The organism is Synechococcus sp. OH30 (assembly GCF_047462175.1).
In the GTDB taxonomy this organism is placed as follows: domain Bacteria; phylum Cyanobacteriota; class Cyanobacteriia; order Thermostichales; family Thermostichaceae; genus Thermostichus.
In genome coordinates this window covers 1-57,671 of sequence record NZ_JANSIP010000007.1, presented here as the reverse complement: position 1 = coordinate 57,671, position 57,671 = coordinate 1, and the positions used below count along the sequence as shown (strand labels likewise).

Here is a 57,671-nt window from a genome sequence, read left to right as displayed (position 1 = left end):
GCACATAGTCCACCTGTTTGAGGATGGCCTGGATGCGCCGGATCCACCAGCTATAGCCGCGAGCCTTGAGCACCTCCCAATTGTAGAGGGGATTGCCCCAGCGCTGCCCAGTGGGGCTAAAGTAATCGGGAGGAACGCCGGCTACCCACAGAGGCCGCCCTTGCTCATCGAGCTGAAACAGTTCCCGGTTGGCCCAGACGTCAGCACTGTCGGCAGCAACGTAGATGGGTACGTCGCCAATAAGCTGCACTTGATGCTGGTGGGCATACTCCCTTAGGGATCCCCACTGTTGGGCAAATAGATACTGCCAGAACATCTGGCGGGTTACAGCCTCGGCGTAGCGGTCGCGGGCCTCTTGGAGAGCAAGGGGATCCCGCTGGGCCAGAGCCAGATCCCATTGAGTCCACTCTTGGTTGCCGTATACCTCTTTAAGGGCCATGAACAGGGCGTAGTCCGGCAGCCAATCGGCCTCGGCAGCACAGTAGGCTTGAAAGGCTTCCCAGTCGGCGGCCTTGGCCTTGTCTTTGAAGGTGGCCCAGGCGCGGTGCAGCAGACCCAGCTTGAAGGGGATCACGGTTTCGTAGTCCACCCGCTCGGCCCTTCCTCCCTGAATGGCTGGCCATTGGGGCAGCTCCTGCCAGCTGTTGGGCTCCAGCCAGCCGGCTTTCACCAGCAGCTCCGGGCTAATCAGCAGGGGGTTGCCGGCAATGGCGGAAAAGCTCATGTAGGGGGAGTTGCCCCAGCCAGTGGGCCCCAAAGGCAGCACCTGCCAGAGGCTCTGGCCGCTTTCTACCAAAAAATCCACAAACCGATAAGCCGACGGTCCCAGATCGCCAATGCCAAATGGCCCCGGCAAAGAGGTTGGATGGAGGAGGATGCCACTGAGTCTGCCCATGCGCATGGCTATGCCTTTTTGCCCAACCAGGTATTCCACCGCCTATGCTGTCACTTTTGCAGTTGGATGGAAGTCCCTCCAAGCTAGCTTCTCCAACCTTGGCAGACAGCCCGGTGGCAAGCCTGCACCTCTTCGAGGGTAAACAGGCGGCGAAAGGGGATTCCCATCTCGCGAAAGCGAGCTTCTGCCCCTTCCTGGCGATCCACCAGGGCTAGGATCCCTTCTGCCCGGTAGCCTGCTGCGCGTACTCGCTCTACGACCTTGAGGGCGGAGCCACCTGTAGTGACGACATCCTCCAAGATCCAGACCCGACTGCCAGCTGGCAGTTCCGGCCCCTCGATCCAGGCCTGTGTGCCGTGCGCCTTGGGCTCTTTGCGGACAATCAGGGCCGCGAGGTTAGCGGGCTGGGCGTAGAGGGAAGCCAAGCTCACCGCCGTCACCAGGGGATCCGCCCCTAGGGTCATCCCGGCAACGGCGGCGGTTTCGGGAGGCAACAGCCGATGGAGCAGGGATCCCACCAGGTAGGCCCCCTGGGGGTGGAGGGTGACGGGCTTGCAGTTGATGTAGTAGGAGCTCTGCTGCCCAGAGGTGAGAGTAAAAGATCCCTCGCGGTAGGCCAGTTGCGCCAGCAAATAGAGCAATTTCTCCCGCGCCTCAGCTGGGGAGAGCTTTAAGGGGGAACACTCCAGTAACAACACGGCAGGGCTCCAAGTGGGTTTACTCCCAAGGGGTAGGGTGCCAGGCAGGACAACAATTTCCGCTGCACCCGTTGCAACAATAGCTGAAGACGGTAGCCCAAGGAAGAAGGCCAATCCAATTTGGGAGGGCAGGTCTTTTAGCAACGGAAGGAAAGGAGTAGAGTAGAACAGCAGAGTCTCTAAACCACGAGGATCCCATGACACGAGGCTTTGGACCCTTTGGCAAAATTCAGGAAGCCCTCAAGAAAGCCCAAGAGGTGCGCGACGGCGCCCAAAGACTACAAAAAGAGCTAGAAGAAATGGAGATTGTTGGCGAAGCTGGCAATGGGTTGGTGAAGGTAACGGTCAACGGCAACCAGGAGCCCCTCAAGGTGTCCCTGAATCCCCAGGTCCTCCAGGAGCCGGTGGATGTGGTGGAGGACTTGCTGCTCACGGCAATGGTGAATGCCTATACCCAGTCTGCTGAGACGATGCGCAAGCGCATGGAGGAACTGACAGCGAATATCAGCCTGCCAGGGTTGGGGTTGGGCTGATACTGGCCAGCCTGGCTTTCTATGTACACTCGCCCTTTGGCTCGCCTCATCGAGGAGCTGCAGCGCCTGCCCGGCATTGGCTCCAAAACAGCTCAGCGGTTGGCCTTGCACTTGCTCAACCGGCCCGCTGGCGAGGTCGAGGCCCTGGCCCAAGCCCTGCTGGAAGCCAAACAAACCGTTAAGCACTGCTCTTTGTGCTTCAACTGGTCGGCGGAGGATCCCTGTGAGATCTGCCGTTCGCCCCAGCGGGATCGCCTGCTCTGGTGCGTGGTGGCCGATGTCAGGGATCTCATTGCTGTGGAGCGAACGCGCGAGTTTAAGGGTCTCTACCACGTGTTGGGGGGCCTTATCTCGCCCATCAACGGGATCGGGGCTGAGCAGTTGCGCATCCGCGAACTGGTGGCACGGGTGGCTCGGGAAAAGCCCCAGGAGCTTATCTTTGCCCTCAGCCCCAGTGTGGAGGGGGAGGTCACTATGCACGTGGTTAAAGATTACCTTAGGCCGGTTGCCCCCAACCTGCGCATGACTCGTCTAGCCTTCGGCCTGCCCATGGGATCCGAGTTGGAGTATGCCGATGAAGTGACCCTGGCCCGGGCCTTAGAGGCACGGCAGGAGCTGTAGCAGCAGGCTGGCGGGAACGGTTAACCTGCCGCTGGTCTTAGAGGGGTTCCCCAACCATGAGCAAAGAGCAGGTGAGGCGTTCCAGGAGGCGGGTGGTTGTGTCGCTAAAGGAGAGGCTCCCACTAGGGTGGCGCCGCCGAAAAAAGGGCAACACCACCAGGTCAAACCCTTGCGCCTCTTGCAAGAGCTTTTTGGCGACATCGTCGCTGGCCAAGACCTTTACCTGGACGGGGTAGCCCACGTCTGGCTGTTGGGCCAGAGACAAAAGCTGCGCCTCCAGCCACTGGCGATCGCTTTCGGGGGTACCGCCTGGGCAGATGTGGAGCAAGGTGATCTCCCCCTGGTTGGCGGCAGCCAAGATCTGGGCTAGGCGCACCGCCTGGGCTGACTGCGAGCGAAAGTTTTCCAGCGCCACCAGGATCCGCCGCAGCTTGTGAGGGGGCTGGAGCAAGCGCGCCACGGCAACGGGGCAGTGAGCGGCCCAGAGGACACTATTGATGACGCTGCCAAAGAGGCGGGCCCGCAAGCGGGTGGGATCGCTCCAGCCCATGACAATGAGGCTGGCGTTCTGCTCACGGCTGGCGTGGCTGATCCCTTGGGCAACGTGGCTGTCAATGCGGCTGAGGGGGGTAACTTCTACTCCCCAGGCCTGACAAAACTCCACTGCCCGCCGCAGCAGATCCTCGCCGCGCTCCAAGGAGTCCTGCAGCAAGGGGGAGTCCATGTGCAGGTGGCCGGTCGCCACCGTGAGGGGAACCACCCGCCCGCCCTCGTGCTTGGCCAGGAGGCAGGCCATCTCCAGGAGGTTTTCCTCGGTTTCGGGATTGGCCAGGGGCACCACGACCACGTAGAGCTGGGGAGGCGGCGCTACAGAGACCCCTGCCCCACACGGAAGCCGGCCCTGTTCCTCCTCCCTAGCCATCTGCGTAGCCGCCCGAGTGGTCAAAATTGGACCCAGCGTGGCTGTAACCAGCATTAGCACCACCACGCTGTTGAGCACCTCCGCCTTGAGTAGCCCCACCCGGTACCCCACTAGAGCGGCCGCCAGGGTGGCGGCTACCTGGGGCAGGGAGAGCGACCACATCATTAGCTTTTGCGCCGGGGTGTAGTGGTAGAGCCACTGACAGAGTTGGGCGGCAGCGTATTTGCTCAGGCTTAGCCCCAGCAAGATGCTCAGCATCAGCCAAAGGGAGCTGAGGGTTTGCAGAAAGGCGCGTAGATCAAGCAACAGCCCTATATCCACAAAGAAGACGGGGATGAACAAGATGCTGCCGACAAAGACAATCTTTTCTTTGACAGAGCCCTCCCGCAGCACATCGTTCACGGCTAGCCCCGCCAAGAAGGCGCCGATGATCTTCTCTACCCCAATCCACTGCGCCCCCAGAGCCGCCACAAACAGAGCCAGCAGCACAAACAAAAATTGGTTGCCCTCTTCGCTGCCGGTTACGCGAAAGAACCGCTGCCCCAGCCAGTCCACCCCAAACAGCACCGCAGCCGCATACAGTAGCAGGGATCCCAGCAGCCGCACCAAGCTCCAGAGGGAAAACTCACCGTCGTGGATGCCGACACAGACCGCCAAGACCAGCAGCGAGGCAATGTCGGTAAAGATGGTGCCGCCAATGGTGACCAGCACCGCCTCATTTCTCACCAGGCCATAGCGGCTGACGATGGGGTAGCCCAGGGGGGTGTGGGAGGCAAACAGGGATCCCAATAGAATGGCCGCATTCCAGCCAAAGCCAAATAGCCGCCCAATGGCAGTGCCCACAGTTAGGGGGATGGCAAAGGTCAACACGCCAAAGGTGGCAGAGCGGTTGCGGGTCTGCCGAAACTGCTCCAGGTCAATCTCCAGCCCGGCCACAAACAGCAGGTAGACCACGCCAATATCCGAGAGCAACTGCACCGTCGGCAGCTCTGAGCTCAGCAGGTTCAGTCCCTGCGGCCCTAGGGCGATCCCTGCCGCCAAAAGGCCCACCAACCCCGGTAGGCGCAGCCGCTCAAAGAGCAGCGGCACCACCAGGATCACCCCCAGCAGTAGAGCAAACGAGAGGATAGGCTCCTCTTGCAAAAGTGAGCGTATGGCCTCCATTGGCCAGGCCCTCGAGTGGACACTTTCCTGATTATGGAAGCAACCTGCCCAAATAGCTGCAAGCAGCCCCCCAGCTTGGTCAACCCTCCTCTGGCCAGGAAGGGGCTTGCCAACGGATCCCACCCCTTCTCGGGACTCTCCTAAAGGTGCTCTCAGCAAACCTTAGCTACTGGGGGGCCCCTCCTGGACTTGCAGCGTCAAGGCCAGGATCCAGACACCCCCGCGAAAGAAAGTAGGGTACTCTACAACCACGCGGTGGGACATCCCGTGGCTGCTCGTGGAGGGACTCCTGTTACAGAAACTGATGGCTTTCCGGCTGCAGCACCACCTCATTGGGCACGGCATTGGCGGGCAGCGTGAGGACAAAGTGAATGGCCTCGGCAGCCGTGGTGGGGCTGAGCATTTTATCCCTTTGCACCTTGAGGCTGATGGGATCCCAGAAGGGTGAGTCGATGCCGCCAAAGTAAAACAGGGTAAAGCGCACCCCAAAGCGCTTTAGCTCATCGGCCATGCACTTGCTAAAGCCGACCACGCCAAATTTGGCAGCACAGTAAGCTGCAGCCATGGCCATAGGGTGACGGCCCAAAATGCCGGGGAAGTTGAGGATGTGGCCGGATTTTTGCTCCCGCATGGCATTGGCTGCCAGTTGGCTGGTGTAGAAGCTGCCCTTGAGGTTAACCGCCAGCATTCGCTCCAGCTCGGCAGGGGTAATTTGCGGGGCAGGCTTGAGGATCCCGGCTCCTGCCAGGTTGATCAACACGTCGATCCGCCCGTGCCTTTGTAGGGTCTGGTTGACAAGGGCCTCCACCTGGGCATAGTCCGTCACATCGGCAGGGATCCCCAGCCCGGAGGCAGCCCCCAGGGACACCGCTTTCTCCGCCAGCGCGCGCAAGGGATCCTCCCGCCGTGCCGCCAGCACCAGATGGGCTCCGGCCTGGGCCAACATAGGCACCAGGGCGCTGCCAATGCCCCCTGTGGCCCCTGTAATGAGAACAACTGCCTGGGACAATGAGGAAGACACGTTACGTTTTTTAAACTCTTCCTCTCATCATACCCAGGGAGTGGCCTTGAGGGGCGATCCAGAGAGTTAAACGCGACGCAGCCGCAGTCGTTGCACCCATTCTTCCCCGAAGCGCAGCCAGTCTGCCATTTTTTCTGGACTCACCTGTTGGTCGTCCCGCCAAACAATAAGCTGCGGCCCGGATCCCTCAGCGCAACAAGGAGGATGCTGCTCCAAAAAACTAAGAAAACTAGGATGGAAGCGCAGGCGAATCTTGGCCTCATCTTCTCCGCGCAAAAGGTAGCTGCGGGAAAACTTAGGGTGGCCCTCGAAGTTGATATCTTGCATGCCAAAGGCTTTGGCAATGTCATGAAACAGGGGAATATTCGGATGTAGCCGAAAATGAGGTAGCCGTAGATCTTCGCAATAGGCCCAGAAAACAGACTGGCGATGAGTGCTGCGACTCTTGCCGCTACCGCGGGTGTACTTATAGTCAAAGGCACCGATCTCAGTTCCATCGATTAGCCGCTTGGACATTGAGTTGTAGAAACGTCGAGCGTAGCCTCGTTCAAATAGTTCAAAGCCTGCCTGAAGCAAGCGGGAGCGGATCCCTTCGGGTAGCTCCGCTGAAAACGACATGCCCAGGCTCCTGGCCACCTGCTCCAAAGCTTCCCGACGCTTCTTCTCTAGATAGGCGGCAAGCGCCAGAAGGCCGATAACAAAAACCAAGAACAGACCAAAAATAAGCCATTCCATTGCAAACCCTCCCTCCAACCTCTAGACTTCGGCCCCAGAATATCAAAAAAAGGGATCCCTCCAGCAAAGGAAGGGATCCCGTTCAAAAGCCGTGGCCAAGAACTAATGCTTCAAATGAGAACCTCGATCAGGCGTCGAAATAGAGCGCGAACTCGTAGGGGTGAGGCCGCAGGTTGATGGGGTTGATCTCGTTGTCAATCTTGTACTCGATGTAGGTTTCGATGAGATCCTCAGTAAAGACACCTCCCTCCAGTAGGAAGTCGTGATCCTTCTGCAGGTTTTCCAAAGCATCCAGCAGGGATCCGGGCGTGGAGGGGATCTTGGCCAGCTCGTCCGGCTCCAGATCGTAGATATCTTTGTCGAGGGGCTCGCCGGGATGGATCTTGTTCTTGATCCCGTCCAGCCCCGCCATCAACATGGCCGAGAAGGCAATGTAGGGGTTGCAGGTGGCATCGGGGCAGCGGAACTCCAGCCGCTTGGCCTTGGGATTTTTGCCTGTAACTGGAATGCGAATGGCTGCGGAGCGGTTGCCCTGCGAGTAGGCCAAGTTGACCGGCGCCTCAAACCCAGGCACTAGGCGCTTGTAGGAGTTGGTGGTGGGGTTGGTAAAGGCTAGGATGGCTGGGGCATGCTTGAGCAGGCCGCCAATGTAGTAGAGAGCCGTTTCGCTGAGATCGGCGTAGTTGCCTTCTTGGTAAAACAAGGGCTGGCCGTCTTTCCAGAGGGACTGGTGCGTGTGCATGCCGCTGCCGTTGTCATTGAAGAGGGGCTTGGGCATGAACGTCACCGTCTTGCCGTGCTTGCGGGCCACGTTCCGGATCACGTACTTGTAAATCATCATGTAGTCGGCAGCCGTGATTAGATCGGCAAAGCGGTAGCCCAGCTCCCCTTGCCCGCCGGTGGCCACCTCGTGGTGGTGCTTCTCGATAGGCACCCCCAGCTTGGCCATTGTCAACAGCATCTCGGTACGAAGATCCTGGTGGGCATCGGTGGGCGGCACAGGGAAATAGCCCTCTTTGTAGCGCGGCTTGTAGCCCAGGTTGCCCCCTTTTTCCTCTCGGCCCGAGTTCCAGCGGCCCTCGATGGAATCGACAAAGTAGTAGCCGGCGTTCTGAGTTTGGTCAAACCGTACATCTTCAAAGATGAAAAACTCTGCTTCAGGCCCGAAGTAAGCCGTATCGGCAATCCCTGTCGATTGCAGATAGGCCACAGCCCGCGCTGCTAGGCTCCGCGGACAACGGCTGTAGGGCTGGCCGGTGCGCGGTTCAATAATGTTACAGATAAGGCTGAGGGTGGGCACTTGAAAAAACGGGTCGATCCAGGCTGTTTTGGGATCCGGCACCATGTACATGTCCGACTCGTTGATGGATTTCCAGCCTCGGATGCTGGATCCATCAAAAGGCAGCCCTTCGCTAAAAACTTCTTCCGTCAGCATCGAAGAGTGGACGGAGATATGCTGCCAGGTGCCAAAGAGATCCACAAACTTGAGATCCACCATCTGGACATTGTTGTCCTGGATCATCTGGAGCACTTCTTGGGGGGTGGATGCCATCGCTCTCTCCTAACTTGGGTTGCCGTTGAGACTAGGGGTGGGATCCCAGCCGATGATCCCCATGCTTTGACCCAGACAGGCCAAAAGCGCTCACCCATCCTAGAAAGGCCGACACCAGTTTTTTGTATTTTCTGATACGAAACTGGCCTGCCTCCGGCCTTCTCTCCACTAACCTGCGGTAAGGCTACTTGCAAGGGGAAGAGGCCTAGGCCAACTGGCAAGCTACACCGGTGTTCCCGGACAGGCCAATGCCCTGGCCGAGAGCGAAAATAGGACTGGGAGCCCCAACCTCGCTGAGGTTGCGGAGTCGTGTTAGGCTAAAGCGTAGTCATTATGAGTTTGACTTAGAGAGCTGCAGAAGGGGAGAGAGAGGATGACGGAGCAAAGTCGGGTTGAGAATGTGGTCATTATTGGCTCTGGGCCCGCTGGCTTGACCGCGGCCATCTATGCCGGCCGGGCCAAGCTGAAGCCAGTTGTGTTCGAGGGGTTTCAGGTGGGCGGGATCCCGGGTGGGCAACTGATGACCACCACCGAGGTGGAAAACTTTCCGGGCTTTCCCGAGGGCATCAGCGGCCCCCAGCTGATGAAAAACATGCGCGCTCAAGCGCAGCGGTGGGGGGCAGAGCTCTACCCCGAGGATGTTACCTTTGTGGATCTCAGCCAGCGGCCTTTCGTGGTCCGCTCTGATGAGCGAGAAGTGCGCACCCACAGCCTAATCATCGCCACCGGGGCCACAGCCAAGCGCCTACACCTGCCCGGAGAGGAGATCTACTGGAACCGCGGCATGTCCGCCTGTGCTGTCTGCGATGGGGCCATGCCCATGTTCAGGGGGGTGGAGCTGGTGGTCATTGGCGGCGGCGACACCGCCTGCGAGGAAGCTACCTATTTGACCAAGTTTGGATCCCATGTCCACATCCTGGTGCGCAGTGGCAAAATGCGGGCCAGCAAGGCCATGCAAGACCGAGTCCTCAACCACCCCAAGATTACCGTGCACTGGTACACCGAGGCGGTGGAAGTCCTGGGTGACGGCCAGCGCCTGACGGGGGTGAAGGTGCGCAACAACCAGACGGGCGAGATCCGGGAGATGGCAGTAGGGGGGGTATTTTACGCCATCGGCCACAAACCCAACACCGACCTGTTCAAAGGGCAACTGGAACTGGATGAAGTGGGCTATATTGTCACCCGCCCCGGATCGGTAGCCACCAGCGTAGAGGGGGTGTTTGCCGCTGGGGATGTGCAGGATCACGAGTTTCGCCAGGCCATCACCGCGGCGGGCAGCGGCTGTATGGCGGCCATGCTGGCGGAGCGCTGGCTCTCGGAACACGGCTTAGCCCAAGAGTATCACGTCGTCCCTCAGAGCCATCCTGAGCCCAGCCCTGCCACGGCTCCTCCCGAGGCAGAGTTGCCGGGGGAAGCTGCGGTGGCGGAGAACGGCCACGAGGATCTGGATTTCAGTAAGACCTGCCATGAAGGGAGCTATGCCCTGCGGCGGCTCTACCACGAAAGCGATCGCCTGCTGATGGTCAAGTACACTGCTCCCACCTGTGCCCCTTGTCATGCCCTCAGGCCAATCCTGAACAAAGTCATCGAAGAGTTTGCCGACAAGCTGCACGTGGTGGAGATCGACATCGAGAAGGATCCGGAGATTGCTGAAGCCGGCGGGGTCACCTGTACGCCGACGGTGCAGTTTTTTAAAAACAAGGAGCTGGTGGCCCAGGTGGTGGGTGTTAAGCCCAAATCCTACTATCGGGAGGTGATCCAGGCCAATTTGTCTGAACCAAAATGAGGGAGTCTAGATCCGGCTAGTCGGCAAAGGCGCTGTGGTAGGCAACCTGCAGGGCTGCTAAAGAAACCGACACCAGGGGATCCCCTTCTGCAGTTGTCAAGAGCAAAGGATCGGCAGGGGATCCCACTTGTCCCAGCAGTTGCCACTGGCCGGGGAGCTGTGACTCTAAGTAGGCTTCCCAAGGAGAGCGCTGGGCTGGATTGACAGAAACGAGGATGCGGCTGGATCCCTCGCCAAACAGGGCCTGATCCCAGCGCAGGGATCCGGGAGCCAGAGAGACACTGGCACCGCGGCCCCCGCTGAGGCAGGCTTCCGCCAGAGCCACGGCCAGTCCTCCCTCGCTACAGTCGTGGGCGGAGCGCACCCACCCCTGCCGGATGCCGTGGCGGCAGGCGGCTTGCACGCGCTTTTCCAGCTCCAGATCCACGGGGGCAGGCCGACCCGTGACCTTGTTGTAGATTGCCGCCAAATACTCGCTGCCGCCCAGACTGGTAACAGCCTGGGATCCCAAGAGGTAGATGAGATCCCTTTCTTGCTGCCACCCCTGGCCACAGACCAACTTCAAGTCCGGAAGGAGACCGACCATGCCGATAACGGGGGTAGGGTAGATGGCCTGGGATCCCTTCTCGTTGTAGAGGGAAACGTTCCCCCCTGTTACCGGTGTCCCTAGGGCACGGCAGGCCTCCCCAATCCCCCGACAGGCCAGGGCCAACTGCCAGTACACCACCGGGTTTTCCGGGTTGCCGAAGTTGAGGTTGTCGGTTACGGCCAAGGGCTCCGCCCCCACGCAGGAGAGGTTGCGGGCGGCTTCGGCCACCGCGGCTTTGGCCCCCTCGTAGGGATCCAAATATACCCAGCGGCCATTGCCATCTAGGGTGGCAGCAATGGCCTTGCGGGCAGCCTGCAGGGGTGGCACCTCGCCCACGCCAAACTTTTGCGAGCGGATGCGGATAACCGCTGCATCTCCCTGCCCCGGCCAAAGGACAGTGTTGTTTTGCACCTGGTGGTCATATTGGCGATAGATCCAGGCTTTGCTGGCCAGGGTGGGGCGGGCCAAAAGCCGCAGCAGCACCTCTTGCCACGTCAGGGTTGCCTGATCGAGGTGGATCCCTTCGCGACTGCAAGGGGGTAGGGTGGCGGGATCCCACTGCCACGCTGCCTGGACGTACTCCGGTGGCTCTGGCAGCAGCGGGCGGACGTAGACGGGGGTCTCTTCGGCCAAGGCCCGCGCCGGCACTTGCACCACGCAGGTTCCGCGGTGCCAGATCTCCACCAGCGGCTCAGCAATGACTTCTCCGGCCACGCTGGCCTGCAGGCCCCAGCGGTGGAAGATCTCCATCACCTCCGCCTCGCGACCTTTTTGCACCACCAGCAGCATCCGCTCCTGGGACTCCGAAAGCAGGTACTCCCAGGCGGCCATGCCGCTTTCCCGCGCCGGCACCCGGTCGAGATCAAAGCGGATCCCTACGCCTCCTTTGGCGGCCATCTCCGCCGTGGAGCAGGTGATCCCGGCCGCTCCCATGTCCTGGGCGGCCACCACGGCTCCTGTGGCAAAGGCCTCCAGGCAGGCCTCGATGAGACATTTGCCCAGAAAGGGATCCCCCACCTGCACCGCCGGCCGATCCTGCTGGGAGTCCTCCTTGAGCTCGGCGCTGGCAAAGCTGGCCCCGCGGATCCCGTCCCGCCCCGTGGGGGCGCCCACGTACAAGACCGGATTCCCCACCCCCCGAGCTGCCGATTTCACCACCGCCGGCGTCTCCAGCAGCCCCAGAGCCATGACGTTGACCAGGGGGTTGCCACTGTAGCAGGGATCCACGGCCACTTCCCCCCCCACCGTGGGCACCCCCACGCAGTTGCCGTAGTGGGCGATCCCCTCCACCACCCTGGCCATGAGGCGGCGGTTGCGGGGATCCGTCAGCGGCCCAAAGCGCAGGGAGTTGAGCAGGGCAATGGGGCGGGCGCCCAGGGTAAAGATATCGCGCAGGATGCCTCCCACGCCGGTGGCCGCTCCCTGGAAGGGCTCAACCGCTGAAGGATGGTTGTGGGATTCAATCTTAAAGGCCAGCCAGTCCCCATCCCCCAAATCCACGACGCCGGCATTTTCCCCCGGCCCCACCACCACCCGCTCGCCTGTGGTGGGAAAGTTTTTCAGCAGAGGGCGAGAGTTCTTGTAGCAGCAGTGCTCCGACCACATCACCCCAAACATGGCCAGCTCGGTGGGGTTGGGATCCCGGCCCAGTTGCTGCTGGATCTGGTGATATTCCTGGGGGGAGAGGCCGTGGAGCGTCAGCTCTTCAGGAGTAGGGGGCATAGGCAGCAAGGTTAAGTCAACAAAGCCGGCCCCAAAAGGCGGGCCTGGCGTTCTTCCAGTATGCGACGCAGGCGGGGCCACTGCTGCAGCTGTGGGTCTTGGGCAATGAGCTGCTCTGCTGCCTGGCGGGCCAACTGCAGCACCTCTTGGTCATCCATGAGGCTGGCCAGAGCAAAATCGGGCAGCCCCGACTGGCGGGTGCCCATCACCTCCCCAGGGCCGCGGAAGCGCAGATCCATCTCGGCAATGAAAAAGCCATCGTGGGACTGCTCCAGGACTTTTAGCCGGCGCAGGGCCTCTTCGCTTTGGGATCCCGTCATTAAAATGCAGTAGGCCTGGTCGGATCCCCGCCCCACCCGCCCCCGCAGTTGGTGGAGCTGGGAGAGGCCAAAGCGATCGGCATGCTCCACCAGCATCACCGAGGCGTTGGGCACATCCACCCCCACTTCCACCACCGTGGTGGAAACCAAGATATCCAGCTCCCGCCGGCGGAAAGCTTCTATGACAGCGTCCTTCTCGCTGCTAGCTAGGCGCCCGTGCAGCAGGCCCACCCGGAACTGGGGGAAGACCTTCTCCTGCAGGCGCTGGTGCTCTTCAATGGCGGACTTGAGATCCAGCTTCTCAGACTCTTCAATCAAAGGCAACACCACGTAGGCCTGCCGCCCCTGGGCAATCTCCCGCTCCATCAGCCGCACCACCTGCAGGCGATCCCCCGGTCGAGCCACCACCGTGTGCACCGGCTTGCGCCCCGGGGGCAACTCGTCAATTTGGGTAACATCCAGATCCCCGTGCAGGGCCAGGGTAAGGGTGCGGGGGATGGGGGTGGCCGTCATGGTCAGGACATCGGGGTGATCCCCTTTCTGTTGCAGGGCAGCCCGCTGTTCGACGCCAAAGCGGTGCTGCTCGTCGATAACCACCAAGCCCAGGTTGCGAAACTGCACCGCCGGCTGGATGAGGGCATGGGTGCCAACCACTAGGGGCAGCTCCCCGGTCTGCAACTGCCGCAGGATCTCGCGCCGCTTGGCGGGGGGTGTGGAGCCGGTCAAGAGTTCCACAGGCACTTGCAGTTGGCTGAGCCACTCCACCAGCTTGCGGTAGTGCTGCTCGGCCAAGACCTCCGTGGGAGCCATGAGGGCCGTCTGCCAGCCCGACTGGATGGCCGCCAGCAAAGCCGCCACCGCCACCACAGTTTTGCCGGATCCCACATCCCCCTGCAGCAGGCGGTTCATGGGCAAGGGATCCCGCAGATCCGCCAGGATCTCGTCGATGGCCCGCTGCTGGGCAGCGGTCAGCTGGAAGGGCAGGATTTGGTAGAAGCGGTCCAGGAGCTCCCCTCTAGCTGGCTGGTAGCGGGGGACAGCCTGGGCCTGGGCGCGGTAGCGCTGCCGCCGCTGCAAGAGGCTAAGTTGCAGGTAGAAAAACTCGTCGAACACCAGCCGCCGCCGGGCCTGGGCCAGCAGCTCTTGCGTCTTGGGAAAGTGGATCTGCTGCAGGGCAAGGGGCAAGTCCAACAGCTGCAACTGCCGCTTCAGGGGCTCCGGCAAGGGATCCTCCACCAAGGCGGCTGCCGGCAGGGCGAGCTGGACGGCTTTGCGCACCAGATCGGCGGGGATCCCTTCTGAGAGGGGGTAAACGGGTAGGATCTTGCCCAATCTCTCCGGATCCTCGCCCTCTCCCCCCAGCACCTCCAGTTGGGGGTTGTCCAGCGTCAGGCCCAAGCGGCCCTTTTTCACCAGACCGCTGGCCGCCACCACTGCCCCCTTGGGGTACTGCCGCTCCAGGGCCGCCTGCCAACTGCGCTGGGCAAATTGCCGCCCGCTGTAGAAGCGGCTGAGGGTGACTACGCCGCTTTTGTCGGCAAGCTTGAGGTTGAAGATGGTCAGCAAGGGGTTTTTGGGGCTGGTGAAGCAGCTGCAGCTTTTCACCGTCCCCACCAGGGTAACCGTCTCCCCCACCTTGGCCTGGCGGATGAGCACGCGGCGGGAATAGTCCAGGTGATCCCGGGGGAAGTAGTAGAGGGCATCGCGCACAGTGTGCAGGCCCAGTTGCGCCAGTTTCTCCGCCGACTTGGGGCCAATGCCCTTGAGAAATTGCAGCGGCTGCTCCAAGCTAAGGCCCTTGGGCAGGGGCAAAGCAGGGCTAGGGGGGGCAGAGTAGGCTTGTTCTTGCTGGCGCCGCAGCCGCTCCAGCCAGCGGCGGGTTTCCGCCACCAGGTGCTGCCGCTCCGCCAGCTCTAGCTGGGGGTAGAGGCGATAGCGGGATCCCAGTTCTTTCCACCGCCGTCGCGCTTCCCCATCCAGGAGCCAGCCAGCGGGGGGATCCTGGCCAAACACACTCTGCAAAAATTGGGAGAAGGTCTGCTCTCGCCCCCGCAGGTCGGTAAACCCCACTTCCGCTTCCAGAGAAAGGGCGCGCTGAACCCGCTGTAGATCCACCTGGCTCAAGTTGCTTCTGGGTTGGCTGCCGGTAGTATCTCTTATCCAACTTTAGCCAATGGCAAAGCGTCCCAGGCGCAGCCCCTGGGCCTCAACTCAAAAGGGCCTGCTCTATAGGACAGGCCCCCGGATCCAGAGCAACCTTATTCTTCCAGATGGAAACTAGCTGCGGGCCAGGGCGGATCCCAGCAGCACGGCCATCACTGCTGGCACCAGGGCAATGGCCAGGATGGTGAAAACTTGCGCGTCGGTCATAGCCAACTCCTAAAACAAACCCAGTGCTGTAAACCTGCCCCTCACTTTACCCCGGCTGGTGACCAGACCTGGGGCCCAAAAACATTCTTTACAAAGCGGCCTTTGGTTCTGCGCTTAGCCGCTGCGGGATCCCCTGGCCTGTGTTACGATGTTGCTTTGCAACGCTGTTGCGACCGCAGGGTAATTCTGGCCTTTTTTTCTTTGCAACGTTTGCTCTTGGCGTCACCATGGTAGCCGCCCCCCACAGCCTAACCACTCCCCGGGACAACCTGGCCATTTTGGCCGAAACGGATCCCATCGTTTACCGCCTCATCCAGCAAGAGCTTCAGCGCCAGCGGGATCACCTGGAGATGATTGCCAGCGAGAACTTCACCTCGCCGGCCGTCCTGGCGGCGCAGGGCTCGGTGCTTACCAACAAGTATGCGGAGGGGCTACCCGGCAAGCGCTACTACGGCGGCTGCGAATTTATCGACGAGATCGAACAACTGGCCATTGACCGGGCCAAGCAACTGTTTGGGGCAGCCCACGCCAATGTCCAGCCCCACTCCGGCGCCCAGGCCAATTTCGCGGTTTTCTTGGCTCTGCTGCAGCCAGGAGACACGATCATGGGCATGGATCTGGCCCACGGCGGCCACCTCACCCATGGCTCGCCGGTGAATGTCTCCGGCAAGTGGTTCCGCGTGGTGCACTATGGCGTGGATCCGCAGACGGAGCGGATTGATTTTGACCAGGTGCGGGATCTGGCCCTGCAGCACCGGCCTAAGCTGATTATCTGCGGCTACTCCGCCTACCCGCGGACAATTGATTTTGCTGCCTTCCGTGCCATTGCCGACGAGGTGGGGGCCTATCTGATGGCAGACATTGCCCACATCGCCGGCCTGGTGGCCACTGGACACCACCCCAACCCCGTGCCCCTCTGCGATGTGGTAACCACCACCACCCACAAGACGCTGCGGGGGCCGCGCGGGGGGCTGATTCTCACCCGCGACCCGGAATTGGGCAAAAAGCTGGATAAGGCGGTATTCCCCGGCAGCCAAGGGGGGCCTTTGGAGCATGTCATTGCCGGCAAGGCGGTGGCCTTTGGAGAAGCCCTGCAGCCCAGCTTTGCCCAGTACTCCGCCCAGGTCATTGCCAATGCCCAGGCCCTGGCGGCAACGCTGCAGCGGCGGGGCATCCGGCTGGTTTCAGGGGGCACCGACAACCACCTGGTGTTGCTGGATCTGCGCTCGGTCTCGGCAGTGCTGGAGAAAAACGGGGCTGCTGATCCAGTGATGACGGGCAAGCGGGCGGATCGCCTGATGGAAGAGATCCACATTACCGCCAACAAAAACACCATCCCCTTTGACCCGCAGCCGCCCTCTGTGGCCAGCGGCCTGCGCCTGGGATCCCCGGCCTTGACCACCCGCGGTCTGGGTGCGGCAGAATTTGAGGAAATTGGGGAAATTATTGCCGATTGCCTGTTTCAACCGGAGGATCCAGGCGTGCTCGAAGCCTGTCGCCGGCGAGTGGCCGAGCTCTGCCGCCGTTTTCCGCTCTACCCCCACTTGGGATAACCCCCCTCCTCGCTACGGCTTGCCATGCCTTACTTGGTTGCCTTTTTGGCTGCTGCCTGTGTGGTTCTCTGGGCAACCCCGGTGGTGAAGGCGGTTGGAATCCGCAGCGGCCAGTTGGATTTTCCTGACGAGCGCAAGATCCACCGGCAGCCGATGGTGCGCCTAGGGGGGGTCTCTATCTTTTTTGGCAACCTAGTGGCGCTGCTCTTGCTCTGGGGAGCTGGAGCCTTCGCCGGCTTGTCCACCGAGCAGGAGTACGAGATCTGGGGGGTAACCATTGGCGGCGTTTTGTTTTTTTTGATTGGCCTGGCGGATGATCTGTTTCAGTTGTCGCCCTTTTCCCGCCTAGCGATGCAGTTTGGGGTGGCTGCCGCCGCCTGGGGAGTAGGGGTGCGCATTGAGTTCATCAACCTGCCGCGCCTTGGCCTCTGGCCCTTCCCGGTGTGGCTGAGCCTGCTAGTTACCCTGCTGTGGCTGGTGGGGATGGCCAACGCCATCAACTTCATGGATGGCCTGGATGGCTTGGCGGCAGGCGTGTCGGGGATCGCAGCAGTCGTGATGCTGATGGTAACGCTGCTGCTGGATCGGCCGGCGGCGGCGATGCTGGCGGCAGCCTTGGCAGGGGCCTGTCTGGGCTTTTTGCGCTACAACTTCAACCCGGCCCAGATCTTCATGGGAGATGGGGGAGCCTACTTTTTGGGCTTTACCCTGGCCGGGATCGGGGTCATTGGGGTGGCCAAGGGGGTGACCACGCTGGCGGTGGCCCTGCCGTTTTTTATTCTGGCCGTGCCGATCCTGGATATGTCTGCCGTCATCCTCAAGCGGCTGGCCAGGGGCAGGTCCCCCTTTCATCCCGACAAGGGCCACTTGCACCATCGCCTGCTCAAAGCCGGCCTGTCGCAGCGGCATTCAGTACTCTTGATCTACGCCATGACCCTCTGGGGGGGATCCCTGGCCTTGGCCTTGGCCGGCCTGCCGGCAGGGGGCACCTACCTGGGCGGCGCCTCGCTGCTGTTGGCGGGAGTAAGCTGGGGGGCCTGGCAACGCCACCGTCAGCGGCAACGGTCTTTGGCTGCTGAAGATACCGAGCTTCAAGCAGCAGATTCAGTTAACTCAAAAAAGGATTAAGCCTGGATTGTTCCCAGCCGCCCGCCTGCCTAGACTGGAAGGGATCTCCTCTGCCGCCTTGATGATGCGTCCTACACCCGAGCTGGCGGCCCTTTTGCGCCGCACCGCCGATCGCTTGCAGGCCCAGCACTGGGGCTTTTGGGATCGCGAGTACTGCTGGCGGGATAGTACCCGCTGCAATTGCGGCCTGCTGGTGCGAGAAGCCCTGGGCTGGAATCAGCAGCAGCTTAGCCTGCACATCCACCGCGGCACCTGGCGCACCATTGCTCAAACGGCCTACCGCACTGCTAGGGATCCCTGGGAAGCCCAGTGTGAGGCCACGGGCCTGCGGCTGGGATACGTGTTTGAAAAAATGGCAGAGCTGGGGTTTGACCAGCCAGAGGACTTTGCCGCCCTGGAAGAGCTCAGCGATCCCGTCATCCGGGCCCGCCTAGCCGCAAAAGGAGTGGAGCCGCTGCGGCAGGATCACGCCCTCCATGTGGCCCTCTACATGCGGGAGCTGGCCGACTGGATTGAGGAGCAACTGCAGGCGCAAGCTCAGCTCAGCCACCTGACCCAACCGCTGCCCAAAGCCAAAGCACCAGAGGTAACCGTCCGTCAGCCGCTGCGCCAGCAGTGAGGTTGCCTACGCCGTTCCCTGCTATCTGCAGCCCGAGATTAGGGGTGTAGGATCTCAAATAGCTGGGGTGTGGAACCGCGTATCCAGACCTGACTTCCTGCCCACAGGGATCTAGAGGAATTTCTTCGTTCTGGTTGGGAGTGTGGCCGGCGGATCCCTCAGTTGGATTCTTCCACCATCACCACATGGGTGGGGATCTCAGGGGGCAGGAGCTTGCGGCCCGACAAGAAAGCCAGCTCAATTAGAAAGGCAAACCCTCCCACCTCAGCGCCGCTCTGGGCCACCAATTGGGCGGTGGCGGCAGCAGTGCCCCCGGTGGCGATGACATCATCCACAATCACCACCCGGTTGCCGGGGCGCAGGGCGTGGGCATGGAGTTGCAGCTGGTCTTGGCCGTACTCTAGGCTATAGGTTTGGCTAAGCACCGGCGGTGGCAACTTGCCGGGTTTGCGAACCGGGACAAATCCCAACCCCAAATGCTGAGCCAAAGCAGCCCCCAGAATAAACCCCCGCGACTCAATGCCCACCACATAGTCCAGGGATCCCATAGTGGCAGTACCGGCAGCCAACTGTTCAATTGCCGCCCGAAAGCCTGCTGGATCCCGCAGCAGGGGGGTTATGTCGCGAAAGAGGATCCCGGGCTTGGGAAAATCGGGCACTAGGCGAATGAGGGGTCGCAAATCCATGGATTCCCCTGGCTCAGCGCTGGCCAGCTCAAAGGCCGCTCCAAGCAACTCATCATAGCCGCTCCAGGTGTCAGCAAATGGGATCCCTTTTGACCGAGCTGGCAGGGCCGGAAAATTTCTATAATTTGGCAAGGCTAGGGGCCGCGGCTTATCTGGTTCTTCTGTTCCTGACTCCGGAGACTTCTCATGCGCTATTACATGGCTATTGACTCCAATCCCTTGGCAAGTTTGCCGCTGGCGCTGTTTGGAGTAGGGAGTGAGTCGGCCTATGTTGACCTGCTCCAGGACAAGCTGATGGTGCGGGTGGGCAACTTGTTCAACGAAACCTTTTCCTTGAGCGAGTTAGGACAAGGGGAGCGCTTCTCCTGGCCCTGGTTCTACGGCCTGGGTGTGCGCACCGACTTCCAGGGGCTGGTGGCCGCGGTAACCAGCACCCAGGGGGTAATTGCCATTCCACTGCTCCAGGAAAAGACCCTCTTCATCCCCTTGCTGGGGCCCCTGGGGCTGCAAGTACCCTGCAAAAAGCTGGTTTTCAGCCTCAAGGATCCGGATACCTTTTTGGCCAACTTCAACCAGGGGCGCCCCAACGGCGGGCCTAAGAATGTGGTTATCGAGTAGCTGGCTATTTGGACGAGGCCAGCCCCCTGGTAACAGGACTGCGCTTGCGGCCCTGGCAGTTGATGGCGCGGCTGGCCGCAGGGGGAGCGCCGGGGGACTGGTACAACCTCTTGTGAAGAGCCCGTCCTGCCTAGGTGAGCAGCGCTGCTCCCCCCTGTCTGCTTCTAGTTGGTTTCCCAACCCCGGCGGTGGAGTCCCCCCAGGCGTAACTTTCCGCCAAGCTGGCGGTAGTTTGAAGGTACCCTGTCACCAAAGTTGGCTCTGCGGGGTAGCACCCCCTCCTCAACTCTAAACTAGGGGCAGCCTGGGGCTCCCCCTACCAGGGTTGACACGGCCATCCCGCCAACGGTCGGCCGGTAGCCCTTCTCTAGTCTTGCTCCTCTTCTAGCAGCTCTTCCAGCACCTCGATCCAACGCTCTAGTTCCTCCAACCCTTGCAACACCTCCTCCGGTCTGCTCAAGTCCACCTGGAGCAACTGGGCTGATTCTCCCCAAGTTAAGGATCCGGGCGGGCTAGCTAGCCAATTGAGGTAGCAGGGCAAGAAGGTGCGCGGAGACAGATGATACTGGCGATAGCAGGCCAGGGCAACCAGGCTGGCCAGGCTGGCCTGATGGCTGCTAAAAGGGCGGAGAAACAGCTCCGGCATTCCCACCCAGCGGAACTGGTCTTCCGGCAGCAGCTCCACCGCATCGCCACATAGCTCTTGGCACAGCTTCAGCCACTCTTCGCTGACCCAGTAGGTAGGGCTGGCCTCAGAGGGCGCCAGCAGCGGGGTGTCGCCCCCTGGGATCCCCGAGCGGTAGAGAAGCAGCTCCAGCCGCGCAATCAAGCTCTGGTAAAACACAGCCTGCAGCTGGGCCTCCAGGTGGTAAATCAACAGGGCTTGGGCCAACTGGAGGCTCCTGGAGAGAAAGGTCTCCGGCCCGCTGACGCCATTGCGGAAACGGAGAGGCACCCCCCCTGGTGTGCCTCGCGCCGTCTCAAGCAGGTAGCCTAGCAGCATCTGCTGTAAAAACGCGGTATGCACCCCCACCTCCCAGGAGGGCCGAGTAGCTCCCTGCAACTCCTCTAGCTCCAGCCAAAGTCGGGGCTCCTCAGGCCGGAGCCGCCGGCTGAGGGCTGCAAGGGCTCGCAGTAGGGAGGCAAGGGATTCACCCCCTGGAAGGGGCGTCTCTAGGGGCCAAGGGAAGGAGTCGGTCTCCCCACGGCTTGCTTCCAGTTGGGAGGTAATTTCCGGCAGCCAGGGCTTGGCTTGGGCAGCGCACTCGGGGCAGAACTCCTGCAAAGCAGACCAGACCAGGAAGGTGGCCTCCGCGGCAGTGAGGGGAGGAGCCGCATCTCCCCAAGGGGCATAGAGGTCGCAGGTACGGATGGAACGGCCCAGAGCGCGGCTTTTTAGGCGGTAGTAGCGCTGGAACAGGTCAAAGCGATCGTGGATCCCGTCTAGCAGATGCTCCCAAAAGGTCTGGCTGAGGCCGTGGCGAGCCAGGTACAGATCGACGGCAGAATCGTAGCCCCGCCACTGGGCCTCCCAGAGGTGGTCGCGGATGAGGATGCTGAGAATAAATCCCCCCAGTTCCGCATGGGCTTCCAGGTGTTGGCCCAACCGCTGGTAGGCCGCCCAGCGGATCTCGGCGCTGGGATGGGTTTGCAGGCTCTGCAGGTGGGTAAGCGTTTCCGCCGACTGGTGTTGGGGGAGCCCCAGGCTCTGGCCAGGGAGGGAGGCGAGGGTGACTTGCCACAACTGCCGCCAGGCCAAGCGTCCAGCCAGGCGCTGCTGGTGGAGCAGGCGCTCCAGAGGCTCCGCCTGTTGATGGCCCCGCTGCTGGAGGAGGCCCCACAAAAACTGGCGAAAGGGACGCAGCAGCGGCTCGACACAGGCAGCAACCAAAAGATCCAAGCGCTGATCCTTTGACTCAAGTGGCAGCTCGGCTGCAGGTTCGTCGGGGGAAACAGCCGGCAGCGACTGCAGCTCCAGAGGGAAAAACAGCAAGTGGCTCTGCAGGGAGATAGCCCGCTCCAGGTCCCTCCAGTTGGGGACTGCCCCTGTCCAGCCGGAGTCAGCTGGGATCCCTTCCCTGTCCCCGGCGAGGTGGGCCGCCAGAGCTTGCGTCAGCTGCGCCAAGACCTGCAGCGCCTTCCCCAGCTCTGGTGGGCTGAGCTGGGCCACTTGCCCCCGGTAGCGCCGGGCAAACTGCTGCACCTGCTCCTCCAGATCATTCCAGCTTGGGGCACCCTCTTGCCCAGAGCTGGCGAAACGCTCAAAAGGGGGTTCAGCCGTAGGAAAGACCACCAGCACCAGCCTCCTAGAGATGGGGGCATCCCCTCTTTGGCTTGTCAGCTAAGCCAACCCAGCAGCAGCTGAGGATTAGGCCTGCACAAGCCAATGTACTTCCTCCAGGATAGGTGTCGGGAGACAATCATTCGTGGAAAAGCTTTCCAGAGGAGGCGACGCTTTTGTTTGCCCAGGTCACTGCTGCTGCTCTACTGGGACTCAAGGCCGTGCGGGTCACGGTGGAGGTGGACGTTGGCGGTGGCTTGCCGCAGATTACCCTGGTGGGGCTGCCCGACACAGCCGTTCAAGAGGCCAAAGAGCGGGTACGGGCAGCCATCAAGAACTCCGGCTTTGCCCTGCCGCAGCGGCGGATCATCGTCAACTTGGCCCCCGCTGATCTGCGCAAAGAGGGCCCCAGCTTTGATCTGCCCATTGCCATCGGTATTCTGGCAGCCGCAGGGGTAATTGAGCGGGAAGCGCTGGCCAACACCCTGATGCTGGGGGAATTGGCCCTGGATGGCACCCTGCGCCCCGTGGCAGGCGTTTTGCCCATTGCCGCCAGTGCCGCCGAGATGGGGATCCGCCGCCTGGTGGTGCCCCAGGAGAATGCTCCGGAAGGAGCCCTGGTGCAAGGGATCCAGGTGTATGGGTTGCCCTCTTTGGCGGCAGTGGTGGGCTGGCTGCAAAGCCCGCAGGGACTGGAGCCAGTGCGGATCCAGCCGGAGCAGCTGCTAGCAACTGAAACGGAACCCCTACTGGATTTGGCCGACGTGAAGGGGCAGGAACACGCCCGGCGGGCTCTGGAGATTGCGGCAGCCGGCGGGCACAACCTGCTTCTGGTGGGCAGCCCGGGAGCGGGCAAAACCATGCTGGCGCGGCGTCTGCCCGGCATTTTGCCCCGGCTGCAGTGGGAAGAGATGTTGGAAATTACCCGCATCTACTCGGCAGCGGGCCTGCTGCGGCAAAACCTGCACCTGGGACGCCAGACTCCCCTGATTACGCAGCGGCCCTTTCGGGCTCCCCACCACTCGGCCTCGGCGGTGGCGCTGGTGGGTGGTGGCCCCTACCCCAAGCCTGGTGAGATCTCCCTTGCTCACCACGGTGTCCTGTACTTGGACGAACTGACGGAATTCCGCCGCGAGGTCTTGGAGGTGCTGCGCCAGCCTTTGGAAGATGGCAAGGTTACCATCTCCCGCGCCCGCGTTTCTTTAGAGTTTCCCGCCCAAACCACCCTGGTGGCCTCCACCAACCCCTGTCCCTGCGGCTTCTACGGGGATCCCGTCCAGCCCTGCACCTGTACGCCGCAGCAGCGGGAGCGCTACTGGTCCAAGCTCTCCGGCCCGCTGCTGGATCGCATTGATTTGCAGGTGCGGGTCAACCGCCTCAAGCCGGAAGAGATTGTCCGCCTCCAGGGGGGCGAACCCTCCCAAGCGGTGCGGCAGCGGGTGGAACGGGCGCGGCAACGCCAACGGCAGCGCTTCCAGGACGAACCCGGGATCCACTGCAACGCCCAAATGCAACCCCGCCACCTGCGGCAGTGGTGTGTTCTGTCGGATCCCTGCCGTAAGCTCCTAGAGAGTGCCATCCAAAAGCTGGGCCTGTCTGCGCGGGGGAGCGACCGCATCCTCAAGGTGGCCCGCACCATTGCTGACCTGGAGGGCGCCGAGGCCATCGCCCCCACCCACCTTGCCGAGGCGATTCAGTATCGCAGCCTGGATCGCGGGCGGCCCTGAGGCCCAAGCGCTCCGCGTCGGCCCTCACCCCCAGCCCCTCTCTCTGAGGGAGAGGGGAGGGATTGGCTTGCCTTAAGCCAAGGGGAGCGAGGCAGGGGCGGGAGAGATCTGCCCCTGGTGCACGTGAAGGATTTGTGCCCCCTTGAGCCAAGCGGTGTCAAAGGATCCCAGCTGGGTGGTGGTAACCAGAGTTTGCACCCGCTCTTGAATGGCCCCTAAGAGCTGATTTTGGCGGTGCAGATCCAGCTCCGCCAGGACATCATCCAGCAGCAAGAGGGGCGGATCCCCCTTCACCTGCTCAATTAGCTCCAGCTCCGCCAGTTTGAGGGCCAAGACCAAGGTGCGCTGCTGCCCCTGGGAGGCGTAGGTACGGGCGGCAAGGCCATCGATACCCAGTTCCACCTCATCGCGGTGAGGGCCGACCAGGGAAGTACCCAGGGCCTGTTCGGCAGCAGCCTTGGCGCGGATCTCCGCCAAGAATTGGGCCTGAACCGCAGCGGAATCGGCCTGGGGATTCGGCAGGGGCACCTGGGGGCGATAGGTGAGACTGAGGGTCTCCCGCTTGCCGCTGATGGTTTGGTGCCAGCGGGCGGCCAGGGGTTCTAGCCGCTGCAACAGCCGGGCGCGACGGCGCATGATGCGGCTGCCAAGGGTGGCTAGCTGGGCGTCCCAGAAGGCCATCTGGGAAGCTCTGTCGCCAGTGGCCCCGCGCAGCGAGGGGCCAGGATCCTTGGGATCCTGCTTCAAGAGAGCATTGCGCTGCTTAAGGATCTGGCGATACTGCTCCAGCAGGTCGGAGTAAAGGGGCTCTAGCTGGAGCAACACCCCGTCTAGCCAATGGCGTCGCGCCTCTGGCCCCCCCCGTACCAGCTCCAGATCCAGGCTGGAGAAGACCACGGCGTTCACCTGCCCCAAAAAGTCAGAGTGTCGCCGTAGCACTTGGCCGTTAACCCTCAGGGATCGTCCCCCCTGGCTGCGCAGCTCCATCACCAGCTCGTGGGCCACCCCCAGCCGCTCCACGGTGGCGGCAACCCGCCCCTTCTCTTCCCCCTGCTGCACCAGCTCCCGATCCCGACCAGCCCGCCGCGAGCGCAAGGTGGCCAAAAGCTCCACTGCCTCCAAAAGGTTTGTCTTGCCCTGGGCGTTCTCCCCCACCAGGATGGTCTTGGGCGCCTCGAAGGGGATCCCCTGATCCCGGTAGTTGCGAAAGTGCCACAGGTGCAGAAAACGCAGGTACACAGAGGAATAGCTTGTAGCCCCGCACTCAAGTGCGGGGCGGAAAAGCCCGCCAGCAACTTTAGTTGCCCTCCCCTCCCATGGTATAACGGTCAGCAAAGCTTAGCGTTCCCTTCGCGCCAGCGGGCCGGAGTACTACGGCAAAAGACCCGAGCTGTGCATAGCATGGGAGCGTTGCTCAGCAAAGTAAGCAGTTGCTAAGGGACGGGGTGGGGGCGTCTTGACGATGCCTTTACGAGGCTGTTGGGGGACGGCGTCAGAATCCCCAACCTTAGGCGGGGAGGGTCAAGGGGTGCGTTGTGGCTCGGGAGCACGGCCCTTGCCAAGGAGGGCTTTCCCCCTAACGCAGTTGGCCTGGGAACAGGAGCACCTCGCCAGAGCAAGAAAGAGGCCACTCTAGAAACAGGTCAGGTCGGAAATCCCTGTTGGCGTAGGGCTTCGAAGAGGGCGATGGCCACCGCATTGCTGAGGTTAAGGCTGCGCACCGGCCCACTCAAGGGGATGCGCACACTGGGATAGGTTTCCAAGAACACGGGATCCAAGCCCCGGCTTTCGCTGCCAAACACCAGCCAGTCTCCTGGCTGGTAGGCCACTTCGGTATAGAGGGCCTTGCCGCGCACGCTAAAACACCAAAATCTTGCCTCGGGGTGGGCTTGCACCAAGGCCTCCCAAGAGGGGTAGCGATAGAGCTGGACGTACTGCCAGTAGTCGAGCGCCGCCCGCTTGAGATAGCGATCCGAAAGGCGAAACCCCAAGGGCTCCACGAGGTGGAGGGGTGTACGGGTAGCTGCACAGGTGCGGGCGATGTTACCTGTGTTGGCCGGGATCTCCGGAGCTACCAAGACCACGTGGAAAGGCATAAGCCCATCTCACTTGCCACCAAAGCCGCGGCTAGTGCCTCCTTTTTTGCCCCCACCTTTGTCTGGCTTGCGGCTGGACTGCGACCGCCCTCGCCATTGGGGGCCAGCTGCCGGCAGTGGGCCCCGTCCGCCCAGCATGCCTGGGAAGCTGCCCATGCTCATGGAGCGCATCATGTCGCGCATGCGCTGGAAATCGCTCACCAGGCGGCTGACATCCTCCAGCTTGTGGCCAGAGCCCAGGGCCACCCGCCGCTTGCGGCTGACGCTGCGGGCCAAGAGGTCAGGGTTGCGGCGCTCTTCGGGAGTCATGGAATTGATCATGGCCTCGGCCCGCGCCAGTTGCTCTTGGCCTTTCTGCAGTTGCTCGTCGCTAATCCTGCTCATTCCCGGCATCAGCCGCAGCAAGCTGGCCAGGGATCCCATGCGCTTGATGAGGCGCATTTGCTTGAGAAAATCGTTGAAATCAAATTGGGCGGTCATCATCTTTTCCGCCATGGCGGCGGCATCTCCCAGGTCGATTTCCTCCTGGGCTTTTTCCACCAAGCTGAGGATATCCCCCATGCCCAAGATGCGCGAGGCCATGCGATCCGGATAAAAGGGATCCAAGGCCTCCACCTTTTCGCCGACACCGATAAACTTGATGGGTTGGCCGGAAACCTGGCGAATGGACAGGGCTGCCCCGCCGCGGGTATCTCCATCCAGCTTGGTGAGGATGGCGCCGGTGATGCCCAGCCGCTCGTGGAAGGCGCGGGTGAGGTTGGCGGCTTCCTGCCCAATCATGGCGTCCACCACCAGTAGGATCTCGTGGGGCTGCACCGCCGCCTTGATCCGCTCCAGCTCGGCCATCATCTCCAGGTCGATTTGCAGGCGACCGGCGGTATCCAAAATAACGTAGTCGTAGCCCTGTTCCTGCGCAGCTACCACTCCCTGGCGGGCAATCTCGACGGGATCCCTCTTGCCTAGGTCGAAGACCGGGATCTGAATCTGCTGGCCTAGGGTTTTAAGCTGCTCGATGGCGGCTGGCCGGTAGATGTCGCCCGCCACCAGGAGTGGCTTTTTGCCTTGCTTGCGCAAATACAAAGCCAGCTTGGCGCAGGTGGTGGTTTTGCCAGATCCCTGCAAGCCAACCATGAGCACAATGGTGGGGGGTTGCTCTGACTGGGCAAGGGGCACATTGGCCTCCCCCATCACCTTCACCAGCTCGTCGTAGACAATCTTGATGAACTGCTGATCCGGTGTTACCCCCGGGATGACCTCAGCGCCCAGAGCTGTCTGTCGCACATCCTCAATAAACTGCTTCACCACCTGCAAGTTGACATCGGCCTCCAGTAAGGCGCGCCGTACCTCCCGCAGGGCTTCTTGGATGTTGGTTTCGGTGATCCTGTCCTGGCCGCGTAGCTTTCTCCAGGCCAGTTCCAACTTTTCGGCGAGGACCTCAAACATGGGTGCGGTTATCCCGTCAAGGGCTGCTAGGGCATTTCCTACCATAGTCCAGTTAGGGCAGCTGCAGCTTGGGGATCTCTGCTACAGCCGCTCCCCTGGCCCTGGTGACTTTACAAAAGTATGAACTACCCCACCGCCTTACCCAGGTGGGGTTTCCCCACCTGGGCAAGGCTTTTGTCTCTTCCTCTGCCCCAGTGGCTTCAGGGATCCCGTGCACCGAGTCCCTGGTTGCAAAGCGTGGCGCTAGCCATGGTAGAGCTAAGGCATCCAAGACTCACGCGGCGGGTTCCCAGCCCCGGTTGTCACCGTCCCCCTGCCCCTTTCTATCGCAAAACCCCAGGCAGAGCAGACAGGGTAGCGATTCCTCAAGTTCGCCCCCTCCTTGGGGACTGCACCGCACTAAGGACTCCGTCCCGCTGACGCGAACGGACAGCGCTGGGAGACCAGACCGCCCTTCTGCTCCATTTTGGAGGTCAGCATCTGGTTGAGGGTTGCAAACCCCACTGAAAAGATGTCCCCCTGACGTGAGCAGTCCAGCCTTGCGCTTCTTCCCTTTAGCTTTACGGCTCGTGTTCTTGGTTACCCCGCTTGCATTAGCGGGATGGACTCCTCTGAGCAAGGCAAGCGTTGTACAGGTAGCAGTGCAAACGGCGAGCAGACAACAAGGCCCGCTCTTGGGTTTTGTTAGGGTACAGCCGAAAGGTCTGCCGCCTGGTTACCCGTCCAGAACTAAGTCGAGCCTGGAGTATTTCTAACCTTGGTTCGAGTGTTGAGACAACGGTTCAGCAAAGCTATTGAGGAAGGGCCAAGCTCTGGCACGATTCCAACTTGTGGCGGTGCACCTCTAGATACCTCCAGAACTAACCAGGGGGTGCTCTCCATCCCCACCCGGGTGGGGAACTCCGCACGTCTAGTGAAGTTAAGTAACAATAGAAGGCGTTGCTTGCCGATTTCCCATGGTCAGTGTCGCCTCCCCTTCCTATAGCCTTGCCGACTGGCGGTTGGGCTACCGCTCTCTGCGCCAGGAGTACGCCTACTGGGTAACAGAGATCGAGGGGCAGATCCCTCCAAGACTTCAGGGAACCCTGTTTCGCAACGGACCAGGCAAGCTGGAAGCAGGATCCCAGCGCTACGGCCATCCCTTCGATGGCGACGGCATGGTCTGTGCCATCACCTTGGTGGATGGGCGGGTGCATTTCCGCAACCGGTTTGTGCGCACGCCGGAGTTTGAGGCAGAGGAGAAAGCTGGTCGAGTTCTCTACCGCGGCGTGTTTGGTACCCAGAAGCCAGGGGGCTGGTGGGCCAATTTTCTCGACTTGCGCTTCAAAAATCCTGCCAATACTAACGTCATTTACCACGGCGGCAAGCTGCTCGCCCTTTGGGAAGCCAGAGCCCCCTACCGCTTGAACCCGGCCAGCTTGGCTACCGAGGGGATTGAAACCTTTAGCGGTGCCCTTGCTCCCCATCAGCCGTTTACAGCCCATCCCCGCCGCAATCCAGAAACAGGAGATCTCCTAGCCTTTGGGGTGCAGACGGGCCCCTCTTCTACGCTGCTGTTTTACCGCATTGATGCCCAAGGGCGGCTGGTGGAAAAGTGGGACTACTGCTTGCCAGGTTTTGCCTTTTTGCACGACTTTGTCTGGACCCCCCGCCACTGGATCTTTTTCCAAAATCCTGTGACCTTCAACCCCTTGCCCTACATGCTGGGTCTGCAGCCAGCTGGCACCTGTCTGACCCTTAAGAAAGAAAAACCCACCCTTATCTGGCTATTTCCCCCCCAGGGAGAACCGCTGCAACTGGAAACGGAGCCGGGGTTTGTCTTTCACTTTGTCAACGGCTACGAGGTGGGGGAGAAGGTTCTGGTCGATGCCGTCCTCTACGAGACCTACCCTGCCCTGGCGCCAGGAGCTGACTACCTACAGATTGACTTTGCCCAGGTGCCGGCGGGCAAGCTGTGGCGGTTTGAGCTGGATCCCAAAGAGGGCAAAGTCAAGCGGGAGCTGCTTCTGGATCGCTCGGTGGAGTTTCCCGCTATCCATCCGGCTCGTATTGGCCAACCCCACCGCTACATCTACGTTGGGGCTACCCATGCTCCCGGCCCCAATGCACCCCTGCAGGCCATTCTCAAGCTGGATACGGCAACAGGTTGCAGCGAGCAATACAGCTTTGCCCCCCGCGGCTTTGTTGGAGAGCCGGTGTTCATCCCCGATCCGGAAAACTCTGCGGAAGAAGCCGGCTGGATTGCAACTGTGGTCTTTGATGCAGCCAGCCAGCGCTCGCAGGTGGTAATCCTAGAAGCTGCTCATCTGGCAGCCGGCCCAGTGGCGCGGATCCCCTTACGGCACCACCTTCCCTATGGCCTTCACGGCAGTTTTACCCCTTGCCTTTGGGCAGATCCAGACAGGGGATAGAGCAACCTGTCCGCGCCAACAGGCAAGAGGCTATGATGTACTTGCCAGACCGGAAAGCAGGATTCTCCACTGGCGGGAGGCCGTCAAATGTTGGCTTTGAAACCTCCCCCTCATAACCCAGTCCGGGTGCCGAGCCAAAGGACTCCTTGGGAGCAGAGCTAGCGGTTGGCGTTGGCAAGCTGTTGGTCTCAAAGGGTGGGGTAGCCCCTGCCTTTTCCAAGTCGGGTGTTGCTGCCACTTCGGGAGGAAAAACAACGGTGATAAGAAAGCGTCCTTGCCTAGAGCCCATCCCTCCCCCAGGGGAAGTGATGCAGTATCGGGCCATTGGCCTCATTGAGGGTCGGTACATTCCCTCGCCCGAGCGCTTGACGCGGGGGGTTTTGCGCACCTTAGATGGTCTGGACATCAATGCTGTCCTCCTAGGGCGGATGATAAGCCTGGTGCGCAAGCACCTAAAGCCGGAGCGCAACTATCTGTGGGTGGTCTATCCCCGCACCCGCGACAAAGGCCAAAATCTCCATGTCCAGTTGATGGGAGTCTGGGCCCCAGAGGAAATGGGGCAAACCCTACCCGAGGGATCCTGCCCAACAGTGGTGCCGGACTGGTTTTCCATTCGGGGCGAAGTTGTCTTTCAATCCCAAGAGAGGGGCTTTATCATCGTTAAAATTCGCCGCTCCTCTTCCGTTCCTCCTTTGCCATTTGCCAGCTCCAGTCAACAGCCAGTCGCCAGTCAAGGGGCGCAGCAGAAGGAAGGCTCTGCCGCACTGGCATCACCCCAAGCTTTTAAGTTACGCCTCCTCGGATCCCTGCCAGGCAAAGGAGTAGGTATCTTCTGGGATCTGCAGGTGCGCCGCCGCGGCTCTCAGCTCTACATAGAGTCGGCAACTCCCATCGGTCCTGTGCCCAAAGAGCGGCCACAGCTACAGCCAAAACGTTCAACTTCTCCTTCTAAACTCAAGAAGAAACCTCCCAGTGCCTCAGGGCGTGGGCAACAGCTATTCCCCAATCGACCTAGCCTGCCGCCGGATCCTGCTAGGGCAGCCAAGCCCTCTAAGCCAACTAAGAAGAAGCGTCCATAGCCTTCCTGCCATGACAGAGTCGAACCCTCCTCCCAGCAAAGATGAATTTATCTCCCCTCGCTACCCCTACTGGGGCGAGGTCAAGCCCCAGAACCTGGTTTTTGATGCCAATTTACAGGAATTCAGCAATAAGGTGTCCCTAATTTGTAGCTTGGAGACGGGAGGCAAGATTACCCCAGAAGAAGCCTACCGCCAAATTAAAGAGCTGTGGAAAAAACTCAAAGAAACCAAAAAAGCTATCCTGGACAATCCCCTGTGGAAGGAGCCTCCCCCCGAGGTGCCACAGGAAGAGTGAGCTAGAACCTTTTGCTCTAGCGCCCCCTAGAGGACAGATCCCGTCAAAATCGGGTCTCAAACTCGATGGCAATGGCGTTGTTGCCCTCGAGGTCAGTGCTGGCGCGGGTGAGGGTTTGCTCGTTGAGGCGATAGCGGGCGCTGTAGCGAGTGGGCTGAAAGGGATCCGTCAGGTTGCGCTGCAGCGAGAGGGAAGTGGCGGGCCCCAGATCGCGGGCCACCTCCAGCGCCAGCCCCACTGCGGAGCGGTTGGGGGCGCGGGTATCGAGCTGGGGAATGGGTCTAATGCGCACCTCGTCCAGACCTAGCGTGTCCCGCAGCGTATCTAACACATCGTTGAGCAAGGTGGTTCCCGCCAGGCTGGCCACTCCCACTTCGGGGTTGAGGCGGGCCAAGGCGGTTCCCCCTAGCAGAGCGACGATCTCTTCGGGGGAGCGGCTGGGGCTGCTGGAAAGGGCCAGAACTCCCTTGCGGGGATCCGCTTCGGCCAGTTGGCTGGCCCGGCCGTTGACAGTGGCAAAGATCTCAATGCTCTGCTGGGATCCCGGCAGGTTGCGGGTGTTGTCGAAGGAGGACAGATCTTGGGGAAAGCGGTACACCTCGAAGACTTGGGTCACTAGGTGCAGGTTTAAGAAAGGATCGAAGGGGTTGTCCAGGTCAAAGGTGGCGGTGTTGGGGCGGGAGCGATCCAGGCGAAAAGTGGCAACGGGCAAGCTGACGCGGCCTCGCTCCAGGGCAATGGTGCCCGCCGGACGTAGATCTTGGGGAGTGCCGAACAGGCGCAAGCTGCCGCTGGCGTTGAATTCAAATAGGTTGGGGCGCTGCACGCGGATCCCAGGCCCCAAGACCAGCTCTAGACCGTTGAGCCGCGGCTGCCAGAAGGGATCCGCCTGAGGCGAGTTTGCAGGAGTTGCCGCCGCTTCCTCTTTTCCAGGACGGGGGCTGACATCTACAACCCCTTGGGAAACCTCTAGGCGCCCCTCGAGCAAAGGCCGCAGCAGCAGGCCGCCCACCGTCACCTCTCCCTCCAAGCGGCCGCTGTAGAGGTTGGGCAGGGTGAGCTGGATCCCTTGCAGTTGCAGCGTCAAGGGTGGCGCGGTCTCGTCCCTCTGCAGGGCGCCGCGGGAGTTGACCGGCAAAAAGCCGTTGGCCAACAGGGATCCGCCGCCCAACTGTCCCCGCAGCTCCCGCACCTCCAATTGGTGGAGGTTAAAGACAATTTGGCCGGTCAGGTCGGTGATGGGCTCCGGCAGGGTGGCCAGTTTGAGGATCCCGGAGCTAAGGCTGAGGTTCCCCTGCAGGCTGGGCTCTTGCAAGGTGCCGCGGATGGTTAGCTCCAGTTGGCTTTGGCCGCCTTCCCAGCGCACCTGGTCGGTGAGGAGGTTGATTAGGCGCAGGCCGCCATTCTCAGCTTGCAGGCTGAGGTCGATCTGATCCGCGGCGGCCTGCACCTCCGCAAAGGGCAGGGTGTAGGGCACCAGGCCGGAAAGGCGGACCGGCTCGTCACCGTTGGCCAGCAGGGCGCCCTCCAGGCGCAGTTGTCCCTGGTGGTAGTCGAATTGCCCCCTCACCTCCCGCAGCGGCACCTGGTTGATCTGGGCGTTCACCACCGTCAGGGAGCCGCGGGCATGGGGATCCCGCAGGTTGCCTGCCAGCTCCACCTCCAGGTTGAGATCCCCTTGGAGTTCCAGCCCAGCGGGCAAGAAGCGATCCAGCAAGGCCAGAGGAAATCCTTGAATTTGCAGGGATCCCGACTGTTTCTCCCAGCCCACCTTGCCGGTGAAAAGGGCTTGGCGTTCCCCACTGCGCAACAGCAGCGGCTGCAGCACTACCGCCCCCTCGACCAGGCTGCCGGTGGCGGTGAGGCTTTCGACAGCAAACTCCTCTGCTTGCCAATTCCGGCCCTCCAGGTGAAAGCTGACGCTGGGCCGGTTGAGGCTGCCAGCCAAGCTGACGCTGGCCTGGAATTCTCCCCGCCAGCTAGTGGGCGGCGGAAGGCGGGGATCCATGCGGCTGGCCAGGGTCTCCAGGTGGGCGGCCAGGATCTGGGCGTAGTATTCTAGCTGCTCCCAGAGGGGATGGTTGGGCAGACCAACCGGATCCGTCCGCAGCACCGCGGCAGGGCCCAAAGGTGGCAGCCGAAAACCGCGGCTGGTGATATCGCTCCACTTCCGCCACTTGAAAGTAGAGATGATATCTTCCAGGCGGCCCCGGCGGGTGCTGATCTGCAGGTCGATCTGGGGAACGGGAACCGCCGAGGTGGGATCCAGAGAGGTCGTCGGCAGCTCCAGGGTGCCGCTGGCGGTGTAGAGGCTCTCAAAGAGCTCCAGTTGGGCTTGGGCAAGGGTCAGACGAGCGGGGCGGGAGTTGTCTCCAGGGTGGTAAGCGAAATCCACTGCGAGGCCCTGCACCTCGAGGTCGCCCAGCCGCAGCCCCTGGACCGCAGCTTGACCTTGAGCAGCGCCACTGGCTAGGTCAAGCGCCACCTCGCCGTCCAGCCTCCCCTGTAAGCTGGCCCAGGGCCCGGCAGCCAACCCTCCCAGCCAAGCCAGTGGTAAGCGGTTTGCCACCACCTGGAGCCTATCTTGCTGTCGTTGGCCGCGCAGTTCCGCCTCGCCCCGCCGCAGCTCGAACTGCAAGGGCCGAAACTGGGGATCCAACTGCAGCGCTAGCCGCTCCCGCGCCCCCGCTAGCTCCACCGCCGTCCCCTGCCTAGACCAGCTAAAGGGCCCGGCCAAGTCGGCAAAGGCCACCTCCCCCACCTGCAAGCCGCGCAACTGGGCCTCGCCAGTCACCTGCAACTCCTCCAGCGATCCGCGGAGCTGCCCGGAGCCCTGCAGCACCCCCGCCACCCTCGGCGGCAGGCCGAGTACTTCTGCCAGGGGGATCCCGTCGGCGGCAAAGCTCAGATCCAGGGATCCCACCTGCAGCGTCTGCGGGTCTACGGGGATCCGTCCCTCTACCCTGGCCAAGCGGGTGGTGCCGGCCAGGACTTCTGCTGCTTGGATTGCCAAGCCCCCGCCATCCCAGGCCACCTGGCCTCTGATGGAATCGGCTAGCCCCAGGCCCTTTTCCTCCCCAAGCTGCGACAGCGCCAGGGATCCCTGGGCCCGCAACGCCGCCAGGAAACCCACCTCCGCCGCCGCCGCTGTGTTCACCTGCGCCGTCAGCTCCCCGGAGAGGAATCCCGGCCACTGGGGGTTAAAAAAGGCCAGCGGCAGATCCTGGGGAGCCAGCTGCGCCTGGAGTTGCCCTGCCGCCCACCGCCCCGCCACCTGGGCCTGCCCCCCGCCCAGCTCCAACACCGCCTGTGGCACCTCCACCGCCCAGCCCCCCCCCTCGGGCAAGATCTGAAGCTGTCCTCTGCCGGCAATCTCTCCCCCTTGGGTTTCCCAGGTGGCCTCCACCTGGGGCTGGGATCCCGTTAGCGCCACCTGTACCTGAGCGCTTACTGGTCCCGCCCAGGGCCGCTTGCCCCGCCGCGGCAGGTTGACGCCGTAGAGGGTCAGCACCTGCTCGGGGTTAGCCTCCGTCACCTGCAACTGGAAGTGGCCCACCAAGCCGGCAGCCCATTGCAGTTGTCCAGATCCCTGGACGCGTCCACCTACGGCCTTCAGGTCGATGTTCTCAAAAGCCAAGGTCTGGCCGGCCCAGCGGAAGCCAAAAGCATATTCCGGCACCACCAGGCGATCCACCTGCCCCGGCGAGATCCCTTGCAACTGCCCTTGGAGCTGCGGCCCCTCGAGCGGGCCAGTAACCGCCAGGGATCCCGCCACCACCCCTGCCGCCGCCACCGGCAGCTCAAAGTTGAAAGTCTCCTGGATTTGCTGCAGGCTGGCTGGGGCCATGACAGCTTGCAGAGTGAATCCCTCGCTGTTGGCGAAGGCAATGGAGCCGTTGAGATCCCTGAAAGAGAGCTGGCCAAAACGACCGCTCACCCCCTGCAGCTCCAGCTCCTCTAGGGTAAAGCGAACGGAGCCTCTGACTGCTTCAAAAGGATGCGGCAGCCTCTCCAACCCCAGCCGTGCCTGCTGGATGTGGGCTTGGCCCCTCAATTCCAGAGGGCGTTCTCCTCCCCAGAGGACTTGGAGATCTAGAGCAGCTTCCCCCTCCACCTCAGTCAAGGGCGCCGCCGGCAGCACGCTGGGCAGCAGCTCCAAGGGGAGGCGGGCAGCAGCAAGGGTTACCGAGCCAGCAGCCTGGGCAAAATCCACCACCCCCCTAAGCTGCAGGGGGTACCCTCCTTGCAGTCGTGCCGAGAGCTGGAAGCTGGCCTGTCCTCCGCCCCCCTCCCCCGGCGGGGCACTCAGCCGCACCTGCAGCTGGCCCTGCAGATGGTCAAACTGCCGCCGCTCCCCCACTAAAGGGATGGCCGTCAGGGATCCCTCCTGCAAACGGACGTACAGCTCCTGGACAGGCAGGGATCCCTCTCCTTCTGGGAGTTGAAACTGCACATCTGCCCAGCCGCGATCCAGCGTTTCCATCCACAGCAACTGGGGCTGGTTCAGGGTAATGTTGAGCGCCCACTGGCCTGTTTGTAGCCAGGTCCAAAAGTCGGGGCTGAGGTCAATAGAGCCAATGCTGGCCAAATGTTCGATGCGGCTTTCTCCCAGCCGTAGCCCCCAGGGAGCAACAAGCCTCACCTCTCCCAATTCCACCCGCCGGCGCATCGCCTGCGAGAGGGTTTCTTCTACCTGCGGCAGCACGTGATCTTGAAGGTAGGCCCCGATGCCCCAGGCAGCCCCGAAAGCAGCAGCCGTCAAGCTCAAGCCTAAGCCCCCCCCTATCCTTATCCAGCAGGAGAGGGGAAATGGTCGCTGCGGCACTTTACCCTCTTTGTTGTGCTGATCTTTGCCCAACACCTACCCTCAGGGATCCGGAGCACCCCTTTTGAGAAGCCCTGCTTGGCCTATAGGCTGGCCTCCTCGGGGACAGCCAAAACTGCCCCCATCCTACCCAAGGACTCCTGGCTTGCCATGAGGGGCCAGAGAGAAGAACTCCCTACTCCTAGACGCAGTCCCCTGCTCAAATACGCCCTCGCTGAGGGAACAGGGATGCTAAGGGCGGCGGGCTCAGCTTCTAACCTAGGCCTTCATTTGCAGATCTTCGTCCAGCTGTCTACAATGAAGCCCACCAGTACTTTGTCTCCACCCCCAGCTTGTGGGGAGGATCCCTCCGGCCCTAGGGGTAGCCTGCCCCGCGCTGTGGGTTGAGGAAGTAGGAAAAAGCACCAACAGCGGACAGAGTAAGGCTGCGAGAGCGGCTGCGTTGGTGGTGTGGGGTGCTTACAGCTTTGTCCACTGGTGTATAGTTTGGAGCAGTCGGGAGATAAAAGGAGAAAAGCCATTCCGGAACCTCTGTCTCTGACAGTTAGTTTGCGTGGCAGCTACGAAGCCTTGGAAAACTGCCAGGTCTTTCGCCTGACAGGCCTCCTTGATGCTTTTTCTGAGCCAGTGTTCGTGAAAGTGGTTACCAAGCACCTAGAAGAGGGATCCCCCAACCTTGTCCTCGATTTGACAGGGATCGACTTCATTGACAGCTCTGGCGTCGGCGCCCTGGTACAACTGGCCAAACTGGTACAGGGCCGTGGGGGCATCTTCCAGGTGGTCAGTAACCCTCGCATTACCCAAACGGTAAAGCTGGTGCGGCTGGAGAAGTTCCTGGCTCTGCGCAACTCCCTCCAGGAAGCTTTGGGTTATCTAGCTGCAGAGAGCAAAAGGCACGCCGAGCAGAGCTCCCCAGCGCCTGAGGGGGGCTCCGAGGCTGCCAGCTCTAGCTTGGAGAAGCCGGAGGGCGAAGCCTCCTAGACATACGCTGGCATGGGTTTGGGAACTTTTTGGGGTGTCAGTGCCGGAGCAGGGGATCCTGAGTGGCTTACCCTGAAGGCAGTGCGGATTCTCCAGGCCGCCAAGTGGGTGGCCTGCCCCCAAAATGCTGACGGCCAGCCGGGCTTGGCCTACCAAATCGTCCGTCCTTGGCTGCGGCCGGAGCAAACTCTGCTGCCGCTGCATCTACCCTTTGTCCTCCAACCTGAGCTCCTCCAAGGGGCCTGGGAAGCAGCTGCCGAGCAACTGGCCCCCCCCCTAGAACGAGGAGAAGATGTGGTCTTTGTTTGCGAAGGGGATGTGGGTCTTTACAGCACCTTCGCCTACCTGGCCCAGGCCCTGCGGCAGCGGCTCCCCGACGTGCTCATCCAGGCCATACCGGGAGTATCCTCCCCTCTGGCTGCTGCGGCGGCCCTGGGATCTCCCTTGGCCCTTGGCCCTGAGAAATTGGCCATCTTGCCAGCTCTTTTTGCCCTAGCAGAGCTGGAGGAGGCCTGTGCTTGGGCTGATGTGGTTGTCCTCATGAAGGTGGCTTCTGTCTACCCCCAAGTTTGGCAGTGGCTGGCCGAAAGAGGCTGGTTGCAGCAGGCCAGCCTGGTGGTCTGGGCTGGTTGGCCCCAGCAAGCCCTTTTTCCCACCCTCGACGGATTGGCCGACTACCGCCCCCCCTACTTTTCTCTGCTAATCCTGTGGCCTCGGAACTGCAGTTCCCTTCGACTGGCCTGCCTGCCAAAAAGTTCCCAAAAAGTGGGCTCCTCTCTGGGAGAGAAATGGGATTTAGGTGGCGCCCGTGAAGAAAAATAGCAAGCCAATTGAAGAAATAATCTAGTCTGTTAAAGACAGTTGCTATCCACTGTAGGAGTACCCAGCCTGAGCTAGATTAAAAGTGTAGTGATTCAGGAAAGGAGGTAGTATCCCAAATCTAGGAGCGGGGCAAGCCACCAGCTTGCAGCTTGCTCAGCTTCAAAACCCCAAGCCAGACAACTTCTCGAGTCGATTTCAAGTAAGCTCCCGCCAAGTTGTGCTGGCAGGTACATTAAGCAAGTGGTGGTCTTGCCCAGACGAGCACCTGGCCTCTACGACAGGTTTTCCCCCTAAGCAAGGGACATGGGAGCTACATCGAATAGCTGCCGGGCTTGCCGAAGGAAGGCACTGTAGCGCAGGAGGTCGCTTACCTCTTCTAGGAAGGTGAGAAAGACAGTGGGCGCTGTTGCTTCTGGAAGTGCCGGTCTGCTATTTCGAGTCTCCAGCGAGGATCAGCGAGGATCGAAGAAGAGGTGGAAAACCGGTGCCTCGGTGAGGTCCAGGTGCTCCCCCTGCAGGCTCTGGCAAGGCAGGATTTTGCTTAAGAAGAAAGCTGTGGCCGATAATGGTTTACTTTCGCTTGCAGGAGGTTTTTATGTTTGCCTTTCTGGCAAAAATTGCTAGAGCAGTTATCCGGGTGTTCACGCCTGCCAAGTCCGATTTGGTGGAAGTCGGCTACCAGCCCATCACAGATGATATCTACCGCGGCAAAGGCTCAGCTCGCTATGCTAGCGATCTGTAGGGCGGAGGGCGCAGGTGGTGAAGATAGGCTTTGGTTGATGGGGGCGGTGGCGGTTCTCAAGTAGGGGCCGCCATCTCTTTTTGGCATTTGGCAGGTTGCCGGCAACTTGTCTGCGAAAATGGTAGCGATGCTTGCTAGGGATCCTTGAGCCCTTCCTCCCTACTGCCCTCCTTGGTGGTTTATCCTGCCACCGCGGCTGATTTGGATCCTGTGGCGGAGGTTCTTGCCCGGGTCTTTTATCCACCCCTAGGCTTGCAGCGCTGGCTGCACCCAATTCACAAACTCATCATTCGCGAGGATTTACGCCTCAAGCTGGCAGGCCGGGATCCCTACTACCGTTGCCTAGCAGCAGCAGTAGGGGCAGAAGTGGTGGGGACTGCCGAGATCTCGCTGCGGGCCATGGCCCACGGGAAGTATCCCTACCTTGCCAACTTAGCGGTGCTGCCGGAGTGGCGACGGCGGGGAATTGCGCGGCAGCTTTTGCTCAGCGCCGAGGTGGTGGTGCAGGAGTGGGGCTATCGCCAGTTGCATTTGCACGTGGTGGAAGACAATCTGCCCGCCCGGCAGCTCTACGCCCAACTGCGCTACACTCCCGTCCAGCGCACCTCTCAACTTTGGCGGTGGCTGGGGATCCCACCCCAGCTTTTGCTCTGCAAGTGGTTGCCATGAAGTTATGTAAACTAGAGCCAGAGAGCTGGAGAGGAGTTGCAGTGGTGCTCAAAAGAGGGGGCAGGATCTGGGGCTGGTTGGGTCTTGCAGGATTGTTGGCGACTCTGCTGGTGAGCTTGGCAGGAGCTCAGCCTGCTCTGGCGCAGTGGGGCACCACCCCCCTGCCAGAGATTGGGGCGCCGGCGCCGGAGTTTGCGCTGCTGGATCAGTCAGGGCAGCTGCGGCGGTTGGCGGATTTTCGCGGCAAGTGGGTGGTGCTCTACTTCTACCCTCGCGACTTCACTTCTGGGTGTACCATTGAGGCCCGCCGCTTTCAGCAGGATCTGCCTAAGTTTCGGGCTCTAGGGGCGGAGATTGTGGGGGTGAGCGCCGACTCAGTTGACTCCCACCGCCGTTTCTGCTCAGCGGAGGGGCTGCAATTTCTTTTACTGTCGGATCCCGAGGGCAAGGCCAGCCGCGCCTACGGCTCGTGGATGGGGGACATGGCCCTGCGCAACACCTTCCTCATTGATCCTGACGGGATCCTGCGGGCTATTTACCCAATTGTCAACCCCTACCGGCACAGTGCCGAGGTCTTGGCCCAGTTGCAAGAGCTTACCCAGGCCGGCTAGTCCTGCGGGCCAAAGGTCTGCTCAAACTCTTGCAGCAGCTCGTCGATTTCCTCTAGGGCTTGATTGACATCGACACGCAAGCTACCTAGATCTGGCCTTTCCAAAAGCTTGACTAGGGCTGGTCGGCGCTCGCGGATACGCTTAATGCGCTCTTTTAGGGCGGCAACTTCGGCTGGATCCATGGCTGTAGGGATGGCTTCCACTCCTCCAGCTTATCGCTTTCCCACCCAGATCGTGGCCCACCGGGGGGATCACACCCATGCTGAGGAGAATACCCTGGCTGCTTTTACAGCGGCCATTGAAAGTGGGGCCGACGGGATCGAGCTGGATGTGCGCCGCAGCCGCGACGGGATCCTTCTGGTTTTCCACGACGCTGAGCTGGAGGGGCAGCCGTTGGCGGCGCTCACCTGGGCCGAGATCCGCGCCCGCAAGCCCACGATTCCCACCTTAGAGGAGGTGCTGCTTCAGGTTGGAGGCAAAATTGCCCTCGACCTCGAGCTGAAGGAGGCCGGCTACGAAGAACAACTCCTTGCCTTGATTAGCAAGCAACTTTCCCCGGCGGCCTGCGTGCTCACCTCCTTTTTGCCCCAGGTGGTAAGGCGGCTGAAAGAGCTTTTGCGCCGCGGCGACTTAGATCCTGCCTTCCAGGTTGGCCTTTTGGTGGAGGCGCAGCCAGCGGGATCCCCCTTGGCCTATTGCCGGGAGGTGGGAGCGGATTTTCTTGCCCCCCACTACTGTTGGCTGGACTTGCCGTTTTTGGCAGCAGCAGCCCAAGCCCGGATACCGCTCTACGTCTGGACGGTGAACGACCCGGAGATCATGGCCTTTTGCCTGCGTCCGCCCGTGGGGGAGGTGCGGGGACTGATTACCGATCTCCCCTCCCTGGCGCTGCACATTCGCGCTCAGCTCTGGGCTGTCTCCTGAAGATCTAGACTGAAGATCTAGACCATGGGCACAAACTGCACGGGGAAAGCCTCCTTTTGCACCACTCCTTCGGGGGTTTTGTGGAGGATCAGCAAGGATTGGGATCCCTGGCTTTCGCCTACCGGCACCACCAGGGTACCGCCCACCGCCAGTTGCTCCAGAAGCGCTGTCGGCACAGCGGGGGGTGCGGCTGTAACCACAATAGCGTCGTAGGGAGCGTGTTCCGGCCAACCTTGATAGCCATCTCCCTGGCGCACCTCCACGTTGCGGTAGCCTAAGGCAGCAAGGGTTTGCTGGGCGCGAGCAGCCAAGGGGGCCAGCCGCTCCAGGCTATACACCTGTCGGGCCAGCTCGGCCAAAATGGCCGTCTGATAGCCAGACCCGCTGCCGATTTCCAACACCACGGACTGAGGGGTGAGGCAGGCCGCCTCGGTCATGAAGGCAACGATATAGGGCTGAGAAATGGTCTGGCCGTAGCCGATGGGCAGTGGGCAATCCCTGTAGGCGCGATCCCGCAGCCCAGGGGGAACAAAAAGGTGACGCGGCACTTTGCGCATTGCTTCCAGCACCCGCGGATCCCGGATCCCTCGCTGCAAGATCTGCTCCTTCACCATCTGTTCCCGTTGGGCAGCAAAAGGACAAGGCTCCGCCTCACCGTTGGAAGAAGAAGAGGGACTAGGAGCACACGGGATCCCAGCCCAGCGGTCGGAAGTCTTCTTAAAGAGGGATGGGAACAACCTTACCATTGGCGCCCAACCTCCAAAGCTAACAACTTGCCGGGATTTTCCCACCTTGGGATCCCTTAACTCGATCCTGGCCCATTTTCCCCAAGACTTCCAGCTTTAAACCTGCTGCCACAAATCTCTCCTGGAAACCGAGAAGGCTAGGCCTATAGCCCGGATCGAGTGGCCCAATTTGTGTGTCCTCCGTCGGGGCAAGCCATTGCCGGTTTTTCTTAAACTCTTGCCGTCCTGGCCTCAAAATGCGGCCTCGACGGACCTACTTGACAACCTCACGAGTTCAGGCTTCTTGGGGCTAGGGTTGATCCCTAGCCTTTCCTGCAAGGGGATAGAGGGGCACGACTTGGCCGCCAGGAGCTAGTGGCTACGGCTAGCCCTTAGCAAGGTGGAGCTGTGGGGTGGTTTAGCGGTGTCTGTCGAACCAGCGCATCAGCATCGCCGCCAGGCGTTCAGGGTTGTGGCGCACCAAGCCAGTCTCGGGATCTTCCTGCATGACGTTAGCCAAGACGGCCCGACAACCCAGGTAGGCCAGCTTATCCGGATCCAAGACCACAAACTCGGAACCGTTGCGGCGGTAATGTTCTAGGGCGCGGGGGGAAGGGGGATCCCGTTGCACCAGGACAGCATCGAACAGGCGCACGCCCGCCACCCGATCCAAAGCCATGACGTGATCCCCAACGGTGTAGCCGTCGGTTTCTCCCGGCTCCGTCATGATGTTGCACACGTAGATGTGGGGTGCCATGTTCTTGGCCAAGGCTTCCACAATTTCCGGGATCAAAAGGTTGGGGATGATGCTGGTGTAGAGGCTGCCCGGCCCCAGCACCACAAACTCTGCCGCTTCAATGGCCTCGATAGCCTCAGGCAAGGCGGGAGGGTTGGGCGGGTCGCAGCCAATGCGACAGATGCGCCCCCTGGCTTTGGCAATGTTGGACTCGCCCACCACGCGACGGCCATCGCTTAGCTCCGCCCAGAGGGTGACGTCCGCCAGGGTAGCCGGCAGTACTCGTCCCTGAATGGCCAAGACCTGCGAGGTGGCGGTGATGGCCCGGATGAGGTCGCCGCCGGTCACGGCGGTGAGGGCGGTGATGAACAGGTTGCCAAAGCTGTGCCCGGTCAGCCCTTCCCCGGCTTGGAAGCGGTATTGAAACAGCTCCGTGAGCAACTTTTCTTCGTTGGCCAAAGCCGTGAGGCAGTTGCGGATGTCACCAGGGGGCAACACGCCGATCTCCCGCCGCAAGCGCCCTGAAGAACCGCCGTCGTCGGCCACAGTAACAATGGCGGTGATGTTGGAGCTGTAGCGCTTCAACCCTCGCAGCAGGTTAGAAAGGCCGGTGCCGCCCCCCAGCACCACAATGCGAGGGCCACGGCTCAGACGCCGCCGCAAGAGGAGCTTATCCACCAGCGCCTCGTCTCCTTCTGGGATCAGCACATCTTCAATGGAGCGCATGGCGCTGCGGAAGCCCAGCACCACCATTGCCAAACCAATCCCAGTTACCAAGGGGCCACTGACCTTGTTCGGGATCCAGGTGGTGATTAAGCGCAGGGTAAGGTCAATTAGCCGCTTCAGGCGAAAGATGGGGGTCAATTCTGTCCAGATGGCAATGCCCAGCAGCATCAGCAGCACGCCCCCCATCGCCAGGCTAAGCCAGCGTTTGACGGCTAGGCCGGGGAAGAGCCATTTCCAGGCACTTCGCCACCCGGCAGTCTTGCGGCGGCGAGGCCCCCGAACGAGGGACTTGTTGTGGGGCTCAGGTTTGCTCATGGGAGGGGACAGGAACGCCGGCCAAAGGCATCCTAACCTTTGGTTGCCCATTGCCGAGGTCAGCCGGCGGTGCTCCAAAGCAGGCTTCCAGCTCCCGCTGCGACTCCAACAAATGGCAGTGCTCTACCTGGAGGTTGAGCTCGGGCAGGCCAGAGCCGTTGGCAGGGAGGGTCCAGGGCTGCAAATCCTGGGCCAAGCGTTCCACCAAAGCCACGGAGCGGTGTTGCCCGCCGGTACAGCCAATGGCTACGGTTAGGTGGGGCCGCCGTTCTGCTCGATAGTGGGGCCACCAGGCCCGCAGCAGGGAAAGGATCTGCTGGTAGGTGGACTGGGTCAGGGGGTCAGCAAAGAGAAACTCCTGCAACGCGGGATCCTGGCCGGTTAGGTGGCGCAGATGGGGTTGAAAGAAGGGGTTGGGCAGAAAGCGCACGTCAAACACCAGGTTGACATCGGGAGGAACGCCGTACTTGAAGCCAAAGCTAACCAGCCGCAAGTTAAGAGGTTGGGGGATCCCCTGCACCAAGGCTTGCAATTGCTGCCGCAGTTGCTGGCTATTGAGCTCCGAGGTATCCAGCAGGTGGGTGCAGTGCTGCCGGATCGGTGCTAGTTCGCGTATTTCTTGCTCGATGGCCGCCAGCAGGCCGCCGCCGGTATGGTGGGGGTGGGGGCGGCGCTGGGCGCTGAGGCGACTGAGCAAGACGAGGGGCCGGGCTTCGAGGAACAGGAAAGGGATCCCTTGGGCTTGCATCCAGGCGGCCAACTCGCAGAGCTGCTCCCGATACTCTTGGGCGTGGAGATTCAAACTGATGGCCAAAGCGGCGTGGTGGGGCCGCATGGCCTCAACCAAGGGGATCACCTGACTGGGCGGGATCCCTTCCAGGCCGGTGTAGCCCAGCTGCTCCAATTGCTGAATGGCCAAAGTTTTCCCTGCTCCGGTTAGGCCGGCAAGTACCAGAACGGGTGTGATCGCGGGGGTTGGTTTTGTTTGACTGTCCATGGAGCCTATTCTAGGGCGAGGGGGAACCCACGGAAGGGGTTACCTCCAGTCCACGGGGGAATCTCCCTAGCGAAGAAAGGTTAGGGCCTGGCCTCGCACCGAGGGATCCACCTGGCCGTTTTGAAAGACAATCTGTCCGCCCACAATGGTTAGTAAGGGCCAGCCCACCAATTCCCACCCCTCAAAGGGGCTCCAGCCGCATTTGGTTAGCAGCTCTTCCCGTCGTACCGGCTTGGGCGTGCGGCGATCCACCAGCACCAGGTCAGCATCGTAGCCCACCTGCAGCCGCCCTTTGTTGGGGATCCCATAGAGGCGGGCTGGCGCCTCACACATCCACTGCACCACCTGGCGCAGGCTACAGCGGCCCTGCTGCGCGGCAGTCAGCATCAGCGGCAGGGCTGTCTCCACCCCGGGCATACCAGAAGGGGAGTGGGGGTAGGGCTGGGCCTTTTCTTGCAAGGTATGAGGGGCGTGGTCGGTGGCGATGCAATCGAGGATGCCCTCCTGCAGCCCCTGCCAGAGCTGGGCTAGGTTAGCCGCATCCCGCAGCGGCGGGTTCATCTGGACCAGGGAGCCCAGGCGGGCGTAATCAGCAGTGCTAAGCAGCAGGTGCTGAGGCGTTACCTCGGCGCTAACCCAAACTGGCTTGTGCTGGCGCAGCAGCTCCACTTCCAGGCCCGTGGAAAGGTGCAAGATATGCAGGCGATGGCGGTAGCGAGTGGCCAAGTCTAAAGCTCGGCGCGAGGCAATCAGGGCTGCTTCTTCATCCTGAATTAGGGAGTGAACCGCCACATCTGTACGTCCAGCAAAGAGAGCTCGGCGGGCCTGAATGCGAGCGTGATCTTCAGCGTGGACAGCAATGACAAAATTGGGATCTGTCTCGGCAAAGATCCGCTCCAGCACCAGCGGGTCGTCCACTAGCAAGGGGCCATGTTGGGATCCCATGAAGATCTTGATGCCACAGGCTCCTTGCACCCGTTGCAGCTCTTTTAGGTTATCGGCAGTGGCTCCAATGAAAAAGCCGTAGTTGACTACGCACTTGCTGGCGGCCCGCGCCAATTTGTCCTCTAGTGCTCTCTGGTCAATTGTTGGTGGATCTGTATTGGGCATCTCCAAAAAGCTGGTTACCCCGCCGCGGGCGCAGGCCCAGGATCCGGTCTGGAGGTCTTCTTTGTGCTCGCGGCCTGGCTCGCGAAAGTGAACTTGGGGATCGATGACTCCCGGCATCAGGGTATGGCCTTCAGCATCGATGACCCTAGCCACCCCCTCCAGCGGGAGATACTGGCCAATCTGGGCAATCCGGCCGTCCCGCACCAGCACATCTCCCACCCAGGGATCCCCTTCCGGCACTACCAGCTCTGCATTGCGGATCAGCAGGTCGCTCGGCAAAAGCTTGCCCCCTTAAACTTCCATCCTTCTAACCTACCACCAACTCCAGGGGAGTAGCTTGACAAACAATTGCCGCAGGCCTTGACAGTCGTTCCTTAAGCTGGAGGGCTGCTCGGTTTCCCTTGGCTCTAGCGTAGGGTAGGTTGGGGGTTAAGATGGGTAGAGCCAGTGGGGTGTTGGACCTGGGGCTGTAGCTCAGCCTGGATAGAGCAAGCGCCTCCTAAGCGCTAGGTCGGCGGTTCAAATCCGCCCAGTCCCGTTACCGTTACCCCTAGCAGTGCTGTAGGGGTGCTGCTTTGGGCAAGTCCCCGGCTAGCTGCTGGAAAGGGCTTGGCGAGCTAACTGTTTGAGGAAAGCCAGAGGATGGCCGTTCTGGAGCTGCTGCCTCAGCTGCTCTTGCAGGAGCTCCTCCTGCCAAGGCTCCCCCGACTGCAGCCACTCCAGGTAGCTGAGCCCCGCCACCCGCGTCAGATAGGCGCCGCTGGCTGCCTGCAGAGGGATCCCCATGAGCATCCAGGGGCTAGCTTTGAGGGCGGAGCCAAGGGCGTGGGTAGCTAGCTCCAGTCCCCCGAGTTGCACAATCATTTGGGCCAAGCGGTGGGCAATGGCCTGAGCCTGCTGCAGGGTAATGCGGCGATCGAAAAGCTGGTGCAGCTCTCCAATCATGCGCGCCTGGATGGCCACTCCCGCCAGGACATCCAAAGCGGGGAGGGGAGTCACGGCTAGAGCCGCAGCCGTTGCCCATTGCATCCGCTCCACAATCTGGCGGCCCCGTTGGCAGCGCTCTTCCCGCAGGGCCTGCTGGACGGCTTCGCTGAGGGTTCGGGTTTGCAGGAGGGCGTTGGCTAGGCGCAGATGGGATCCCTTTTGCTGCAGTAGGCGGGCCATCTGCTGGGTGAGGGCGGCAAGATCAGGGGGCTGCGGCTCCCAAGTTTCCTGCCGAGACCCGTCTGGGAAGCAGTAGCGGACTTTCAAGGGCTCGGGGTCAGCAGCAATGGCCACCACCTGCTCCGGAGGAAGGACGCCGGCCGTGCGGCGGCGTAGGTGGGCCAGGATGGTCTCCACATCCTCCGGCGGCATTTGATCGGTTTTGTTGAGGGCCAAGATAGTGGCTTTCCCCAAGCGGGCCAACTCCAGTAGCTCCATGTATTCCGAAGCCAGCAGATCCCCCGCCACCACCACAATCAATAGATCTGCTTTCTGGGCCAGGGCGCGGGCATCGGCTTCGCCGGCACCGCCAATGGTCAATAGCCCAGGGGTATCGGTGAGGTAAATGGAGCCGCTCCAGCCCTCCAGCTGATAGGTGTAAATGGATCCCTGCTGGGTAGTGCCCAGCGTGGGGGCGGTTTCCCCCACAGGCCGCCCTAGCAGAGCGTTGATGAGAGAGGTTTTGCCAGCAGAAGCAGTGCCGAACACCACTAGGTGCAATGCTTCCTCAGCCAGCCGCTGATCAATCTCCTGTCTCTTGGCCTGCAGGGCACGGCGGCTGATGTCGTTTTGCAGCTTCTGGATGAGGCGATCGACATCCTGGAGATCTGCCTGGACCTGATCCCGCGTCAACTTAACCCGCCGCGGCTTGGCCCCTGGCGTGGGCTCCTTTTGGCCTTGGCCAGCCTGCTGCCACCAGTGGCGCACCGCCAGCCCCGCTGCCACTGTTCCTCCTAGGAGGCCAGCCACGGTCAGGTCGGCCAGCAGCCTCGAATAGGAGGCGATAAAGCTGTGGAGGCCGCCAACCCACTGCAGGTACTGGCTCAAGGCTACCAGGCCCAGCCCTGTCAACAACCACAGCCAAGTGGAGCGCGACAACACCATGCCAACCCACAGCTTGCCCAAAGGCCCAACCCGGAACGGCTCCTGAAGCAATCGCGGATTTAAAAGGGCTGAACCCTCTCCGCTGGTAACCCTGGCGCAGGCGGGAGCCGCAGCCGCTTCTCTAGCATAGGCTTACTGTAGCTGAGCATACAATTTTTTCGGGTAAGCCGGTGCGGAGACGGCTGAGTCTAGCCCCAGCTAGGGAATAAACCAGAAAGGCAAGCGCCAAGGAGCGCCCGTGGCCCCGGGATCCCTGCCAAAGATCCCAAGATCGCTGGTGGCTCCAGCGGCGCTGGCAAAAACTTGCTCCCGCGGTAGTCCAATAGCTCTACCAGCAAGAGGTAGCCCACCCCTAGGGCAATAGCCAGAACTCCCGTAATCATAGCTACCCATTTGGAACGTTCCACGCCAGGCCTCCCAACGTTGCTGGAGCTGATCTTAAGCCTGCCTGAAGCCCTGTTGCGGTGGGATAGCTGTGGCCGGAGCAGCAGGCCGCTTGGGTATTCTGGGTGAGGTTGTGGGAGGAAGAGAGATGAAGGAGACCCCTTCTTGGCGGCGGCAACTGCGGCGTTGGCTGCCGTGGGCTGTCCTGCTGCTGATCCTGGTGGCAATTGGCTACTGGGTGGGCCCCCGACCCCGGCCTTACCCTCAAGAGCCAGAGCTGCCCACCCTGGCCCCTCTGCCGCAGCACCCTCGCATCCGGGTGGCGTTTAACCAAAGCCGCGAGAGCACCTATCGCGATCCCTATCGCCAGATCTACCGCTACGGCTACAACCTGGAGGAGTTGATTATCTCCCAGATTCGCTCTGCTCGGCAGTCGGTGGATGTGGCGGTGCAAGAGTTGAACCTGCCTCTAGTTGCCCAGGCCCTGGCAGAGCGGCGTCAGGCGGGGATCCCAGTGCGGGTGATTACCGAAAACACCTACGTGCGGGCCTGGCACCGGCTTACCCCTGCTGAGGTGCAGGCGCTGGACGAGCGCAGTCGCCAAAAGTTCGAAGAGTACCGCCACCTGGTGGATGTGAATCGGGATGGGCGATTTTCCCCGGAGGAGATTGCCAGCCGGGATGTGTACGCCTTGCTGGATAGAGGCCAGGTACCGTGGCTAGACGACACCGCCGACGGCTCCAAGGGCAGCGGCCTGATGCACCACAAGTTTGTGATTATCGACGGGCAACGGGTGCTGACCGGATCAGCCAATTTCACCCTCTCCGATATTCACGGGGATTTCGCTGCTCCTGGCAGCGTGGGCAACGCCAACCACCTCCTGCTGCTCGATAGCCCCGAGCTGGCCCGTCTCTACACCGAGGAATTCAACCTCATGTGGGGAGATGGGCCGGGAGGGTTGCCCGACAGCCGCTTTGGCGTGCGCAAGCACAAGCGCCCCCTGGAGACGGTGTTCATTGGCGATGCCGTGGTGGGGGTGCATTTTTCCCCTGCCAGCCGCTCTCTGCCCTACGAGGCTACTTCCAACGGCATTATCGCAGCCACCCTGGCCCAAGCACAAAAGCAAGTGGATCTGGCCCTGTTTGTCTTTACGGACTCAGGGATCGCCAACCAGCTCAGGCAACTGCGCCAGGAGCGCAACGTGGAGATTCGCGGCGTGTTTGATCCCGGCTTTGCCTTTCGCGACTACAGCCGCACTCTGGAGATGTGGGGGCTGCTGCTCCCGGACGAAAACTGCCGGGTGGATGCGGCCCGGCTGCCCTGGACAGTGCCCGCCTCCTCTGTGGGCGTGCCCAACCTCGCCCCGGGAGACAAGCTGCACCACAAGTTCGCCATCGTTGACCCCGGCACCCCTCAGGCTACGGTAATCACTGGCTCCCACAACTGGTCGCTCTCGGCCAACCACCTCAACGACGAAAACCTTTTAATCATTCGCAATAGCCAGGTGGCAAATCACTTTGTGCGCGAGTTCGAACGGCTCCTTGCCAATGCCCACTTTGGCCCCAGCCGCCGCCTGCAGCAGGAGGTAGAGGAAGCAGCTCGCCGCTGCCCCAATCCTCTGGCGGTTGCCCTTGCTTCCTCCCCCTCGGAGTCGGAGCTCCTGGAAGGGGAGGTTATTGCCGTTCCCAAGGGGAGGTCTTCCCCTTCGCCAGCTGCTTTGCCACCAGCCGCTGCCCCCGGCTCCTCCCTTGTTAACTTAAACACGGCCACGGCAGCTGAGCTGGAGCAGCTGCCTGGCGTGGGCCCAGACCTGGCGCAACGGATTATCGAGGCTCGCCCCTTCTCTTCCTTGGAGGATCTGCAGCGGGTTAAGGGCATTGGTCCAGCCAAGGTCGAGCAACTGAGGGGTCGAGTAACTTGGTAGGGAGAAGTCAGAGCGCCGCCTATGGCCCAGTGGTCTCTCCATCCCTGCTCCCAGTCCAGCGCCAGGGTTGTCCTCATCCCCACTGCCTTTGGCCCGGATACCCAAGCCCCATTGGCCATCCTCAACGCCGGCGCAGAACTGTGTGCTTTTGAGCCGCGGCTGGGGATCGATGTGGATCAACTGGCAGTGGCGCAGTTGCCGGGGCTAGTGGATGAGCCACCCTATGGCATGTGTGAGGCGGCAGTGACCCAGGCCTGGCGGCGGCACCAATGGCCGGTTTTGTTGCCTTCGGTCTTGGCAGCCACTTGGGGAGCTATTCGTGCCCTTTGGAAGCACTACTTGGCCCTCAGTGTGGTGCATTGCAGTGCTCATGCCAACCTAATGCCTCCCCTGGAGATGACTCAGCCAGATCAAGATGGGAGCTACAGCAACGGTGCCTGGGTGGAGCTGCTCTACCAACACAGGCTGCCCGTAGTGCACGTGGGGCTGCGCAGCGGCAGTGGCCGCGCCTACGCTTGGCTAAAAGACCACCACAGCCCCATTTTCTGGGCCCAGGAGGCCTGGGAGCCGCAGCAGGTGGTGAAGGCTGTGCCGGAGCAGCCGGTGTTTTTGGTGGTGGACTGTAGCGTGCTGGATCCCTCGCTGGCGCCGGCAGTGCACCACCCGGAGCCGGGGGGGCTGAGCTGGTTTCAGCTGTTACAAACTTGCGAGGCCATCTTTGCTGCTCGCCCTGTAGTCGGTCTTTCCTTGGGAGGGGTGGTGGTGGGATCGGCAACGCGACCAACTGCCCGCGTTGCAGCTCGTCTTCTCAATTGGCTGCTGGCCTGTTACGCTCTCTACTCCCTGAAGCTGGCCCCCAGCTTTGAACGGCTGGAAACGTAGATTGCAAAGCTTTTGAGCCCAGCTTCCCCTCGCTGCCTTGCGGTTTCCTCTCCCCCTACACCGCAGGGGGTACGGCTCTTCAAGAGGCCGATACGGCAGCAGGCTCTGCCTCTGGGTTTGCCGGAAGCGGGAAACTGGGCAGGAACGAGGCCCGCGTCAGGGGTTGGTCAAGAATCAGTCCTTCTCCCCCCAGCACTTCGAGGGCATGTCCCTCCACTGAGATCCAGACCCGCGCTTCAGGGTTTTGGCTAGTAACCGTGTAGAGGACCTGGGCAACCCGGCTCATCATGGCTGTGGATCCCCCCCCTTGCGTAAATTCGGAGGAGAAATTAAGAAAAATATCGTTGCCTTCCACCCGTACGTCGAGCACCCGTGTCTGGGGGGGAATAGCGGTGGTGAGGCGGGGATCCTTGGGTCCAGCAATCAACTCCTCCAGAATGCTGCGAATGGCCTCCTGGGCATCAAAGGCACGAACGGAGCGCTTCCGCTGCACGTAGTAGATAGAGTTGTCAGCCGTGGTCAGCCAATACAAGGAAAAGGTTTGCCGCGGCCCCAGGCTGTACCACCAGGCTCCTCCCATGACCCCCAGTCCCACCAAAAAGCCAAGCACCCCCACCTGCAGGGCCCGGCCACGCCGTCGGGGGGAATGTTCCTCCCCCACCCTAGGGAAGCTGAGTTGGGTAGGACGCCCTTCGTAGTGGCTCATTGCTGTCAATCCCCCTGTTTTCCCTAGCTCTAGGGTAGCGAAGAAAAGCCCCCTCTGCCGGCAGACAGGCCCAGCCCTAGCCTTTTTGGATCCCCGAAGAAAGCTCTTGGCAAAGCGAGCCAGCCTGGCTAGACCTGGGCAAGGATCCCTGCTAGCGCAGGGAGACCTGCTGGGCTCTTGTCAGCGCCTCCAAATTCTCAACCCGCGCAAACCCAATGACCTGCATCTGGTCAGCGGCTATCTCCAGTTTCAGTACCCGCACCAGGATCCCCAGCTTTTCCAGCTCTTGTAGGTCAAACACCTCGTTGAGCCCTCCCAAGAACGCCTGGGTGATCTCGTCGGGAACCCGCACCGAGCCGATGGTAAACTCCGGCTCCTGAAGCCGCAACCTGCGCCCACCCTCCACCTGGATCCCGGCGTTGAACACCACCTCGACTGCCTGCTTGCTGTCCCCCTCTTTCTCCACCAAGAGGGCGGCAAGTTGGATGCGATCGGGCTCCAAAAGCTTGGCGCGCGGCTGGCGCAGTTCAAAATAGCGGGGTGCGTTCCTGCGCCCACCCAAGGGCAGATCTGCCTGGATGTCCTGAAACTGCCTCAGCACCTCTGGTGAGTTGAGGGCAGCATTGAGATCCTCTTCCCGCACCACCACCTGAAACGCTGCCTGCAGAGGCTGTCTCAGCCGCAAGGGATCCCCCCAAAAAAAAGCAGGGTCGATGGCTATTGGGTCGGTTTCCAGCTCGAAACGCTCTACGCGGGGAAAAGGTGCCCGATACAGTCCCTGCCCGGCCACCAGCAGCCGCTCCACCTGGCCATTGAGCAGGCGGTAGTTGGGCTGGCTCTGGATGCGCACCTCCAAAACCTCTGCGCTGTCAAGCTGAGCCAGGAGAATTTGGCGCGCCGCCTGCTCTGCCCAATAGCCTGCCCCCCCTCCCACACTGGCCAGCAACGCCACCAGGCCTGCCAGGAGCTCCATACTTGCCGCCACGACCTGCCCCCTTGCCTAGCAAGGGGATCCCTTTGAGGTTACTCCTCTCTTCTGTGGGGGCTGGCTTCAATGGGTCGATTGCCAAGAAAGGTCTTGGCAACCTTCAGGCCCCCTGCCATCACCGGGCGGTTAAGGGTAGGGTCATGGACAAATTTAACGCCGGAGGCAACTATTGGACGCCCTTCGGCCCACGTATCCACCACCTTTAGCGTGGCAGCTGCAATTGGGCGTCCGTCAGCAAAGTAATCCACCACCTTGAGGGTGGAGGCCCCCACTGGTCGCTGGTCAACCTCGGCCTCGCTGAACTTCACAGGGCTAGGAAACACGGGCGGGCCCCCCTCTGGAGCAGCCGCTAGGTCAGCACTGGCAGGCCGAGGAGCCAAATTGAGACCGTTGCCTTGCCCCGGAGAAGTTTCTTGCTGCGGCAGCGGGCTGGGAAGACCACTGGGAATGGCCATAGGAATCTCCTCCGTTACCGATATCAACTTTGGAACAGGCTCTTGCCATCCTCAGCCCGGATTACGAAAGCTGGGATCGGCGTCTCCGGATAAGGACATTCTAAGTTAAGTCTAGCCTGGGACCTGCTCATCCAACCCTGCCTTCTCTGGAGGCAGCGGCAGCTGGGGCCAAGCCTTGCCCCTCTCTGCAATCTCCAGCTACAAGACAAGAGGGAGGGGGGGAGACTTGGCCTGCTGGGGGGCTAGTACAAGGTGTACTGCAATACATAGGCCCCCTCTTGGCCTGGCTTGTAGGTGTTAACCCGGAGGGTATAGGTGCCACTGCGGGGCAAAAAGGCAATCAACAGGGCGTCCGTGCCGCCGCCTTGGTCGTCATTCCAAGCCCTCACCTCTCCATCCGGAGCCAACAATTGCAAGAAGGCATCGAAATCGGAGCTACTTAGGAAGGCGAGCAAAATTTGGCCAGGGCGGGCGGTAAGGGAGTATTCCGCCATCCAACTGCCGTCTTCCGGGTGCTGGGGGGATCCCTTCTCAAGACGGCCCGACAGGGTTTGCTGCCAATTGCCCTGGGTGAGGACATAGGTCAGCCGGTAGGGGCCAGTGGACTGGGGCTCAAAGCTGGTGACTCGTAGGGTATAGGTGCCCCCCTGCAGCAGCCGCACTGCCAAGAGGGCGTTGACATCCAGGCCCGAGTCATCGTCAAAGCCAATCACCCGCCCCTGCTTGTCCACGAGCTCCAAGTAAGGGTCAAACTCCTCACTCTCCAGGGCGGCAATCAGGATTTGCCCAGCCTTGGCCACCACAGGGATCCCATCCCAGTAGCTGCCGTAGCCGGGACTAACCTTATCTTCCGCTCCCAGGACTCCCGTTAGGGTCTGGCTGCCTCTCCCTAGGGCAGATCCCAGAGGGGCTCTCCCCGGGCCCAGTAACCGACAGCCGGCTGCCAAGGCAACCCAACCAAGGGCCAGCCACAGGACCCAAGGGCGGAAAAGTTGAGCAGCAAAAGGCAACTTCCCCATCTAAGGCTCGAGAGCTCAATGGTCAAGGGTGGCTGGGGGCGGCCATTACAGCTCCTCCCAAGTTTGCAAGACAGCCTCTAGGGCCAGCCGCCCGTGGCTGAGATGGGTTCCCCCTTGTAAATAGACAATGTAGGGCTCCCGCAGCGGTCCATCAGCGGAGAGCTCGGCGCTGCTGCCGGCAACAAACGTGCCTGCTGCCATGACCACTGGATCAGCGTAGCCGGGCATCACTTCTGGGATCGGGGTGAGGTAGGAATCCACGGGAGAGCAGCTTTGGATGGCTCGGCAAAAAGCCTGCAACTTCTGCGGGGATCCCAGTTGAATGGCCTGGATGATGTCAGTGCGAGGTGCTTGGGGCAGCGGAGAGACGGGATAGCCCAAATCATAGAACACCTGGGCGGCCAGGTGGGCAATCTTGACGGCCTCGGCCACCATCTGCGGAGCCAAGAACAGCCCCTGGAACAGTAGGCGGTTGAGATCAAAAGTTGCCCCTCCTTCCGAGCCGATTCCTGGCGCTGTTAGCCGGCAGGCAGCTTGCTCCACCAGCTCGGCCCGACCTGCCACATAGCCTCCTGCCGGGGCCAGGGTGCCACCTGGATTTTTAATTAGAGATCCCGCAATCAAATCGGCGCCTACATGGGTGGGCTCTTGGGTTTCCACAAACTCGCCGTAGCAATTGTCCACCAAGACCACCACCTCAGGGTTTTGCGCCTTGACGATCTGGATCATCTCGGCAATTTGGGCAATGGAGAAGCTAGGGCGCCAGGCATAGCCACAGGAGCGCTGGATGTGGACCAGGCGAGTCTGCGGCCTGAGGGCGGTCTTCAAGGCCTGCCAATCGACATCTCCTTCCCGCAAATCCAATTGACGATAGGTAACACCGAACTCCCGCAGGGAGCCTCGGCCAGATCCCCTTAGGCCAATGACTTCCTCCAGCGTGTCATAGGGGGGGCCGGTGATGGCCAACAGCTCATCCCCTGGGCGCAGCACCCCAAACAAGGCACAGGCAATGGCATGGGTGCCAGAGACCATCTGCAGCCGCACCAGCGCCGCCTCACAGCCCATAACTTGGGCAAACACCCGATCCAAAACCTCTCGCCCTTGGTCGTCGTGGCCGTAGCCCGATACGCCAGCAAAGTGATGGGAGCCCACCTGCTGGTCGCGGAAGGCCTGCAACACCCGTGCCAAGTTCTGCCTGAGAACTTGGTCTATTGTCTGGAAGCGCTCCTGCAGAGCTGCTTCTGCTCTGTCCAACAGCTCAGCTACCTTCAACGGGATCCCTGCCACCTCGCTTTGAGGGCAATCTCTAGGAACCTGCTAGCGCCAGGGTTAGTGTGGAATCTTAATCTTGATAGAAAGCTTAACTTCAGTCAACATCTCTTCACTTCCTTTGACTGCTGCTAGCTGGCCTAGGCCAGGTACCCAACACAACTTTTTTGTACAATTATACAAGCAAGAGAGCTGCTCGGCAGGACGGAAGGGCCAGCAGTTGCAGTTTGCAACTGGCCGGGAGATGGGAAGTCTTGTCAAATAGTCCAGAGGACTTTTGCTCACTACGGGCATCTAAAATTAAGGCAGTCTAAATTTATTCTTAATCCCTAGTTCAAGGCCAAGGGCAAGATGTTAACTTAGACTTAACCCCAAAGGTTAGCGCCCCTGCCAAAGCTGCTCTTTAGTCGACTTTGATTGCACCTCTTTGCTAGTTGGCTGGCTGAGACGCTTCTGGAGGTAAGGGCTGCTTTCCTGCAAAGGTGAGGCGCTAACTTGAGGCGTCGACTGACACACTCGGGAGAGTTTCCATGGCGAAGCTTGTAATCCAAGGGAAAAACATCGAAATTACCGATGCCATCCGCAGCTACGTCCAGGAAAAAATTGAGCGGGCTATCAGCCATTTTGCCCAGATCACTACTGAAGTAGATGTCAACCTGTCAGTAGCCCGCAACCCCCGCATCAGTGCCAACCAAGCTGCCGAAGTTACCGTTTATGCCAATGGCACGGTGATCCGAGCAGAAGAAAGTAGCGAAAACCTTTATGCCAGTATTGACCGAGTGGCCGACAAAATAGCCCGCAAGCTGCGCAAGTACAAAGAGCGCAATGGGGTTCACCGCATCCGCCATTCTCCCAAAACTTCAGTGGCGGTGGCCCAGCAGCCGCCTACGAATCCCGTGAACATGAACCGGCAGGCGGAGCTCCCCCCTGAGGTAGTGCGCACCAAGTATTTCGCCATGCCTCCTATGACGGTTGAGGAGGCGATGCAGCAATTAGAGCTGGTAGATCATGACTTCTACGTGTTCCGCAACAGCGAAAACGGCGAGATCAACGTCCTTTATGTGCGCAAGCACGGTGGCTATGGCTTGATCCGCCCCCATCCCTAGAGGTTGGCGGCAAGAGGCTTGGCAGGCCTGCTGCTGGGTCTAGGCGGGTGGGGCCTAATGCTGCAACTTCCTCCTTCTGGATGGCGTCCCTCCCCACTTTTGGGGCTTAGAGGTGCCTGAGTCAGGAGGGCAGAAGCTCTGCTAGCAATAGCGGGATCCTCAGCGGCTAAGAGACTTCCCAACGGCCAACACCTGCTGCAGAAACTGATCCTGGTGTTGGCGCAAGCTAGCCAGGTCAGGCCCGTGGTTGAGCAGGACAAAGGAGGTGCCATCCGGCAACTGCCCCAGCAGCATCAGCCGACTGGGGGCAGATCCTACCTGGGCGACGGTGCCGGGGGGCAGGGTGCGCAGCTGCAGAGCGCTGGGGCCAATGCCAGCTACGGGCAGGATCCGCGTTGGATTTCCCTCCGTGGCCGCCACCAGATGCTGCCACAGATGGGCCAGCGCGCGGGGGGAGAGATACAGCTCCTGCCCCTCCAGGCGAATCTCTGCTGCAGCAGGGAGGAGACTGGCATCCAAGTGGGCGGCCGGCTCAGCCACCAAGCGCTGCCGCAGGTACTCTACCAGGGCTCTCGGGCCTCCCAGTTCCGCCAGCAGGGCTCCCGCCATAGCCCGATCGAGGCTGCTGTTGAGAATGTGCAGAAGGGATCCCAGGGGCAGCGAGGTATAGCCAGCCAGGCAATGGAGCTCAGCAGGCAGCTCCTCCAGCGTTGACCCAGAACCGCCGATGGCTACAGGGTAGGGCTGTTGCGGATCCCGAAGGAGTTGGGCAAGCCGGCGGGCACTTGCTAGAGCATCGGCCTGACCCAGCAAGCGGAAGGGGGGCACCACCTTCACCTCGCCGTCGATCTGGCGAATGCCAAGGCTGTGCAGATGGCGGGCCAGCTCAGCTACATTGGCCTCCCGGAAATAGGGATCCCCGCCGCCCACTACCACCAAGTCCCCGATCAGGCGCTGGCCAAGGCGATAGCCGGTGGTGAAGAAGTGAGTCTGGAAGCGATGCTCATAGCCCCAGGTCTCCAGCGCCATCAGACTAAGGGCCAATTGATCTAAAGGCCCTACCGGCAAAGGTTGATCCAGCTGGTGCTCTGCCAGCAGCTTGCCTTCGGTTGTCCAGAGCAGGATCCCTTGCTGCGAGAGAGCCCCTCCTTCGGCAGCCAACCCCTGCAAAAAACCGGACAAAACCGCAGCGTAGGGAGAACCTTGCTCACGGGGCCACCAGGGCGGAAGGCCAGGCGTGCCGCTAGGAGAGGGCAGGGGTGGGGGCGGGGTAGGGATAGGGAGGAAAGAATCCGGGGTGGAAGAGAGGGCTGCGGTCCTCCAGCAGGCCCCCAAGGTTAAAGAGCAGGCCAAAGGGAGGCCCGCCCAGAGGCAACGGCCATGAAAGCGCAACCCTGTTGGAATGGACACCATGCTAACCTCCCAGGGGACAGGCAAGGGCCAGCAAGACCTGAGGCTACTCTACTGCCCTCTGAGGGGCTCTAGCAAGTTTTGTTTAAGGCTCCGCCCTACCGCTACCCAGTTTGCCTTAGAGCCAGAAGAGGGGCGGTAGACTCAAGCTCATGGGAGAGGCCAAGATCTAAGGGCGTACCAGCGCTGCTCACAGCCAGACTGCCCCTTAGGAGCCGGTTAACCCTTAGCCTCTGCAAGTACTCCCTCCATGCCTAGAGATCTGCGCCGTTTCATTGCCCTGCTGGAGTCCCGTGGCCAGCTTCGCCGTGTCGCTGCGGAGGTGGATCCTGAGTTGGAAATTGCCGAGATTGCCGATCGCCTTTTGGCGTGCGGGGGGCCGGCGCTGCT

General features: G+C 61.2%; 49 protein-coding genes and 1 tRNA gene (1 of these 50 running past the window's edge). 22 read left to right on the top strand and 28 right to left on the bottom strand.

What is annotated here, in order from left to right; genetic code table 11:
• Positions 1–901, bottom strand: the 5' portion of a protein-coding gene (gene malQ, locus NW830_RS08990) for a 4-alpha-glucanotransferase (protein ID WP_414362070.1). 671 nt of this gene lie to the left of the window's left edge; only the first 901 of its 1,572 coding nucleotides appear in the window; the start codon lies at positions 899–901; its stop codon lies beyond the left edge, outside the window.
• A 77-nt stretch (positions 902–978) separates the two neighbouring features.
• The gene (gene pyrE / locus NW830_RS08985) at positions 979–1,593 is read right to left on the bottom strand and encodes an orotate phosphoribosyltransferase (protein ID WP_414361984.1); all 615 of its coding nucleotides are present in this window, start codon (positions 1,591–1,593) and stop codon (positions 979–981) included.
• 197 nt (positions 1,594–1,790) lie between these two features.
• Between pyrE and NW830_RS08980 the strand changes: the two genes are divergently transcribed.
• On the top strand, positions 1,791–2,126 hold the full coding sequence (locus tag NW830_RS08980; protein WP_414361986.1) for a YbaB/EbfC family nucleoid-associated protein: 336 nt from the start codon (positions 1,791–1,793) through the stop codon (positions 2,124–2,126).
• 21 nt (positions 2,127–2,147) lie between these two features.
• Entirely contained in the window at positions 2,148–2,747 is a 600-nt protein-coding gene (recR, locus tag NW830_RS08975; protein WP_414361988.1) for a recombination mediator RecR, read from the top strand.
• 37 nt (positions 2,748–2,784) lie between these two features.
• Here the strand turns inward: recR and NW830_RS08970 are convergent, their stop codons facing one another.
• The 4 genes from NW830_RS08970 to glnA all read right to left on the bottom strand — a co-directional run bounded on the left by NW830_RS08970 (position 2,785) and on the right by glnA (position 8,141).
• Positions 2,785–4,812 (bottom strand): cation:proton antiporter, encoded by a 2,028-nt coding sequence (locus tag NW830_RS08970; RefSeq protein ID WP_414361990.1) that lies wholly within the window; start codon positions 4,810–4,812, stop codon positions 2,785–2,787.
• A gap of 313 nt (positions 4,813–5,125) precedes the next feature.
• A complete protein-coding gene (locus NW830_RS08965) occupies positions 5,126–5,854 on the bottom strand; it encodes an SDR family oxidoreductase (RefSeq protein WP_414361992.1) in 729 nt (242 codons plus the stop codon).
• Between the two features lie 66 nt (positions 5,855–5,920).
• Entirely contained in the window at positions 5,921–6,589 is a 669-nt protein-coding gene (locus tag NW830_RS08960; RefSeq protein ID WP_414361994.1) for a hypothetical protein, read from the bottom strand.
• Positions 6,590–6,716: 127 nt separating this feature from the next.
• Positions 6,717–8,141: a type I glutamate--ammonia ligase gene (gene glnA / locus NW830_RS08955; RefSeq protein WP_414361996.1), complete on the bottom strand. Its 1,425-nt coding sequence runs from the start codon at positions 8,139–8,141 to the stop codon at positions 6,717–6,719.
• Between the two features lie 373 nt (positions 8,142–8,514).
• On the opposite strand from glnA, the gene trxB reads away from it, so the two are divergent.
• The gene (gene trxB / locus NW830_RS08950; RefSeq protein ID WP_414361998.1) at positions 8,515–9,927 is read left to right on the top strand and encodes a thioredoxin-disulfide reductase; all 1,413 of its coding nucleotides are present in this window, start codon (positions 8,515–8,517) and stop codon (positions 9,925–9,927) included.
• A gap of 16 nt (positions 9,928–9,943) precedes the next feature.
• Here the strand turns inward: trxB and purL are convergent, their stop codons facing one another.
• The 3 genes from purL to psaM all read right to left on the bottom strand — a co-directional run bounded on the left by purL (position 9,944) and on the right by psaM (position 14,928).
• On the bottom strand, positions 9,944–12,238 hold the full coding sequence (purL, locus tag NW830_RS08945; protein ID WP_414361999.1) for a phosphoribosylformylglycinamidine synthase subunit PurL: 2,295 nt from the start codon (positions 12,236–12,238) through the stop codon (positions 9,944–9,946).
• A gap of 11 nt (positions 12,239–12,249) precedes the next feature.
• Positions 12,250–14,673 carry an ATP-dependent DNA helicase RecG gene (recG, locus tag NW830_RS08940; protein ID WP_414362072.1) on the bottom strand — a complete coding sequence of 808 codons (2,424 nt, stop codon included), beginning with the start codon at positions 14,671–14,673 and terminating at the stop codon, positions 12,250–12,252.
• A 162-nt stretch (positions 14,674–14,835) separates the two neighbouring features.
• A complete protein-coding gene (gene psaM / locus NW830_RS08935) occupies positions 14,836–14,928 on the bottom strand; it encodes a photosystem I reaction center subunit XII (RefSeq protein ID WP_414332959.1) in 93 nt (30 codons plus the stop codon).
• 227 nt (positions 14,929–15,155) lie between these two features.
• On the opposite strand from psaM, the gene glyA reads away from it, so the two are divergent.
• The 3 genes from glyA (at position 15,156) to NW830_RS08920 (ending at position 18,228) form a co-directional block, all read left to right on the top strand.
• Positions 15,156–16,481 carry a serine hydroxymethyltransferase gene (gene glyA, locus NW830_RS08930; RefSeq protein WP_414362001.1) on the top strand — a complete coding sequence of 442 codons (1,326 nt, stop codon included), beginning with the start codon at positions 15,156–15,158 and terminating at the stop codon, positions 16,479–16,481.
• Between the two features lie 24 nt (positions 16,482–16,505).
• Positions 16,506–17,609: a glycosyltransferase family 4 protein gene (locus tag NW830_RS08925; protein WP_414362003.1), complete on the top strand. Its 1,104-nt coding sequence runs from the start codon at positions 16,506–16,508 to the stop codon at positions 17,607–17,609.
• Positions 17,610–17,670: 61 nt separating this feature from the next.
• Positions 17,671–18,228: a hypothetical protein gene (locus tag NW830_RS08920; protein WP_414362005.1), complete on the top strand. Its 558-nt coding sequence runs from the start codon at positions 17,671–17,673 to the stop codon at positions 18,226–18,228.
• 158 nt (positions 18,229–18,386) lie between these two features.
• Here the strand turns inward: NW830_RS08920 and NW830_RS08915 are convergent, their stop codons facing one another.
• Positions 18,387–18,914 carry an adenine phosphoribosyltransferase gene (locus NW830_RS08915; RefSeq protein WP_414362007.1) on the bottom strand — a complete coding sequence of 176 codons (528 nt, stop codon included), beginning with the start codon at positions 18,912–18,914 and terminating at the stop codon, positions 18,387–18,389.
• A 186-nt stretch (positions 18,915–19,100) separates the two neighbouring features.
• Here NW830_RS08915 and NW830_RS08910 point away from each other — a divergent pair, with 186 nt between their 5' ends.
• Positions 19,101–19,532 (top strand): hypothetical protein, encoded by a 432-nt coding sequence (locus tag NW830_RS08910; protein ID WP_414362008.1) that lies wholly within the window; start codon positions 19,101–19,103, stop codon positions 19,530–19,532.
• 367 nt (positions 19,533–19,899) lie between these two features.
• On the opposite strand, the gene NW830_RS08905 is transcribed toward NW830_RS08910, so the two are convergent.
• Positions 19,900–21,831 (bottom strand): peptidase M3, encoded by a 1,932-nt coding sequence (locus NW830_RS08905; protein ID WP_414404675.1) that lies wholly within the window; start codon positions 21,829–21,831, stop codon positions 19,900–19,902.
• A gap of 158 nt (positions 21,832–21,989) precedes the next feature.
• Here NW830_RS08905 and NW830_RS08900 point away from each other — a divergent pair, with 158 nt between their 5' ends.
• Positions 21,990–23,540, top strand: coding sequence for a YifB family Mg chelatase-like AAA ATPase (locus tag NW830_RS08900; protein WP_414362074.1), 1,551 nt, complete (start codon positions 21,990–21,992; stop codon positions 23,538–23,540).
• A gap of 72 nt (positions 23,541–23,612) precedes the next feature.
• On the opposite strand, the gene recF is transcribed toward NW830_RS08900, so the two are convergent.
• The 3 genes from recF to ffh all read right to left on the bottom strand — a co-directional run bounded on the left by recF (position 23,613) and on the right by ffh (position 27,079).
• A complete protein-coding gene (gene recF, locus NW830_RS08895) occupies positions 23,613–24,779 on the bottom strand; it encodes a DNA replication/repair protein RecF (RefSeq protein ID WP_414362011.1) in 1,167 nt (388 codons plus the stop codon).
• A 404-nt stretch (positions 24,780–25,183) separates the two neighbouring features.
• Positions 25,184–25,636 carry a tRNA (cytidine(34)-2'-O)-methyltransferase gene (locus NW830_RS08890; protein ID WP_414362013.1) on the bottom strand — a complete coding sequence of 151 codons (453 nt, stop codon included), beginning with the start codon at positions 25,634–25,636 and terminating at the stop codon, positions 25,184–25,186.
• Between the two features lie 9 nt (positions 25,637–25,645).
• Positions 25,646–27,079, bottom strand: a complete 1,434-nt coding sequence (ffh, locus tag NW830_RS08885) for a signal recognition particle protein (protein WP_414362015.1) — start codon at positions 27,077–27,079, stop codon at positions 25,646–25,648.
• A gap of 956 nt (positions 27,080–28,035) precedes the next feature.
• Here ffh and NW830_RS08880 point away from each other — a divergent pair.
• The 3 genes from NW830_RS08880 to NW830_RS08870 all read left to right on the top strand — a co-directional run bounded on the left by NW830_RS08880 (position 28,036) and on the right by NW830_RS08870 (position 30,864).
• Complete coding sequence (locus NW830_RS08880) at positions 28,036–29,490, top strand: carotenoid oxygenase family protein (RefSeq protein WP_414362017.1); 1,455 nt, start codon at positions 28,036–28,038, stop codon at positions 29,488–29,490.
• A gap of 257 nt (positions 29,491–29,747) precedes the next feature.
• Complete coding sequence (locus tag NW830_RS08875) at positions 29,748–30,569, top strand: hypothetical protein (protein WP_414362019.1); 822 nt, start codon at positions 29,748–29,750, stop codon at positions 30,567–30,569.
• A 10-nt stretch (positions 30,570–30,579) separates the two neighbouring features.
• Complete coding sequence (locus tag NW830_RS08870; RefSeq protein WP_414362021.1) at positions 30,580–30,864, top strand: hypothetical protein; 285 nt, start codon at positions 30,580–30,582, stop codon at positions 30,862–30,864.
• Between the two features lie 43 nt (positions 30,865–30,907).
• Here NW830_RS08870 and NW830_RS08865 read toward each other — a convergent pair whose 3' ends face one another.
• Complete coding sequence (locus tag NW830_RS08865; RefSeq protein ID WP_414404674.1) at positions 30,908–35,626, bottom strand: translocation/assembly module TamB domain-containing protein; 4,719 nt, start codon at positions 35,624–35,626, stop codon at positions 30,908–30,910.
• A 612-nt stretch (positions 35,627–36,238) separates the two neighbouring features.
• On the opposite strand from NW830_RS08865, the gene NW830_RS08860 reads away from it, so the two are divergent.
• From NW830_RS08860 to NW830_RS08840, 5 genes are all read left to right on the top strand, one after another.
• Positions 36,239–36,670: an STAS domain-containing protein gene (locus tag NW830_RS08860; RefSeq protein ID WP_414404673.1), complete on the top strand. Its 432-nt coding sequence runs from the start codon at positions 36,239–36,241 to the stop codon at positions 36,668–36,670.
• Between the two features lie 12 nt (positions 36,671–36,682).
• On the top strand, positions 36,683–37,492 hold the full coding sequence (locus tag NW830_RS08855) for a precorrin-2 C(20)-methyltransferase (RefSeq protein WP_414404672.1): 810 nt from the start codon (positions 36,683–36,685) through the stop codon (positions 37,490–37,492).
• A 595-nt stretch (positions 37,493–38,087) separates the two neighbouring features.
• Complete coding sequence (locus NW830_RS08850) at positions 38,088–38,234, top strand: hypothetical protein (protein ID WP_414403301.1); 147 nt, start codon at positions 38,088–38,090, stop codon at positions 38,232–38,234.
• Between the two features lie 144 nt (positions 38,235–38,378).
• On the top strand, positions 38,379–38,903 hold the full coding sequence (locus tag NW830_RS08845) for a GNAT family N-acetyltransferase (protein WP_414404671.1): 525 nt from the start codon (positions 38,379–38,381) through the stop codon (positions 38,901–38,903).
• A gap of 95 nt (positions 38,904–38,998) precedes the next feature.
• A complete protein-coding gene (locus tag NW830_RS08840; RefSeq protein WP_414362032.1) occupies positions 38,999–39,514 on the top strand; it encodes a peroxiredoxin in 516 nt (171 codons plus the stop codon).
• Here NW830_RS08840 and NW830_RS08835 read toward each other — a convergent pair.
• Complete coding sequence (locus NW830_RS08835) at positions 39,511–39,696, bottom strand: hypothetical protein (RefSeq protein ID WP_414362034.1); 186 nt, start codon at positions 39,694–39,696, stop codon at positions 39,511–39,513. The genes NW830_RS08840 and NW830_RS08835 overlap by 4 nt on opposite strands.
• A gap of 10 nt (positions 39,697–39,706) precedes the next feature.
• Here NW830_RS08835 and NW830_RS08830 point away from each other — a divergent pair, with 10 nt between their 5' ends.
• Positions 39,707–40,438 (top strand): glycerophosphodiester phosphodiesterase, encoded by a 732-nt coding sequence (locus NW830_RS08830; RefSeq protein WP_414404670.1) that lies wholly within the window; start codon positions 39,707–39,709, stop codon positions 40,436–40,438.
• A gap of 17 nt (positions 40,439–40,455) precedes the next feature.
• Here NW830_RS08830 and NW830_RS08825 read toward each other — a convergent pair whose 3' ends face one another.
• From NW830_RS08825 to NW830_RS08810, 4 genes are all read right to left on the bottom strand, one after another.
• Positions 40,456–41,052: a protein-L-isoaspartate(D-aspartate) O-methyltransferase gene (locus NW830_RS08825; RefSeq protein ID WP_414404679.1), complete on the bottom strand. Its 597-nt coding sequence runs from the start codon at positions 41,050–41,052 to the stop codon at positions 40,456–40,458.
• A 529-nt stretch (positions 41,053–41,581) separates the two neighbouring features.
• Entirely contained in the window at positions 41,582–42,940 is a 1,359-nt protein-coding gene (locus tag NW830_RS08820; protein WP_414362038.1) for a gluconeogenesis factor YvcK family protein, read from the bottom strand.
• Complete coding sequence (gene rapZ / locus NW830_RS08815; RefSeq protein ID WP_414362040.1) at positions 42,927–43,937, bottom strand: RNase adapter RapZ; 1,011 nt, start codon at positions 43,935–43,937, stop codon at positions 42,927–42,929. The genes NW830_RS08820 and rapZ overlap by 14 nt, the downstream gene beginning before the upstream one ends.
• Before the next feature lie 66 nt (positions 43,938–44,003).
• Entirely contained in the window at positions 44,004–45,326 is a 1,323-nt protein-coding gene (locus NW830_RS08810; protein WP_414362041.1) for a dihydroorotase, read from the bottom strand.
• A 184-nt stretch (positions 45,327–45,510) separates the two neighbouring features.
• On the opposite strand from NW830_RS08810, the gene NW830_RS08805 reads away from it, so the two are divergent.
• Positions 45,511–45,585 (top strand) — tRNA-Arg (locus tag NW830_RS08805).
• 53 nt (positions 45,586–45,638) lie between these two features.
• On the opposite strand, the gene NW830_RS08800 is transcribed toward NW830_RS08805, so the two are convergent.
• Both NW830_RS08800 and NW830_RS08795 read right to left on the bottom strand, forming a co-directional pair.
• Positions 45,639–47,159 (bottom strand): DUF697 domain-containing protein, encoded by a 1,521-nt coding sequence (locus tag NW830_RS08800; protein WP_414362042.1) that lies wholly within the window; start codon positions 47,157–47,159, stop codon positions 45,639–45,641.
• 167 nt (positions 47,160–47,326) lie between these two features.
• The gene (locus tag NW830_RS08795) at positions 47,327–47,545 is read right to left on the bottom strand and encodes a hypothetical protein (RefSeq protein WP_414362044.1); all 219 of its coding nucleotides are present in this window, start codon (positions 47,543–47,545) and stop codon (positions 47,327–47,329) included.
• A gap of 125 nt (positions 47,546–47,670) precedes the next feature.
• On the opposite strand from NW830_RS08795, the gene NW830_RS08790 reads away from it, so the two are divergent.
• Both NW830_RS08790 and NW830_RS08785 read left to right on the top strand, forming a co-directional pair.
• Positions 47,671–49,446 carry a phospholipase D-like domain-containing protein gene (locus tag NW830_RS08790; RefSeq protein ID WP_414362045.1) on the top strand — a complete coding sequence of 592 codons (1,776 nt, stop codon included), beginning with the start codon at positions 47,671–47,673 and terminating at the stop codon, positions 49,444–49,446.
• A gap of 21 nt (positions 49,447–49,467) precedes the next feature.
• Positions 49,468–50,328, top strand: coding sequence for an arginase family protein (locus NW830_RS08785; RefSeq protein ID WP_414362046.1), 861 nt, complete (start codon positions 49,468–49,470; stop codon positions 50,326–50,328).
• A gap of 79 nt (positions 50,329–50,407) precedes the next feature.
• On the opposite strand, the gene NW830_RS08780 is transcribed toward NW830_RS08785, so the two are convergent.
• The 5 genes from NW830_RS08780 to NW830_RS08760 all read right to left on the bottom strand — a co-directional run bounded on the left by NW830_RS08780 (position 50,408) and on the right by NW830_RS08760 (position 54,768).
• Entirely contained in the window at positions 50,408–51,034 is a 627-nt protein-coding gene (locus NW830_RS08780) for a GerMN domain-containing protein (RefSeq protein ID WP_414362048.1), read from the bottom strand.
• A gap of 151 nt (positions 51,035–51,185) precedes the next feature.
• Entirely contained in the window at positions 51,186–52,007 is an 822-nt protein-coding gene (locus tag NW830_RS08775) for a DUF2993 domain-containing protein (protein WP_414362050.1), read from the bottom strand.
• A 50-nt stretch (positions 52,008–52,057) separates the two neighbouring features.
• Complete coding sequence (locus NW830_RS08770; RefSeq protein WP_414362051.1) at positions 52,058–52,477, bottom strand: hypothetical protein; 420 nt, start codon at positions 52,475–52,477, stop codon at positions 52,058–52,060.
• A gap of 242 nt (positions 52,478–52,719) precedes the next feature.
• Complete coding sequence (locus tag NW830_RS08765) at positions 52,720–53,496, bottom strand: hypothetical protein (protein WP_414362052.1); 777 nt, start codon at positions 53,494–53,496, stop codon at positions 52,720–52,722.
• 45 nt (positions 53,497–53,541) lie between these two features.
• On the bottom strand, positions 53,542–54,768 hold the full coding sequence (locus tag NW830_RS08760) for an aminotransferase class I/II-fold pyridoxal phosphate-dependent enzyme (protein WP_414362054.1): 1,227 nt from the start codon (positions 54,766–54,768) through the stop codon (positions 53,542–53,544).
• A gap of 527 nt (positions 54,769–55,295) precedes the next feature.
• Here NW830_RS08760 and hpf point away from each other — a divergent pair.
• Positions 55,296–55,871, top strand: a complete 576-nt coding sequence (gene hpf / locus NW830_RS08755) for a ribosome hibernation-promoting factor, HPF/YfiA family (RefSeq protein WP_414362056.1) — start codon at positions 55,296–55,298, stop codon at positions 55,869–55,871.
• Positions 55,872–56,030: 159 nt separating this feature from the next.
• Here the strand turns inward: hpf and NW830_RS08750 are convergent, their stop codons facing one another.
• Complete coding sequence (locus NW830_RS08750; protein ID WP_414362058.1) at positions 56,031–57,053, bottom strand: D-alanyl-D-alanine carboxypeptidase; 1,023 nt, start codon at positions 57,051–57,053, stop codon at positions 56,031–56,033.
• Between the two features lie 478 nt (positions 57,054–57,531).
• Between NW830_RS08750 and NW830_RS08745 the strand changes: the two genes are divergently transcribed.
• On the top strand, positions 57,532–57,671 hold a 140-nt coding region (locus tag NW830_RS08745), incomplete at its 3' end, for a hypothetical protein (protein ID WP_414362078.1).

Bases quoted from the DNA above. Each gene is read 5' to 3' on its own strand.
- NW830_RS08775 (WP_414362050.1), bottom strand. From the start codon at position 52,007: ATGGAGCTCCTGGCAGGCCTGGTGGCGTTGCTGGCCAGTGTGGGAGGG.
- NW830_RS08820 (WP_414362038.1), bottom strand. From the start codon at position 42,940: ATGAGCAAACCTGAGCCCCACAACAAGTCCCTCGTTCGGGGGCCTCGC.
- NW830_RS08770 (WP_414362051.1), bottom strand. From the start codon at position 52,477: ATGGCCATTCCCAGTGGTCTTCCCAGCCCGCTGCCGCAGCAAGAAACT.
- NW830_RS08980 (WP_414361986.1), top strand. From the start codon at position 1,791: ATGACACGAGGCTTTGGACCCTTTGGCAAAATTCAGGAAGCCCTCAAG.
- NW830_RS08850 (WP_414403301.1), top strand. From the start codon at position 38,088: ATGTTTGCCTTTCTGGCAAAAATTGCTAGAGCAGTTATCCGGGTGTTC.
- NW830_RS08825 (WP_414404679.1), bottom strand. From the start codon at position 41,052: ATGGTGAAGGAGCAGATCTTGCAGCGAGGGATCCGGGATCCGCGGGTG.
- NW830_RS08925 (WP_414362003.1), top strand. From the start codon at position 16,506: ATGCCTTACTTGGTTGCCTTTTTGGCTGCTGCCTGTGTGGTTCTCTGG.
- NW830_RS08855 (WP_414404672.1), top strand. From the start codon at position 36,683: ATGGGTTTGGGAACTTTTTGGGGTGTCAGTGCCGGAGCAGGGGATCCT.
- hpf (WP_414362056.1), top strand. From the start codon at position 55,296: ATGGCGAAGCTTGTAATCCAAGGGAAAAACATCGAAATTACCGATGCC.
- NW830_RS08830 (WP_414404670.1), top strand. From the start codon at position 39,707: ATGGCTTCCACTCCTCCAGCTTATCGCTTTCCCACCCAGATCGTGGCC.
- purL (WP_414361999.1), bottom strand. From the start codon at position 12,238: ATGCCCCCTACTCCTGAAGAGCTGACGCTCCACGGCCTCTCCCCCCAG.
- psaM (WP_414332959.1), bottom strand. From the start codon at position 14,928: ATGACCGACGCGCAAGTTTTCACCATCCTGGCCATTGCCCTGGTGCCA.
- NW830_RS08870 (WP_414362021.1), top strand. From the start codon at position 30,580: ATGACAGAGTCGAACCCTCCTCCCAGCAAAGATGAATTTATCTCCCCT.
- glyA (WP_414362001.1), top strand. From the start codon at position 15,156: ATGGTAGCCGCCCCCCACAGCCTAACCACTCCCCGGGACAACCTGGCC.
- NW830_RS08960 (WP_414361994.1), bottom strand. From the start codon at position 6,589: ATGGAATGGCTTATTTTTGGTCTGTTCTTGGTTTTTGTTATCGGCCTT.
- NW830_RS08765 (WP_414362052.1), bottom strand. From the start codon at position 53,496: ATGGGGAAGTTGCCTTTTGCTGCTCAACTTTTCCGCCCTTGGGTCCTG.
- NW830_RS08880 (WP_414362017.1), top strand. From the start codon at position 28,036: ATGGTCAGTGTCGCCTCCCCTTCCTATAGCCTTGCCGACTGGCGGTTG.
- NW830_RS08785 (WP_414362046.1), top strand. From the start codon at position 49,468: ATGGCCCAGTGGTCTCTCCATCCCTGCTCCCAGTCCAGCGCCAGGGTT.
- NW830_RS08920 (WP_414362005.1), top strand. From the start codon at position 17,671: ATGATGCGTCCTACACCCGAGCTGGCGGCCCTTTTGCGCCGCACCGCC.
- ffh (WP_414362015.1), bottom strand. From the start codon at position 27,079: ATGTTTGAGGTCCTCGCCGAAAAGTTGGAACTGGCCTGGAGAAAGCTA.
- glnA (WP_414361996.1), bottom strand. From the start codon at position 8,141: ATGGCATCCACCCCCCAAGAAGTGCTCCAGATGATCCAGGACAACAAT.
- NW830_RS08910 (WP_414362008.1), top strand. From the start codon at position 19,101: ATGCGCTATTACATGGCTATTGACTCCAATCCCTTGGCAAGTTTGCCG.
- trxB (WP_414361998.1), top strand. From the start codon at position 8,515: ATGACGGAGCAAAGTCGGGTTGAGAATGTGGTCATTATTGGCTCTGGG.
- NW830_RS08790 (WP_414362045.1), top strand. From the start codon at position 47,671: ATGAAGGAGACCCCTTCTTGGCGGCGGCAACTGCGGCGTTGGCTGCCG.
- NW830_RS08915 (WP_414362007.1), bottom strand. From the start codon at position 18,914: ATGGATTTGCGACCCCTCATTCGCCTAGTGCCCGATTTTCCCAAGCCC.
- rapZ (WP_414362040.1), bottom strand. From the start codon at position 43,937: ATGGACAGTCAAACAAAACCAACCCCCGCGATCACACCCGTTCTGGTA.
- NW830_RS08835 (WP_414362034.1), bottom strand. From the start codon at position 39,696: ATGGATCCAGCCGAAGTTGCCGCCCTAAAAGAGCGCATTAAGCGTATC.
- NW830_RS08780 (WP_414362048.1), bottom strand. From the start codon at position 51,034: ATGAGCCACTACGAAGGGCGTCCTACCCAACTCAGCTTCCCTAGGGTG.
- NW830_RS08890 (WP_414362013.1), bottom strand. From the start codon at position 25,636: ATGCCTTTCCACGTGGTCTTGGTAGCTCCGGAGATCCCGGCCAACACA.
- recR (WP_414361988.1), top strand. From the start codon at position 2,148: ATGTACACTCGCCCTTTGGCTCGCCTCATCGAGGAGCTGCAGCGCCTG.